Origin of the sequence: Natronolimnohabitans innermongolicus JCM 12255, assembly GCF_000337215.1 — an archaeon.
Classification (GTDB): Archaea; Halobacteriota; Halobacteria; order Halobacteriales; family Natrialbaceae; genus Natronolimnohabitans; species Natronolimnohabitans innermongolicus.
Window position 1 is genome coordinate 1 of the sequence record NZ_AOHZ01000018.1, and the last position, 57671, is coordinate 57671.

The 57671-nt window shown below is 64.3% G+C and carries 49 protein-coding genes, 1 tRNA gene and 1 pseudogene (1 of these 51 running past the window's edge); 40 read left to right on the top strand and 11 right to left on the bottom strand.

All coding sequences use genetic code 11. The features are described 5' to 3' along the window. The 17 genes and pseudogenes from C493_RS03805 to C493_RS03885 all read left to right on the top strand — a co-directional run. A pseudogene (locus C493_RS03805) lies at positions 1 to 396 on the top strand (elongation factor 1-alpha C-terminal domain-related protein); the annotation flags it as partial. Positions 397 to 661: 265 nt separating this feature from the next. Beyond that, on the top strand, positions 662 to 1870 hold the full coding sequence (locus tag C493_RS03810; protein WP_007258085.1) for a 5-(carboxyamino)imidazole ribonucleotide synthase: 1209 nt from the start codon (positions 662 to 664) through the stop codon (positions 1868 to 1870). A gap of 129 nt (positions 1871 to 1999) precedes the next feature. Beyond that, the gene (locus C493_RS03815; RefSeq protein ID WP_007258086.1) at positions 2000 to 2395 is read left to right on the top strand and encodes a hypothetical protein; all 396 of its coding nucleotides are present in this window, start codon (positions 2000 to 2002) and stop codon (positions 2393 to 2395) included. A 116-nt stretch (positions 2396 to 2511) separates the two neighbouring features. Then, positions 2512 to 3147: an AIR carboxylase family protein gene (locus C493_RS03820; protein ID WP_007258087.1), complete on the top strand. Its 636-nt coding sequence runs from the start codon at positions 2512 to 2514 to the stop codon at positions 3145 to 3147. A 310-nt stretch (positions 3148 to 3457) separates the two neighbouring features. Beyond that, a complete protein-coding gene (locus C493_RS03825) occupies positions 3458 to 3868 on the top strand; it encodes an NADH-quinone oxidoreductase subunit A (protein ID WP_007258088.1) in 411 nt (136 codons plus the stop codon). Further along, positions 3868 to 4575, top strand: coding sequence for an NADH-quinone oxidoreductase subunit B (locus C493_RS03830; RefSeq protein ID WP_007258089.1), 708 nt, complete (start codon positions 3868 to 3870; stop codon positions 4573 to 4575). The genes C493_RS03825 and C493_RS03830 overlap by 1 nt, the downstream gene beginning before the upstream one ends. After that, entirely contained in the window at positions 4572 to 6230 is a 1659-nt protein-coding gene (locus C493_RS03835) for an NADH-quinone oxidoreductase subunit D (protein WP_007258090.1), read from the top strand. Before C493_RS03830 ends, C493_RS03835 begins: the two co-directional genes overlap by 4 nt. Positions 6231 to 6232: 2 nt before the next feature. Continuing rightward, a complete protein-coding gene (locus C493_RS03840) occupies positions 6233 to 7336 on the top strand; it encodes a complex I subunit 1/NuoH family protein (RefSeq protein WP_049889112.1) in 1104 nt (367 codons plus the stop codon). Further along, entirely contained in the window at positions 7333 to 7794 is a 462-nt protein-coding gene (locus tag C493_RS03845; protein ID WP_007258092.1) for a NuoI/complex I 23 kDa subunit family protein, read from the top strand. Before C493_RS03840 ends, C493_RS03845 begins: the two co-directional genes overlap by 4 nt. A 2-nt stretch (positions 7795 to 7796) precedes the next feature. Then, positions 7797 to 8066 (top strand): NADH-quinone oxidoreductase subunit J, encoded by a 270-nt coding sequence (locus tag C493_RS03850; RefSeq protein ID WP_007258093.1) that lies wholly within the window; start codon positions 7797 to 7799, stop codon positions 8064 to 8066. After that, positions 8063 to 8581, top strand: a complete 519-nt coding sequence (locus C493_RS03855) for a hypothetical protein (protein WP_007258094.1) — start codon at positions 8063 to 8065, stop codon at positions 8579 to 8581. The genes C493_RS03850 and C493_RS03855 overlap by 4 nt, the downstream gene beginning before the upstream one ends. Then, positions 8578 to 8880: an NADH-quinone oxidoreductase subunit NuoK gene (gene nuoK, locus C493_RS03860; protein WP_007258095.1), complete on the top strand. Its 303-nt coding sequence runs from the start codon at positions 8578 to 8580 to the stop codon at positions 8878 to 8880. The genes C493_RS03855 and nuoK overlap by 4 nt, the downstream gene beginning before the upstream one ends. 1 nt (position 8881) lies before the next feature. Then, complete coding sequence (gene nuoL / locus C493_RS03865) at positions 8882 to 10915, top strand: NADH-quinone oxidoreductase subunit L (protein WP_007258096.1); 2034 nt, start codon at positions 8882 to 8884, stop codon at positions 10913 to 10915. Then, entirely contained in the window at positions 10916 to 12445 is a 1530-nt protein-coding gene (locus tag C493_RS03870; RefSeq protein ID WP_007258097.1) for a complex I subunit 4 family protein, read from the top strand. Continuing rightward, a complete protein-coding gene (locus tag C493_RS03875; protein ID WP_007258098.1) occupies positions 12445 to 13998 on the top strand; it encodes an NADH-quinone oxidoreductase subunit N in 1554 nt (517 codons plus the stop codon). Before C493_RS03870 ends, C493_RS03875 begins: the two co-directional genes overlap by 1 nt. Before the next feature lie 70 nt (positions 13999 to 14068). Further along, entirely contained in the window at positions 14069 to 15628 is a 1560-nt protein-coding gene (locus C493_RS03880; protein ID WP_007258099.1) for a DHH family phosphoesterase, read from the top strand. Between the two features lie 84 nt (positions 15629 to 15712). Next, positions 15713 to 16516, top strand: coding sequence for a CBS domain-containing protein (locus C493_RS03885; protein ID WP_007258100.1), 804 nt, complete (start codon positions 15713 to 15715; stop codon positions 16514 to 16516). 50 nt (positions 16517 to 16566) lie between these two features. Here C493_RS03885 and C493_RS03890 read toward each other — a convergent pair whose 3' ends face one another. Continuing rightward, positions 16567 to 17043: a universal stress protein gene (locus C493_RS03890; protein WP_007258101.1), complete on the bottom strand. Its 477-nt coding sequence runs from the start codon at positions 17041 to 17043 to the stop codon at positions 16567 to 16569. A gap of 178 nt (positions 17044 to 17221) precedes the next feature. Between C493_RS03890 and C493_RS23210 the strand changes: the two genes are divergently transcribed. The 12 genes from C493_RS23210 (at position 17222) to C493_RS03945 (ending at position 31594) form a co-directional block, all read left to right on the top strand. Next, a complete protein-coding gene (locus C493_RS23210) occupies positions 17222 to 17401 on the top strand; it encodes a hypothetical protein (protein ID WP_162471453.1) in 180 nt (59 codons plus the stop codon). Between the two features lie 99 nt (positions 17402 to 17500). After that, positions 17501 to 18136, top strand: a complete 636-nt coding sequence (locus C493_RS03900; protein WP_049889121.1) for a DUF192 domain-containing protein — start codon at positions 17501 to 17503, stop codon at positions 18134 to 18136. A 135-nt stretch (positions 18137 to 18271) separates the two neighbouring features. Further along, entirely contained in the window at positions 18272 to 19012 is a 741-nt protein-coding gene (locus tag C493_RS22060) for an HNH endonuclease (protein WP_007258104.1), read from the top strand. Positions 19013 to 19052: 40 nt separating this feature from the next. Continuing rightward, a tRNA-Gln gene (locus tag C493_RS03905) sits at positions 19053 to 19125 on the top strand. 1016 nt (positions 19126 to 20141) lie between these two features. Continuing rightward, on the top strand, positions 20142 to 21329 hold the full coding sequence (locus C493_RS03910) for a COG1470 family protein (protein ID WP_007258105.1): 1188 nt from the start codon (positions 20142 to 20144) through the stop codon (positions 21327 to 21329). Positions 21330 to 21580: 251 nt separating this feature from the next. Further along, positions 21581 to 24598 carry a molybdopterin-dependent oxidoreductase gene (locus C493_RS03915; RefSeq protein WP_007258106.1) on the top strand — a complete coding sequence of 1006 codons (3018 nt, stop codon included), beginning with the start codon at positions 21581 to 21583 and terminating at the stop codon, positions 24596 to 24598. Between the two features lie 14 nt (positions 24599 to 24612). Further along, complete coding sequence (locus tag C493_RS03920; protein WP_049889113.1) at positions 24613 to 25209, top strand: 4Fe-4S dicluster domain-containing protein; 597 nt, start codon at positions 24613 to 24615, stop codon at positions 25207 to 25209. A gap of 6 nt (positions 25210 to 25215) precedes the next feature. After that, positions 25216 to 26352 (top strand): hypothetical protein, encoded by a 1137-nt coding sequence (locus C493_RS03925; RefSeq protein WP_007258108.1) that lies wholly within the window; start codon positions 25216 to 25218, stop codon positions 26350 to 26352. Between the two features lie 178 nt (positions 26353 to 26530). After that, a complete protein-coding gene (locus C493_RS03930) occupies positions 26531 to 27052 on the top strand; it encodes a hypothetical protein (protein ID WP_152421091.1) in 522 nt (173 codons plus the stop codon). A 126-nt stretch (positions 27053 to 27178) separates the two neighbouring features. Further along, on the top strand, positions 27179 to 27835 hold the full coding sequence (locus tag C493_RS03935; RefSeq protein ID WP_007258110.1) for a helix-turn-helix domain-containing protein: 657 nt from the start codon (positions 27179 to 27181) through the stop codon (positions 27833 to 27835). Between the two features lie 316 nt (positions 27836 to 28151). Continuing rightward, positions 28152 to 29789 (top strand): hypothetical protein, encoded by a 1638-nt coding sequence (locus tag C493_RS03940; RefSeq protein WP_007258111.1) that lies wholly within the window; start codon positions 28152 to 28154, stop codon positions 29787 to 29789. 164 nt (positions 29790 to 29953) lie between these two features. Next, positions 29954 to 31594, top strand: coding sequence for a flippase (locus C493_RS03945; protein ID WP_007258112.1), 1641 nt, complete (start codon positions 29954 to 29956; stop codon positions 31592 to 31594). A 307-nt stretch (positions 31595 to 31901) separates the two neighbouring features. Here the strand turns inward: C493_RS03945 and C493_RS03950 are convergent, their stop codons facing one another. Then, positions 31902 to 32972, bottom strand: coding sequence for a glycosyltransferase family 2 protein (locus C493_RS03950; protein ID WP_007258113.1), 1071 nt, complete (start codon positions 32970 to 32972; stop codon positions 31902 to 31904). Further along, the gene (locus C493_RS03955) at positions 32972 to 34240 is read right to left on the bottom strand and encodes a polysaccharide deacetylase family protein (protein WP_007258114.1); all 1269 of its coding nucleotides are present in this window, start codon (positions 34238 to 34240) and stop codon (positions 32972 to 32974) included. Before C493_RS03955 ends, C493_RS03950 begins: the two co-directional genes overlap by 1 nt. A gap of 130 nt (positions 34241 to 34370) precedes the next feature. Between C493_RS03955 and C493_RS03960 the strand changes: the two genes are divergently transcribed. The 3 genes from C493_RS03960 (at position 34371) to C493_RS03970 (ending at position 38039) form a co-directional block, all read left to right on the top strand. Beyond that, positions 34371 to 35360, top strand: coding sequence for a glycosyltransferase family 2 protein (locus C493_RS03960; protein WP_007258115.1), 990 nt, complete (start codon positions 34371 to 34373; stop codon positions 35358 to 35360). A gap of 123 nt (positions 35361 to 35483) precedes the next feature. Continuing rightward, entirely contained in the window at positions 35484 to 36644 is a 1161-nt protein-coding gene (locus C493_RS03965; RefSeq protein ID WP_007258116.1) for a sugar-transfer associated ATP-grasp domain-containing protein, read from the top strand. Positions 36645 to 36803: 159 nt separating this feature from the next. Beyond that, positions 36804 to 38039, top strand: coding sequence for a PKD domain-containing protein (locus tag C493_RS03970; RefSeq protein ID WP_049889114.1), 1236 nt, complete (start codon positions 36804 to 36806; stop codon positions 38037 to 38039). Between the two features lie 204 nt (positions 38040 to 38243). Here the strand turns inward: C493_RS03970 and C493_RS03975 are convergent, their stop codons facing one another. After that, positions 38244 to 39578, bottom strand: a complete 1335-nt coding sequence (locus C493_RS03975) for a polysaccharide deacetylase family protein (RefSeq protein WP_007258118.1) — start codon at positions 39576 to 39578, stop codon at positions 38244 to 38246. Between the two features lie 229 nt (positions 39579 to 39807). Between C493_RS03975 and C493_RS03980 the strand changes: the two genes are divergently transcribed. Then, positions 39808 to 41508, top strand: coding sequence for an asparagine synthase-related protein (locus C493_RS03980; RefSeq protein ID WP_007258119.1), 1701 nt, complete (start codon positions 39808 to 39810; stop codon positions 41506 to 41508). 144 nt (positions 41509 to 41652) lie between these two features. Then, the gene (locus C493_RS03985) at positions 41653 to 42147 is read left to right on the top strand and encodes a DUF7344 domain-containing protein (RefSeq protein WP_007258120.1); all 495 of its coding nucleotides are present in this window, start codon (positions 41653 to 41655) and stop codon (positions 42145 to 42147) included. 36 nt (positions 42148 to 42183) lie between these two features. On the opposite strand, the gene C493_RS03990 is transcribed toward C493_RS03985, so the two are convergent. Continuing rightward, the gene (locus C493_RS03990; protein WP_007258121.1) at positions 42184 to 42768 is read right to left on the bottom strand and encodes a DUF7344 domain-containing protein; all 585 of its coding nucleotides are present in this window, start codon (positions 42766 to 42768) and stop codon (positions 42184 to 42186) included. A gap of 370 nt (positions 42769 to 43138) precedes the next feature. Here C493_RS03990 and C493_RS03995 point away from each other — a divergent pair, with 370 nt between their 5' ends. Both C493_RS03995 and C493_RS04000 read left to right on the top strand, forming a co-directional pair. Then, positions 43139 to 44137, top strand: a complete 999-nt coding sequence (locus tag C493_RS03995; protein ID WP_007258122.1) for a DUF1616 domain-containing protein — start codon at positions 43139 to 43141, stop codon at positions 44135 to 44137. Beyond that, positions 44137 to 44544: a metal-dependent hydrolase gene (locus C493_RS04000; RefSeq protein ID WP_007258123.1), complete on the top strand. Its 408-nt coding sequence runs from the start codon at positions 44137 to 44139 to the stop codon at positions 44542 to 44544. Before C493_RS03995 ends, C493_RS04000 begins: the two co-directional genes overlap by 1 nt. A gap of 1001 nt (positions 44545 to 45545) precedes the next feature. Here the strand turns inward: C493_RS04000 and C493_RS04005 are convergent. From C493_RS04005 to C493_RS04020, 4 genes are read right to left on the bottom strand one after another with little or no spacing between them, the layout of a single operon-like run. Beyond that, positions 45546 to 47540, bottom strand: coding sequence for a hypothetical protein (locus tag C493_RS04005; protein WP_007258124.1), 1995 nt, complete (start codon positions 47538 to 47540; stop codon positions 45546 to 45548). Then, on the bottom strand, positions 47530 to 48489 hold the full coding sequence (locus C493_RS04010; protein WP_007258125.1) for a glycosyltransferase family 4 protein: 960 nt from the start codon (positions 48487 to 48489) through the stop codon (positions 47530 to 47532). The genes C493_RS04005 and C493_RS04010 overlap by 11 nt, the downstream gene beginning before the upstream one ends. Next, on the bottom strand, positions 48486 to 49601 hold the full coding sequence (locus tag C493_RS04015; protein WP_007258126.1) for a DUF354 domain-containing protein: 1116 nt from the start codon (positions 49599 to 49601) through the stop codon (positions 48486 to 48488). The genes C493_RS04010 and C493_RS04015 overlap by 4 nt, the downstream gene beginning before the upstream one ends. Then, a complete protein-coding gene (locus tag C493_RS04020; protein ID WP_007258127.1) occupies positions 49598 to 50995 on the bottom strand; it encodes a nucleotide sugar dehydrogenase in 1398 nt (465 codons plus the stop codon). The genes C493_RS04015 and C493_RS04020 overlap by 4 nt, the downstream gene beginning before the upstream one ends. A gap of 351 nt (positions 50996 to 51346) precedes the next feature. Between C493_RS04020 and C493_RS24190 the strand changes: the two genes are divergently transcribed. From C493_RS24190 to C493_RS04035, 4 genes are all read left to right on the top strand, one after another. Then, positions 51347 to 52042, top strand: a complete 696-nt coding sequence (locus C493_RS24190; RefSeq protein WP_049889115.1) for a helix-turn-helix transcriptional regulator — start codon at positions 51347 to 51349, stop codon at positions 52040 to 52042. A 557-nt stretch (positions 52043 to 52599) separates the two neighbouring features. After that, positions 52600 to 52737: a hypothetical protein gene (locus C493_RS22975; RefSeq protein WP_161606880.1), complete on the top strand. Its 138-nt coding sequence runs from the start codon at positions 52600 to 52602 to the stop codon at positions 52735 to 52737. Then, complete coding sequence (gene glmS / locus C493_RS04030; RefSeq protein ID WP_007258129.1) at positions 52737 to 54545, top strand: glutamine--fructose-6-phosphate transaminase (isomerizing); 1809 nt, start codon at positions 52737 to 52739, stop codon at positions 54543 to 54545. The genes C493_RS22975 and glmS overlap by 1 nt, the downstream gene beginning before the upstream one ends. A 239-nt stretch (positions 54546 to 54784) precedes the next feature. Continuing rightward, on the top strand, positions 54785 to 55204 hold the full coding sequence (locus tag C493_RS04035; RefSeq protein ID WP_007258130.1) for a hypothetical protein: 420 nt from the start codon (positions 54785 to 54787) through the stop codon (positions 55202 to 55204). A gap of 650 nt (positions 55205 to 55854) precedes the next feature. Here C493_RS04035 and C493_RS04045 read toward each other — a convergent pair. Together C493_RS04045 and C493_RS04050 are read right to left on the bottom strand one after the other, a co-directional pair. Then, positions 55855 to 56811 carry a carboxypeptidase regulatory-like domain-containing protein gene (locus C493_RS04045; protein ID WP_007258132.1) on the bottom strand — a complete coding sequence of 319 codons (957 nt, stop codon included), beginning with the start codon at positions 56809 to 56811 and terminating at the stop codon, positions 55855 to 55857. 365 nt (positions 56812 to 57176) lie between these two features. Continuing rightward, a protein-coding gene (locus tag C493_RS04050) for a glycosyltransferase family 2 protein (RefSeq protein WP_007258133.1) crosses the window boundary here: on the bottom strand, positions 57177 to 57671 show its 3' end. 495 nt of this gene lie beyond the right edge of the window; 495 of the gene's 990 nt are visible here — the last part of the coding sequence; the start codon falls outside the window, past its right edge; the stop codon is at positions 57177 to 57179.

Genomic DNA, 57671 nt, shown 5'->3' on the forward strand with positions numbered 1-57671 from the left:
TTCAACGTCCGCGGCATCGGCAAGGACGACATCCGCCGCGGTGACGTCTGTGGCCCAGCCGACGAGCCGCCAAGCGTCGCCGAGACGTTCCAGGCGCAGGTCGTCGTCATGCAGCACCCCTCGGTCATCACGGCCGGTTACACGCCGGTCTTCCACGCCCACACGGCACAGGTCGCCTGTACCATCGAATCCATCGACAAGAAGATGGACCCCTCGAGCGGCGAGGTCGCCGAGGAGAACCCCGACTTCATCCAGTCGGGCGACGCTGCTGTGGTCACCATCCGACCGCAAAAGCCCCTCAGCATCGAGCCGTCCAGCGAGATCCCCGAGCTCGGGAGCTTCGCCATCCGCGACATGGGTCAGACCATCGCGGCCGGCAAGGTCCTCGAGGTCCACGANCCGTCCAGCGAGATCCCCGAGCTCGGGAGCTTCGCCATCCGCGACATGGGTCAGACCATCGCGGCCGGCAAGGTCCTCGAGGTCCACGAACGGGAGTAACGCTCACGAGGGCGGGTAGCCGGGCTCCGTCCTCACACCGGCCGTGACGCCGCCGATCGAGGCGCGCGCGGCGTCGGGTGGAGACCGTGCTCGAGGAGGTGTCGATCGTCGGACAGCCACGGATTACCAATTCTTAAGCGCAATCGCTGTCAACGGGCGCGCAATGACAACGCTACGGACGCCGGGTCCGACGCTCGGGGTCGTCGGCGGGGGACAGCTCGGACGGATGCTCGCGGAGGCCGCGTCGCCGCTCGGCGTCGAGGTCGTCGTCCTCGATCCGACGCCGGACTGCCCGGCCGCGCCGGTCGCCCGCGACCAGATCGTCGCCGACTTCGACGACGAGGCGGGGATCCGCGAACTCGCCTCGCGCGCGGACGTTCTTACGTTCGAGATCGAACTCGCCGACCAGGACGTTCTGGAACGCGTCAGCGAGGACTCCGGAACGCCCGTCCACCCGAAGCCGAAGACCTTGCGGACGATCCACGACAAACTCGTCCAGAAGCGCGAACTCGAGGCTGCTGGGATTCCGGTGCCGCCGTTTCGCGAAGTCGAGGATGTCGACGACGTCCGTGAAGCCATCGACGACTACGGCGCGCCCGTCATGCTGAAGGCCAGAACGGGCGGCTACGACGGACGCGGAAACGTCCCCGTCGAGTCCAAGGACGAGGCCGCAGACGCCCTCGAGTCGGTCGCCGGCCCCGCGATGGTCGAGGCGTTCGTCGACTTCGAACGCGAGGTGTCCGTGATGGCCGTCAAGGGCGAAGACGAGGTTGCGACCTTCCCCGTAAGCGAGAACATCCACGTCGACGAGATCCTGCGGGAAACGATCGTTCCCGCGCGCGCGACCGACGCGGCCGCCGAGCGCGCCTCCGACGTGGCCCGGGACGTCCTCGAAGTGATGGAGGGTCGCGGTGTGTACGGTATCGAACTGTTCGAAATGAGCGAGGCGCCACGCGCCTCGGAACACTCGAGCGGACAAAGCCCGCGAGCGGGCGACGGGGAGATACTGCTCAACGAGATCGCGCCGCGTCCCCACAACTCGGGACACTGGACGATCGAAGGGGCGCAGTCCTCGCAGTTCGAACAGCACGTACGGGCGGTGCTCGGCTGGCCGCTCGGCTCGACCGACCTCCGCTCGCCGACGGCGCTTGTGAACCTGCTCGCCGACGTCGAGGAGAACCAGGACGCGAAACTGAGTGACGTCGACCGCGTGCTCGAGACGCCCGGCGCCCACCTCCACTGGTACGGGAAACGCCAGTCGCGCCCGGGTCGAAAGATGGGACACGTGACGGTGAGCGGCGACGCGGACGCCGACGTCGAGGAACTGCTCGAGACCGGCCGGGAACTCGAGGATGTGCTGACGTTCCGCTGACGTCTCGCTGTTGGTCAGAGACGGGTGGCGAGGATCCCACGCTGTCGTTCGAACGATCACCGGCGGCGACCGGTATTCTCAGCATACACTTCGGAAACTATATGACAACTATGGGGCAGAAACTGTTGCATGAGCGGTCGAACCGACGCCGGCGATGAGACGGAGCGAACTCAGGGCCGGTTTCATCCCGAGAACATGGGCCATGTCTTCGGGAAACTGCTCGCGATCTCCATGGCTGTGTTCTGGCTCTCGCTCGTCTCGCTGGTCGTGGTGCTGGTCGCGAGCTCCGAAGAGAACCCGACGCTGACGACGACGAACTTTCCGGTTTACCTGGCCATCGGATCGTGGGTCGGCATCTGGGCGTCGATACTCGGCTACAGCGGGTGGTCGTTCTGGCTCCTTCGGCACATGGAGAAGGCCGACGACCCGGCGGCCTACGAGAGGCGGTTGAAACGCGCGCTCAAATCGCTCGGGATGGGGCTGTTCGTGCTCGTCGGGATCCCGATCGGGATCCTGTTCGGCTGAGTGGCGGCCGGTGCCGCGGACGTTCTCTCGACACAGACCGGCGACCCTCCCGGATCCAGTTCGGCAGTGCCGGCGAACCATACCGTTTCTTTGCGACCGGGGCGCAACGTCCGGCCATGACCGCGAACTCGGTTTCGGAACTGATCGATCGCTTGCGGGCGGAAGCCGAGCAAGACCGTCCGACCGAACAGACCCCCGACGTGGGAATCGTCATGGGCAGCGACTCCGACCTCGAGGTCATGATGACCGGCGGGAAACGCCGCGGCGCCTACGACGCCTTCGTCGACGAACTCGATTTCGCCGAGCAGACCGACTACGAGTCCCCGCCTGCGGAGCGATTTACCTTCGAGACGTACGTCACGTCGGCCCACCGGACGCCCGACTTAATGACCGCTTACGCCGAGACGGCCGAAGCCCGCGGTCTCGAGGTTATCATCGCGGGCGCGGGCGGGAAGTCGGCGGATCTGCCGAACATGACGGCCTCGATCGCGTATCCGCTGCCGGTGATCGGCGTGCCGGTCCAGGAGAAGTCCGTCGACAGCGTCATCGGCATGCCGACCGGCGCGCCGCTCGTGGCGGTCGACGCGGGCAAGTCGTTCAACGCGGCGCTTTCGGCGGCCCAGATCCTCGCGCGCCAACACGACGACGTTCGCGAGCGCCTCGTCGAGTACCACGAGGGGCTTCGAGAAGGCGTCGGCGACGTCTCCCGTCGACTACACGATTCGGGAACGGTCGCGTTCGGCGACGAGTAGGCACCGACGGCGATGGGGTGGGTGGCCCACAGTCCGCTCCGTGGCCGTGACGCAAAATTTACCATTCGTCAAATTACGAACGTACGAGAAGCGAGTAGATACTTTCTCGCCCCGATGCCGTCTGCCGATTTCCACTGTCGAGTAACCTGACGATACCGATTTGTACGCTTATAAAATGAACATATATAGTATAAGGTGATTATTCAGGCGATTTTGGACGTCGGAAGTCGGCGCTGTAGCCCGTCTGCGGCCGGAAAACGAACAATCAACCCTTATATGCGTGCGGTCTGAACTTCCGAACGTTACGGAGATGAACGATTGGATCGCTATCGGGGCGTTGGCGCTCGTGGGGTTGTTGATACCGCTGGGCATGATGCTGGTATCGTACCTCCTGCGGCCGACCGTTCCCGAAACGAGTAAACGTGCCACCTACGAGAGTGGCGAGATCCCGACCGGCGGGACGCGCGTTCGGTTCAACATCCAGTACTATATGGTCGCGCTTCTGTTCCTCGTTTTCGATATCGAGACCGCCTTCCTGTTCCCCTGGGCGGTCGCGTACCTGGATGCGGTCGAATCGGACGCTATCTCGCTGCTCGAGGTCCTCGGACCGATGTTGCTGTTCGTCGCCATCCTGCTAATCGGACTCGCGTGGGCGTGGCGCAACGGCGCAGTACAGTGGGCACAGACACCGCGTCAGGTAGAGGCCGACTCTGATCGATAATGAGTAGCAACAATCCACAGCAGTCAATTCACGACAGCACCGCACCGTCGACGGATACCCGCGACTCGCGGATCGGCGAGGGGCCGGACGATCGGTTCAACTCGAAACTCCGGGAGGCGTTCGGCTCGACGCCGTTCATCCTCACGAAGTTCGACAAGTTCATGAACTGGGTGCGGGGGAACTCGATGTTCATGCTGCAGTTCGGGATCGCCTGCTGTAGCATCGAGATGATGCACACGTACGCGATCAAACACGACCTCGACCGCTTCGGCGCCGGCGTTCCCCGCGCCTCGCCGCGGCAAGCCGACGTGATGATCGTCCCCGGAACGATCGTCTCGAAGTTCGGGCCGCGCATGAAGCGCGTCTACGACCAGATGCCCGAGCCGAAGTTCGTCGTCGGCATGGGCTCGTGTACGATCTCCGGCGGCCCGTTCCAGGAAGGGTACAACGTCGTCAAAGGAGCCGAGGAGATCATCCCCATCGACATTCACGTTCCGGGTTGCCCTCCTCGTCCCGAAGCGCTGGTCTACGGCGTCGCCAAACTGCAAGAGCGCATCCGAAACGGCGAGTCCTCGGCCGTCGTCGTCAAACCCTACGAACTCGAGCAGTTCGGCGATCTCGAGCGGGACGAACTCGTCCAGAAACTCGCCGACGACATCGACGAAGAGGACCTCGTCATGCGCTACAACTGGGCTGATTCGCCATGAGCACGGGACTCGAGCGAGAACGGCCGCCGGTCGAGGTGACCGAGGCGGACCTCGAAGCGGTCATCGGGGATCGTGCGCTTTCGCGAGACGATCACCTGAACGCGCCGGGGTTCGTTATCCGGCCCGACGACGTCCAGGACGTCCTCTCGGATCTGAAAGAGCGGGCGGGCTTCGATCACCTCTCCTGTCTCACGGCCCAGCAGTACGAGGACCGCTACGAGTCGATCTATCACATGAAAAAGTACGCCGATCCCACACAGGAAGTGTCGATCGTCGTGCCGACGCCGACCGACGAGCCGGTCAGCGAGTCCGCGGAACCGGTGTTCCGGACCGCCGACTGGCACGAGCGGGAGGCGTTCGACCTCGTCGGCATCGACTACGAGGGCCATCCTGATCCGCGCCGAATCCTGCTCCCGGAAACCTGGCAGGGACACCCGCTCTCGCACGATTACGATCAGGAGAAGCCACAGCTCGTCACGCTGACCGAACACGCTAATCCAGTACAGCCCGACCACCACGAGGCCGAGTCGGACACGATGTTCCTGAACGTCGGCCCGCACCACCCGGCGACCCACGGCGTGCTCCACATCAAGGCGGTCCTCGACGGGGAGTCGGTCGTCGACGTCGACCCCGACATCGGCTACCTCCACCGCTGCGAGGAGCAGATGTGCCAGCAGGGGACCTACCGTCACCAGATCATGCCCTACCCCGACCGCTGGGACTACGTCTCGGCGGGACTGTTAAACGAGTGGGCCTACGCGCGGGCCGCGGAGGACCTTGCGGATATCGAGGTGCCCGAGTACGCCCAGATCATCCGGACGATGGGCGCCGAGTTCTGCCGGATCGCCTCGCACATGCTCGCGCTGGCGACGTTCGCACTGGACGTCTACGGCGACTTCACCGCCATCTTCCAGTACGGTATGCGCGACCGCGAGGTCGTACAGGACATCTTAGAGGATCTGACGGGCCAGCGACTGATGTTCAACTACTTCCGACTGGGCGGCGTCGCCTGGGATCTGCCCGAACCCCGCGAAGAGTTCTTCGCGAAGTGTCGGAACTTCCTCGACGAACTGCCCGCGAAGGTCGACGAGTACCACGACCTGCTCACCGGCAACGAGATCTTCCAGGTCCGAACGATCGATACGGGCATCCTGGAACCCGACGTCGCCAAGGACTACGGCTGTACGGGTCCCGTCGCCCGCGGATCGGGCATCGACTACGACCTTCGCCGAGACGACCCCTACGGCTACTACCCCGAACTCGACTGGAACGTCGTCACGATGGACGGCTGTGACAACTACGCGCGAGTCCTCACCCGGATGCAGGAGGTCGAGGAGTCCGCGAAGATCATCGAACAGTGTCTCGACCTCCTCGAGGACTGGCCGGAAGACGAACGCGACATTCAGTCCAACGTCCCTCGGACGCTCAAACCGGACGCCGACTCGGAGATCTACCGCGCCGTCGAGGGCGCGAAGGGCGAACTCGGGATCTACATCCGCTCGGACGGGACGGACAAGCCCGCCCGGTTCAAGATCCGCAGTCCGTGTTTCCACAACCTCTCGGCGCTCGGTGAGATGGTCGAAGACGAGTACATCCCCGACCTGATCGCCTCGCTGGGTAGCCTCGACATCGTTCTCGGGGAGGTGGATCGGTAAGTATGGACGGGAGGATCGACGCAGTGGCGCCGGCGCCGCTGCAAAACGACGAGACCGTCTTGCTCCCCGAGCGAATCGGCGAGCTAACCGGGCTCGACGGGTTCGGCGTCGGCGGCGAACTGCTCGCGGCCTTCCTCGCGGCCTTCCTCGTCGGCAACCTGATGCTGGCGATGACCGGCGTCGCCGGCCCGTGGGCGAAACGAAAGATCACCGCCGCGTTCACCGACCGTATCGCGGTCAATCGCCTCGGCCCGGCCGGCCTGTTCATCATCGTCGCCGACGCCGTGCGACTGCTCTCGAAGGAACTGGTCATCCCCGAGAACGCCGACCGACCGGCATACGATCTCGCGCCGATCGTCGTCGCTTCCTCGGCGCTGCTCGGCTTCGCCGTGATTCCGATGGGCAGCGGCATCCACCTGGCGGATCCCGAAGTCGGACTCGCGTTCGTCTTCGCGGTCGCCGGAATCGCCAGCATCGGACTGGTGATGGCCGGCTACGCGTCGTCGAACAAGTACTCGCTGCTCGGCGGTCTGCGGGCGGTCGCACAGAACGTCGCCTACGAGATTCCGCTCGTGATAACGGGGCTGTCGGTCGTCATCTTCGCCGGCTCGCTCCAGATGAGTACGATCGTCGAGGCGCAGGCGGAGACGCTGGTCGACCTCGGCGTCGTCACCATTCCGGCGTGGTACGCGCTGGTCAATCCGTTCGCGTTCGTCCTCTTCCTGCTGGCGAACTTCGCCGAAGTCGGCCGAAACCCGTTCGACACGCCCGAAGCACCGACCGAGATCGTCGCCGGCTACCAGACCGAGTACTCCTCGGTGTACTTCGTGTTGATCTACCTCGGGGAGTTCCTCCACATCTTCCTCGGCGGCGCGATCATCGCGACGATCTTCCTCGGCGGCCCGGCCGGACCCGGACCCGCCGAACTCGGCATCGTCTGGTTCCTCATCAAGATCTGGGCGGTGTTCCTTCTGACCCAGTGGCTCCGCTCTGCGGTGCCACGCGTCAGAATCGACCAGCTGATCGAGATCGGCTGGAAGGGACTGCTCGTCCTCTCCTTTGCTAATCTCATCCTGACCGCAGTGATTGTGGGGCTGATAGCATGATTGGAATACTGAAATCCATGGCCACGACGATGAAACACGCACTGGATGGCTCGACGTTCACCGTCGAGTATCCCGAAACTGCACCCGACGTCTCCCCGCGGTTCAGGGGCGTCCACAAGTTCAGCCAGGAGCGGTGTATCTGGTGTCGCCAGTGCGAGAACGTCTGTCCGAACGATACGATCCAGATCGTGATGGACGACAAGCGAAACGGCGAACAGTACAACCTCCACATCGGACAGTGTATCTACTGTCGACTCTGCGAGGAGGTCTGTCCCGTCGACGCCATCCTGTTGACCCAGAACTTCGAGTTCACGGCGGACACGAAACACGATTTCGTCTACAACAAAGAACAGCTGAAAGCCGTCCCGTGGTACAAGGATATCGACCCGCTCGAGTCGCGCGAACCCGACCGCGGCGCGTGGATCGGCGAAGGTGACGGGGAGGTCGATTACCAGTAACCATGCTGTTCGAAATCGCGTTCGCGCTGTTTGCGTTCGTGACCATCGCCAGCTCGCTGGGCGTGGTCCTCTTGCGGGACCCCTGGCACGCGGCGCTGATGCTCGGCGTCGCGCTGATGAGCATCGCGGTGCACTTCGTGATGCTCGCCGCCGAGTTCATCGCCGTGATGCAGGTCCTCGTCTACGTCGGCGGGGTCCTCATCCTCATCACGTTCGCCGTGATGCTCACCCAGCGTGAAGAGGACGCCTCCGAGGAGGTGGTCCAGTCGTGACGAACGGACCGAAGCTCCGGACCGGGAAAACGCTCGTTCCCGGACTGCTCGCGGTCGCGCTGTTCGGGTTGATGGCGCTGATCGTCCTCAACACCACGTTCCAACCGCTTTCCGACGGCGGCTTCGAGGCCGACTCGATCACCGCCGCGATCGGCTACGCGATGTTTAACCTCGAGCCGCTCCAGGAGGAAGCGGGCGTGACCGGCACCGAGCCGTTCCTCGCGGCCGTGTTGTTGATCGCCGTCGCACTCGACGCGGCGCTCGACGCCTCGCTCGTGCTCGCAAAGCGCGAAGAACAGGGCGAGCCGGTCGCCGCGCTCTCGAGTACGACCCCCGACCAGACCGGCCCCGGTGCCGGTCCGGCGCCCGACTCGAGCGGCTTCGGGCGCTCGGAGCCGACGGCGACCGACGGCGGCGCGGAGTCGAGTTCGAGTTCGAGTTCGAGTTCGAGTTCGAGTTCGGGTTCGTCCGCGGCCGACGCCGACTCGGAGTCCGCGGGAGGTGAGAGCCGATGATCGGGGTCGAGTACTACGTGTTGCTGTCGATGGCCGTCTTCTGTATCGGCCTCGTCGGCGTGCTGACGCGTCGCAACGCACTGACGTTCCTGATGTCCGTCGAGCTGATGCTGAACGCGGCCAACATCAATCTGATCGCGTTCGCGTTCTACCACGGCAACCTCACGGGGCAGGTGTTCGCCCTGTTTACGATGGCGCTCGCCGCCGCCGAGGTCGCCGTTGGACTCGGGATCATCCTGGTGCTGTATCGAAACTTCCGTGACGTCGACGTCACGGTTCCGACGACGATGAGGTGGTAAGATGGAAGGGGCATTCTCCTACGCGCCGGCGATAGCGGCGTTCCCCCTCGTGGCCTTCGTAGTCGCGCTCGTCTTCGGCAAGTGGATGCCGAAGAAGGGTGCGATCGCTGGCATCGCAGCGACAGGCGCCTCCCTGGTGTTCTCGCTGTGGATGCTCGCGGCGGTCGCGAGCGGCGAAACGTATCACGAGACGCTTTACGAGTGGACGGCCGGCGAGGCCGCAAGCGAGATCGGCGCCGACACGATCGGATTCTCGTTCGGCATCCTGATCGATCCGCTCGCGGCGCTCATGCTGGTCATCGTCTCGCTCGTGGCGTTTCTCGTCCACGTCTTCAGCCTCGGCTACATGAACGCCGAGGGCGAGACCGGCCTCCCGCGGTACTACGCCGGGCTCGGTCTCTTTACGTTCAGCATGCTCTCGTTCGTCTACGCGGACAACCTGCTGATGGCGTTCATGTTCTTCGAACTGGTCGGGCTGTGTTCGTTCCTGCTGATCGGCTTCTGGTTCCGCACCCGATCGGCGCCCTCGGCCGCGAAGAAGGCGTTCCTGGTCACCCGCTTCGGTGACTACTTCTTCCTGCTCGGGGTCGTCGCCATCGCGGCGACGTTCGGAACCCTCCAGTTCGCCGGCGACGAGTCGTTCGTCGCGGCGGCGGAGGCCGCTATCGACGACGGCGGCCAACTGTTCGGCTTCGACGCGGAAACCTGGGTCACGATCACCGGGCTGCTCGTGCTGGGCGGCGTCATCGGGAAGTCCGCCCAGTTCCCGCTGCACACGTGGCTGCCCGACGCGATGGAAGGTCCCACGACGGTTTCGGCGCTGATCCACGCGGCGACGATGGTCGCGGCCGGCGTCTACCTCGTCGCGCGGATGTTCGGTTACTACGCGCTGTCTCCGACGACGCTTGCGATCATCGCCTTTATCGGCGGCTTCACCGCACTGTTCGCCGCGACGATGGGCGTCGTCAAAGACGACGTCAAGCAGGTGCTCGCGTACTCGACGATCAGCCAGTACGGCTACATGATGCTGGGACTCGGCGTCGGCGGCTACGTCGCCGGAGTCTTCCACCTCATGAACCACGCCTTCTTCAAGGCGCTGCTGTTCCTCGGGGCCGGCGCCGTCATCGTCCTCATGCACCACGAACAGAACATGTGGAAGATGGGCGGACTCAAAGACAAGGCGCCCGTCACCTACTACACGTTCCTGGCGGGTGCGCTCGCGCTCGCGGGCATCATTCCGTTCTCGGGCTTCTGGTCGAAAGACGAGATCCTCTACGACGCCCTGATCGTCGGACTCGAGGAGCCGCTGATTATGGCGGCCTACGCGATGGGGCTACTCGCCGTCTTCTTCACCGGCTTCTACACCTTCCGGATGGTCTTCCTGACCTTCCACGGCGAGCCTCGCTCCGAGGCCGCCGAGGACCCGCATCCGGTCGGCTGGTCGATCAAGCTCCCGCTGATCGTCCTGGGGATCCTCGCGGTCGTCGCCGGGATCGCCAACCTCGCGCCCGTGGCCAAGCTCGCGAACGTCGATATCACGTTCCTGGAACACTGGCTCGACGGCGAGTACGGCGGGATCGATGAAGTGACCTACAGCGCCTACAGCGAACTGCTCGCCTACGAAACGGGCGTCATCAGCTCCGAGCAGGTGACCGTCCTGATCGCGGCGGGACTCTCCTTGCTGCTTGCCTTCTCGGGTGCCGGACTGGCCTGGAAGCTCTACAGCGATCCCGAACCGACCGCACACAAGGAGCGACTGGGCTCCGCCGGGACGGTCGTCGAGGACAACTACTACCAGGACGAGTATCAGGTCTGGCTCGCGGAAGGAGTCACGCTCCCGCTCGCGCGGGTCGCCGACCGCTTCGACCAGACCGTCATCGACGGCACCGTCAACGGCGTATCGACCGCCAGCCTGTTCGGCAGCAGCTGGGTGAAACGCATCCAGACCGGCATCGTGACGAACTACGCGGCGCTACTCATCGCCGGGTTCATCGCCTTACTGCTCGGTCTCGGCGTCTACGGAGGGTGGTTCTGAATGATGATCGAAGCGCTCATTGCGGTCGCGCTGATCGGCGCGCTCGTCACGTTCGTCGCGCCGAATCGCGTCGCGGGGAAGCTGGCCTTTGCGATCAGCCTCGTTCCCGCGGCGATCAGCCTCTGGTTGTTCGCGACCTTCGACGGTAGTGGTAACGCCTTACTCGAGGGCACGCTCGCCTTCGAGTCACAGTACGAGTGGATTCAACTCGGCGAGTACTCGATCTCGTGGTTCGTCGGTCTCGACGGTATCAGCCTGCCGCTCGTGGTGCTGACGACCGTCCTCACGTCGCTGGCGATCATGAGCTCGTGGACGCCGATCGACGAGCGCGAGTCCCAGTTCTACGGGCTCGTGCTCTTCATCGAGGCGAACTTGATCGGCGTCTTCGTGGCGCTCGATTTCTTCCTCTGGTTCATCTTCTGGGAGGCCGTCCTCATCCCGATGTACCTGCTGATCGGCGTCTGGGGCGGTCCGCGCCGGAAGTACGCGGCGATCAAGTTCTTCGTCTACACGAACGTCGCCTCCCTGCTGATGTTCGGTGCGTTCATCGCGCTCGTCTTCGGCCTCGGCGACGCCGTCACGAGCTTTGCGCTCCCCGAGGTGGCCGACGCCATGGTCAACGGCGAGGGCATCCAGCAGACGCTATTCGGCCTCGAGCCGACGACGCTCGCGTCGCTCGTCTTCGTCGCGATGTTTATCGGGTTCGCCGTGAAGGTCCCGGTGGTGCCGTTCCACACGTGGCTGCCGGACGCCCACGTCGAGGCGCCGACGCCGGCGTCGGTGCTGCTGGCCGGCGTCCTGCTGAAGATGGGGACCTACGCCCTGCTCCGGTTCAACTTCACGATGTTCCCGGAGCAGGTCGAGACCTACGCGATCCCGATCGCGGCAATCGCCGTCATCAGCGTCATCTACGGCGCGATGCTGGCGCTCGCTCAGACGGACTTGAAGCGAATCGTCGCCTACTCCTCGGTGTCGTCGATGGGCTACGTCATCCTCGGCCTGATCGCCTACACCCAGTTCGGGGTCGGCGGCGCGACGTTCCAGATGGTCTCTCACGGCCTCATCTCGGGGCTGATGTTCATGGCCGTCGGCGTCATCTACAACGCCACTCACACCCGACTCGTCACCGACATGTCGGGGATGGCCGATCGGATGCCCGTCGCGGTGGGCATCCTCATCGCCGGCGCATTCGGCTACATGGGGCTGCCCCTGATGAGCGGATTCGCCGCCGAGTACTTCATCTTCTTCGGCGCGTTCGGCGCCGACTTCGACTACGCCCCGATCTTCACGGGGCTGGCGATGTTCGGCATCGTCCTCGTGGCCGGCTACCTGCTGTTTGCGCTCCAGCGAGCCGTCTTCGGACCGTACAGCCTCGAAACCGACTACGAGGTGAGCCGCGCCCCGCTACACGACCTCGCGCCGATGTTCGTCCTGCTGGGACTGATCATCGCGCTGGGCGTGGCTCCCGACCTGATCTTCGACATGATAACCGACGCAGTCGATCCGATCCTCGAGGGAGGTGATAGCTAATGGCGATCTACGAACTCCCGGAGTGGACGGCCCTCGGGCCGGCGCTGATCCTCGCCGTGACGGCGCTGGCGCTGTTCGCGTTCGACAGCATCTCGCCGCGGTCGACGAACCGGCAGCTACTCGCCGGCACCGCAGTCGCCGGCTCGCTGACCTCCCTCGGCGTCGCCGTCTGGTTCACCGTCGCCGGCGTCGGCACGCCGACGGCCGACGGCGGTAACGGCGTCATCGACCCGACCCACGGCTTCGTCGTCGACCAGCTGGCGCTGTACTTCATGATCATCGTCGCCGTCGTGACGGCGCTGATCGTCGTCGCCAGCTACGACTACCTGGTCGACCACGCCTATCAGGCCGAGTACTACTCACTGGTCATCCTCGCGGCGACCGGCATGTCGCTGATGGCGGCCGCCGACAGCCTCGTGACGATTCTCATCGCGCTCGAGCTGGCGAGCCTGCCGTCCTATGCCCTCGTCGCCATCCTGAAGGACAACCGCGGGAGCGTCGAGGCCGGGCTGAAGTACTTCCTGATCGGCTCGCTCTCGTCGGCGATCTTCATCTACGGGATCTCGCTGGTCTACGGCGCGACGGGTCATCTCGAGCTCGCGGCGATCGCGGAGGTCGTCTCCGGCGAGACCGAAGCGGGATCGGGCCACGACATCACCGAGATGGGCGGCCTGCTCGGGCTCGGCATCCTGATGTTGATCGGCGGCTTCGCGTTCAAGACCGCGAGCGTCCCGTTCCACTTCTGGGCGCCCGAAGCCTACGAGGGCGCGCCCGCACCGATCAGCGCGTTCCTCTCGTCGGCCTCGAAAGCCGCCGGCTTCGTCGTCCTCTTCCGGGTCTTCACGGAGGCGTTCCCGCTCGGTGAGATCGGCGCCGTTATCGGCTTCGACTGGACGGTCGCGTTCATCGTGCTCGCGATCGTCACCATGACACTCGGGAACTTCGCGGCCGCGACCCAGGACAGCGTCAAGCGGATGCTCGCCTACTCGTCGATCGGCCACGCCGGCTACGCCCTGATCGGGCTGGCCGGTCTGACCGCCGACGGCGGTGAACTCGTCATGGGCGCGGCGATGATGCACCTGCTCGTCTACGGCTTCATGAACACCGGCGCATTCCTGTTCGTCGCACTGGCCGAACACTGGGGCGTCGGGCGCACCTTCGAGGACTACAACGGCCTCGCGGCGCAGGCGCCGGTCGCCTGTGCGGCCATGGCCGTCTTCATGTTCAGCCTCGCGGGCATCCCGCCGTTCGGCGGCTTCTTCAGCAAGTACTTCCTGTTCGTCGGCGCCCTCGAGGCCGCGACGGCGAGCACGGCGATGCTCGTCGTCGCCGCCGTGCTGGTCATCAACAGCGCGCTCTCGCTGTACTACTACTCGCGGCTGGTCAAGGCGATCTGGATCGAGGACCCGCCGGCGACGCGGGACCGACTCGCCCAGCCGACCGGGCTCTACGCGGCGATCATCGTCGCCGCCGTGATGACGATCGTCATCCTGCCCGGCTTCGGCCCGGTCGTCGACGCCGCGCTCGACGCGGCCGGTGCAGTCGTCGGCTGATCGCCGACGCCGAGATCGTCGCAACCCGGACCCGGTAGTTTTTCCCCCGCGCGGTTACAACACGCGGTAGATGGTTTTCCGCCTCGTGCTCGGGTGTGGAACGGTCGGCCGCCAGGTGGTCGAACAGCTTCCCGAGCGCGACGGCAGCGACGCCGACCGGCTGCTCGTCATCACCGACGACGAGAGCGTCGTCGAAGCGCTGCGCGACGAGAGCTGTCCCGCCCGCTGTGCCGATCCGACCGACCCGTCGGTCATCGCGAACCTCGAGCCACCGGACGTGGTCTTCGTCGCCAGCGACCGCACCGATGTCAACCGCGGTGCCCTCGAGATCGCCCGCGATCAGTTTCCGAGGGCGTCGATCGCCGCGTACCTCGGCGGAAACGCGATTGCAGCCAACCGCGAGCGGTTCGACGCGCTCGCCGACCACGTCGTCGACGCCCGCGAGGCGATGGTCGGCCACGTCCTCGACGGTGCCGTGAGTCCGTCCGCCGGCGCCGCGATCGGGCTGCGAAGTCAGCTGTCGACGATCGACGGCCGACTGGCGGTCGTCATGCACGACAACCCCGATCCCGACGCGATCGCCAGCGCCGTCGCGCTGGTCGATATCGCCGCAGAGCTCGGACTCGAGGCCGACGCCTGCTACTTCGGCGAGATTTCCCACCAGGAGAACCGGGCGATGGTCAACTTGCTCGACCTCGAGTTGCGAAACCTCTCCCCGGAGGAGCCACTCGAGGAGTATGCCGGCTTCGCGCTGGTCGACCACTCGCGGCCCGGCGTCAACGACCAGTTGCCCGAAGATCTGACGGTCGACGTCGTCATCGACCACCACCCGCCCCGCGGGCCCGTCCCCGGCGAGTTCGTCGACCTCCGCCAGCAAGCTGGCGCGACCAGTACCGTCCTGACGGAGTATCTGGACCGATTCAGCCTCGAGCCCAGACGATCGACGGCGACGGCGCTGCTGTACGGCATCCGAATCGACACGAACGACTTCACGCGAGAGGTCTCGGCGGCCGATTTCAACGCCGCCTCGTTGCTCTGGCCACACGTCGACACGTCGATCTTAGATCAGATCGAGCAGCCGACCGTCGAGGGAGAGACGCTCGATACGATCGCTCGAGCGATCAAGAACCGCATCCAGCGCGACTCGGTCGCCGTCGCGAGCGTCGGGCGGATCACCGACCGCGACGCCCTTCCGCAGGCGGCCGACCAGTTGCTTACGATGGATGGCATCGAGACGTCGCTCGTGTTCGGCTTTCGCGACGAGATGGCCTACCTCTCGGCGCGGTCGCGAGCCGGCGACGTCGACCTCGGCGAAGCGGTTCGGGACGCCTTCGACAGGATCGGGAGCGCCGGCGGCCACACCGACATGGCCGGCGCCCAACTCGAGGTCGGCATCCTCGGGACGACCGACGACGACGACGAGGTCGAGTCGATCGTTAGCGTCGTCGAGGAGGTCATCACGAACCGGTTCTTCGAGGCGGTCGACAGCGGACCGGGCGTCCCCGTCGGCGCCTACAGCCAGACCAGCGAGCGGCTGTTCTCCGTCGGCGACGAGCGCGCGGACGAGCGGACCGCAGGCGACGGCGTCGCCGAAGACGATCGGGCAAGGGGAAGCGGCGAGTCGGCGTAGGCTCGAGAGCGATCCCGTCGGCCGACAGCCCGCCGGTCTCGACGGGAAGACAGTCTTTTGCACGCGGACGCCGTTGTGTCGGCTATGGAGGTCGCGTCGGAGCGAAGCAAACCCCAGGTCAAGGAGTACATGACGCGTGACGTGGCGACGGTCGCGCCCGACGAATCCGTCGGCGACGTCGCCGCGCGAATCGCCGAGAGCGACGAGCACAGCGGATTTCCCGTCTGTGAACGCCGACGCGTCGAGGGGTTCGTCAGCGCGCGCGACCTGTTGCTGGCCGACGACGGCGAGCCGATTTTCAAGGTGATGACGACGGACCTGCTGGTCGCCCATCCGGATATGAAGGTGACCGACGCCGCCCGCGTCATCCTTCGGTCGGGTATCCAGAAACTCCCCGTCGTCGACGACGCCGGAAACCTCGTCGGCATCATCTCTAACGCCGACGTCATCCGCAGCCAGATCGAGCGAGCGACCCCCGAGAAGGTGGGGAAACTCATGCGAACCCTCGAGGAGATTCACGAGATAACGCTCCAGCAAGAGCGGCGAACGATCTCGCTCGAGGAGCTCACGCCGACGCAGGGTCGCGTGTACGCCGACGAACTCGAGGGCCGACGGTACGAACTCGAACACGGGCTGGCCGAACCGCTGGTGGTCATCGACAACGACGGAACGCTGTTGCTGGCCGACGGCCACCACCGCGTACTGGCGGCCGACCGGCTCGGAATCGACGGCATGGACGCCTACGTCATCGTCATCGACCACGAGATCGATCTGGGCATGGCCCGAACCGCGGAGAAGGAAGGACTCGAGCGCATCGGCGACATCGAGGTCGTCGACTACGCGCGCCATCCGCTCGTCCAGACGACGAAGCGTCTGCAGTCCGATTGAGGAGTGAGCATCAGCCGACCCCGTCGGCGGCGACCCGCGCTGTGTCGCCGCTACTGTACGTGTGTCACCGGCACGTCGCTTCGCCGAGCGACCAGTTCAGAGACGTCGCGAAGCCGCGGCCGCGTCGCTGTCTCCTGGTGGTCGGTGACGACGATGCGATCGGCACCGCACTCGACGGCGTAGTCGACGATCTCTTCGACGGCGTCGCCCGATCGAACGGCAGTATCGATCTCTCGTTCGTATTCGCCGGCGAGTTCGACCGCCCGCTCGAAGACGCACTCGGCCCACTCGCGCTGTGCTCGCGTTAACGAGTTCGGGTCCAGGATAGTCTCGTCGGCGACCTCGGTGGCGCCATCGGGAACCATGTAGTCTTCCGGCTCCGGCGTTCCGAAGAGATCGAACGGGTCGCTCGTCCCGGTCACGTGAATCACGGTAATCGCCGCGTCGGAAAACTCCTCGAGGGCGAACTCGAGGGCACGCGCCGAGCGCTCCGCTCGCCCCATCGCGACCAGCACGTGGGTACCCATACGCACTACTCGATCGGCGACGGGAAAACGATACCCCAGGAATATGACCACCGTTCTTTGTCGATTCGACCGCGAGTTCACGAGCGTCGCTCATCAATCGCACTCGCTCGTCTCCCACCGTTCGTACCCACTGTGTTTTGGAGACGGCTTCAACACGATGCGTGGTCACGTATTGAGTATGATGCAACACGCGACTCCCGACGCTCCAGACGCGGGCGGGGAACGAAAGACCGCCGTGCAGTGTGACGCGTGCCAGTCGATTTTCACGGCGGAGATCGACGGCGACGGCGCCGTGTTCCTGATCGGAATGGGTGATCAGTGTAACTGCGGCGGAACGGAGTTCCATCGGTTCGCGTAGTGGCCGGTTCTACCGGCGGCGACGAGACTGAGCTGATCCGTTCGTTCACGACTTCTTTCGTGAATAGCTATGTGTCGCGTCGTGGTCGGTCACCGACGAATGACGTCGCGACGCCAAACGACCGGAGACGTGAACCGACGACCGGTACTCACCGGCGCCCTCGCGAGCGCGAGTGCACTGGCACTCGCGGGCTGTCTCGACGCAACCGACGATAGCAGCGACTCGAGCGCCAACGGTTCGAACGCCGACGCGGACGGAGACGAGACTGAGGCCGAGGCCGACGACGAGGGCACGAACGGGAACTCGAGTAGCGACGACGACGAGACCGCCGACGAACTCCACGCGGAGTACGAAACGACCGACGTTCGCGTGCGGGGGGCGGACGGCGAGGAACTGGGCGAGGTCACCGCCGCGATCGCCGACACGCGGGCCCGACAGCAACTCGGACTGAGCGACACCGAGTCCCTCCCCGCAGATCGCGGGATGCTGTTCGTCTACGAGGACGTCGCCGACCGTCGGTTCGCGATGCCGGAGATGTCGTTCGGGATCGATATCGTCTTCGCCGACGAGGAGGGCGTCATCACGAGCATCGCCAACGCACCCGAACCCGGACCCGACGAAGACGGTTCCGAACAGACCTACGAAGGGCGGGGACAGTACGTCCTCGAGGTCGTCTACGAGTGGACCGACGAGCGCGGCGTCGCGGAGGGCGACGTCCTCGAGTTCGACCTGTAAGGGTGGTAGCTTCCGTAGACAGTCGCCACTCGAGGGCTGTCGTCGGTTCCGGTCGCGTTCATGTTGATCGAGAGAACGGTACAGCCGAATGCGAGGGTACTCGAGTTTATAAGGGATGGCGCGGCGAAGGCGGGCATGGACTGTCCGACCTGTGGACAATCGCTGGCGACGGAACGGGGAATGCGACAGCACCATACGAAGGTTCACGACGAGCCGTTGCCGAATCGGACGTGCAACGGCTGTAATGCGGAGTTTTACGACCCAAAATCGAGGCGCTCGTACTGCGACGATTGCAATCCGAACGCCGGGGAACACAACGGGAACTGGAAAGGAGGGACCGAAACTGCATCCTGTAAACGCTGTGAATCGACATTCGAATACTATCCGTCCGACAAACCGGGAGTCTACTGCTCGGATTGCGTTGTAGGAGCCGACGACTTTCTTGGGACACCTTACTACGAATATCACGATATAGAACGCGTTCAGAAGGTCTGTGAGTGGTGTGGGAAGATTTCGACTGTGCTTAAATCTAGGACGGAACGAGAACCGGTTCGGTTTTGCAGTCAGGTCTGCCTCAGCCGGTGGTTATCCGATCAGTGGGAAGACAGCGAAAACGCGTATAATGGACGATGGCGCGAAGTACGACGACAGGCGTTAGAAAGGGACGACCACTCGTGCCAACATTGTGGTATTACTCGAGAAGAGATTGGACACGAACCAGATGTTCACCATATTAAACCAGTTCGAGAATTTAACGACCAGCAACTCGCCCATACTCTCGATAACGTCATTTGCCTTTGTCGAAGCTGTCATCGATACGCTGAAATCAAATCGATCGACGGACTTTCTCCTTCTAACTCTCGCAGCAAACAATAACTCATAAGCCATTCAGTCGCTAACCCAAAACTGGCGACGTAGTCCCGTGGTGTAGTGGCCAATCATATGGGCCTTTGGAGCCCATGACAGCGGTTCGAATCCGCTCGGGACTACTTCTGCTGCGAACAAATTCGTGAGCAACGGGTATCACCGATGATTCGAATCCATTCGAGACAGGAACTGAGCGGTTACATCCTAATTCCGGGCCGTTGACACCGTCAACGCGGCAGGAACAAACGGTCGTCCCCCACAAATCAGAGACTGTTTGTAGAGCAGATTGAGAAGATAGATGGCCACCGCAGCTCCGATGGGGTACTGTATTCAGTGGGTGTACACCAGGGTCGGTCTGCTCGGGCTAAGATAGGCGTTTATGGTCATATGAATCGTCCATGCGCCGCGAGAATGGCTATCGCACCGTGAGCAATTTGTAAGATGAGAACCAAGGTGATCAGCTGCTGCTCAAATCTACCTGCACGGAATCGCAGTTTCAATTCTCCCTCGTTGGCGGTCACACGTAATCAACTCCGTCAAGCCATAGTATCCCTTCTTGTAGGTTGATCTTTTCTTCAGCTATCGTGCTTGTTGTACTCGAGCTAACCTCCTTCTGATGTGCCTGATCGGTACATCGAAACCACAGCGGTGAATCGTATCGTTCTGTTCCGCAGTAAGATAGCAGAGCGAAACTCTCGAGTTGGCGTTCAACGCGCCTAAGCATGAGCGACACCGGTAGAACGTACAGGATGCGCCATGGACGGCCCGCTGCCGTTTGCATCGTGACCAACGGAGTCGAGTGGAGCGATCGACGATAATCGTTCTCCGTTCGTCGCAATCGTGGAAACGCGCTCTTACAGTCCGACCTCGAGAGGGGGTGTCGTGGTCACTGTGACGCCAGTATCCCCTCGCAGTCCGGCCGTCTTCGTGTTCATAAAATTATTTGTTGGGCTGACAATACGAATGAGCGTTTTACGGGGGAGGAGACTGCCGAGGGTACTAGACCATGTACGGGGAGCAAGTATATCGACGGCGTCTCCTCGCCGGAATCGCCGGAACTGGTGCACTCGGGGTGACGGTGGGAGTCGGGAGCGCACAAGAGGATGGGAGCGCACGTGTTCGACCAAGTGAGGACAGCGTGACAGTTCAACCAGGCACACGCCTGCTGTTCGAAGTAGATCCCGACGGTGCAGGCGGGTCGACGGGACCGGAGTGGTCCGTCGACGACGGATCCTCGGGCCTGTCCGTGGGACCGTGGTATAGCGCCTACCGGGACCACCAGGGCACGGAGTTCTGGCAGTACACGGTCGACGATGACTGTGAGGTCACCGCCACCATCGACCCCACCGGACAACCGACAACCACCACGTGGACGATCGAAGTCGGATCCGACGGCATCGGATCGCCACAGATCCAGGCGGCCCGTCCGTCCCCGGACGAGAGCCGCGAGTTGGAAACGGGAACGACGCTGGATTGTGAACTCGACGTGTCCGACCCGAACGGAGACTTAGACCGCGTGATCTGGTGGGCGCTTGCAGCGGACCGCATTATCGAGGTTTCGGATATTAGCGGAGGCGAGGACACGGCAGGCATCGCGCCCGACGCATCCGAAATCGTTCCCGAAGGAATCACGGCGTGGGTAGTGAACGAACACGGGGCCGTCGTCGAATCCGACCGATGGGAGTTCGACTACCCCGACGACGACGGATCGACGTTCGAGATCTCGAGCGTGCGGACGAATTCGCCGATCGCGGGTGGCGAGACGCTCGAGGTGGAGGCCACGGTCGAGAACACCAGCGATCAGCCGGTCTCGTCGGCGGTCGAGCTCATCGTCGGTCACGATCCCGAAGGCGTCGACTCACGGACCGTGGGCCTTCAACCCGGTGAATCGGCCGACGTCCCCCTGACGTTCGCGGCCGGCCATCCGGCCGGGGATCGGGAGGTCTTCCCCGGCGAAGTCACCACCGAGGACGATAGCGTCGAGTTCACGATCGTCGTCGAGGACGAAGACGAGGAACCGACCCCTGCGACGTTCGACGTGATGGAACTGTCGACGAACTCGCCGGTCGGCGGCGGCGAAACGCTCGAGGTCGACACGCCGATCGAGAACGTCGGAGATGAGACCGGGACGACCGATATCGAGCTAATCGTCGGTCATTCCCCGGAGGTCGAAGACAGCGTGATGCGCACGCTCGGGCCCGGCGAATCCTCGACGTTCACGCTGACGTTTCAGGCGGGTGATCCCGCCGGCGGACGCGAAGAATTTCCCGTTGTCGTCGATACGGGAGCTGACACGGCCACCGAGACCGTCGCAGTTATCGACTGACTGAACCACCCTTGTTTCGGTCGACGCTACGGACGCCCTCGAGCGCGTCAAAACCGACCAGCGACCAGTCGTCGTCTACCAGTACTTCGTGGTCCGCTGTTGTTCTATCGGCGTTTTAGAGCGAACATTGTTAGCTAACCACACGGATCTAGCCCCTAAGATTGTGGATAGCTGGATGCGGAGACGAATGACATTCACCCATAAACATACATACAGTGACACTTATTGTGTAGGCCCGGTATTGATATGTTATGGCACGGCATTCGCTGGACCTCGATCGTCGGGGGTTCCTCAAAGCCGGTGCTGCAGGGGCACTCGCAACGGCGGTCGGTGGACGGACGCTCCTCGAGCGAGGCGACGACGCGTCGCCGCGCGTCGATCCCGGCACGGGTGACGAGCTGGTGAAGACGGTCTGTACGCACTGCTCGGTCGGCTGCGGGCTACAGATCGCCGTCGAGGACGACACGGTCGTCGGCCAGGAGAGCTGGGACGACAATCCGGTCAATCAGGGCGGACTTTGCTCGAAGGGCGCATCGCTTACACAGACGGAGAACTCGGAGCAACGACTGAAAGAACCGCTCAAACTCGAGGACGGGGAGTGGGTTCGGATGGACTGGGACGAGATCCTCGAGGAGATCACGGGTCGGTTAAACGACATCCGCGAGGAGACCGGCCCGCACGGGACGTTCTGGTGTGGTTCGGCCTGTCACAGCAACGAAGCGGCGTACCTGATCCGCAAGCTGGCCGCATTTTACGGGACGAACAACGTCGACCATCAGGCGCGGATCTGTCACTCGACGACGGTCACAGGGATCGCGAACACCTGGGGCGTCGGCGCGATGACGAACAACAATAACGACATGCGGAACGTCGACGTCAACCTCATCATCGGTCACAACCCCCTCGAGAGCCATCCGGTGGCGTGGCAACACTTCCAGGAGGCTCAGCGGCGAGGCGGGACGCACATCGTCGCCGAGCCGCGATACACGAAGACGGCGGCCGCGGCGGACGACTACGTCCACTTCCGGTCGGGCACCGACGTCGCGTTCATCTACGGGCTCATCCACCACATCGTCGAGAACGACCTCCACGACGAGGAGTTCATCGAGAGTCGCGTGATGGTTCCGACGTGGGAAGAGTTCCGCGACGACGTCTTGCCGCAGTACGACGTCGAGACCGTCTCCGACATCTGCGGGACGCCCGAGTCGGACCTGCGCGACCTCGCCGAGACGCTCGCGGACGCCGAAGTCAGCTGCGTCGAGTGGGCGATGGGCGGCACGCAGCACAACAACGGAACGGGCAACACCCGAGCGTACGCGATGTTGAATCTGACGCTCGGACACGCCGCACAGGAGGGCGGCGGGACGCCGATCTACCGCGGCCACGACAACGTTCAGGGGGCGACCGACCTCGGCGTCGACGCCGGAAACACGCCGGGGTACTACGGACTCGACGAGGGCGCCTGGGAACACTGGGCGAACGTCTGGACCGAGTCGCCGTACACCTCCGGGGAGATTTCCTACGACGAACTGGTCGATCGGTTCCACGACACCGAGTTGATGGAGAAAAACGGCTTCACCGTCGCCCGCTGGTTCGAAGGCGTTCTGGACGACCAGTGGGAGATCTATCAACCCGATCCGCTCCGCGCGGCGATCTTCTGGGGCCACGGCCTCGGCTCGCTCAGCGAGTACAAGCGCGTCCGCGAGGGGGTCAACGAACTCGAGTTCATCGTCAACGTCGACATCTTCCCGAATCAGGTCGCCGAACTCGCCGACGCCGACACGGACGTCTACATGCTGCCGGCGGCGACCAACTTGGAGGAAGCCGGCAGCGCGACGAACACCGGCCGGCAACTACAGTGGCGCAACCAGGCGGTTTCGCCGCGACACAACGCCCGGAAGGACTGGGAGCTGCTGTGTCAGTTCGCCGACCACCTCGGGTTCGGCGACCACTTCGACTACGACGAGGTCGAGGACGTCCTTCGGGAGATCAACCTCGGCGTTCGGTCGGTCGGCTACATCGGACAGACTCCCGAGCGGCTAAAGGCACACCAGGAACACGCCGATCGGTTCAGCGTCGAGGACCTTCGGGCCGAACTCGAGGACGACGAAGAGATCGAGGGCGTCCAGGACGGCGACGTTTACGGCCTGCCGTGGCCGTGCTGGCACGACGAACACCCCGGGACGCCGATCCTCTACGACGCGTCGCTTCACCCCGCCGAGGGCGGCATGGACTTCCGCTCCAACTGGTGGGACGGCGCCGTCGACGCGGTCGACGATGGGGACGACCCCGAAGTCGATCCCGAGGATCACCTCCGCGATCCCGTCGATCCCGACTGGTGGGACGGCGACGGCGAACTCGAGGGCGTGCCGCAGTATCCGCTGTTCACGACCGTCTTGCCGGACGATCCGTCCGAACCCGCGTCGCTGACGCTCCCGATCGAAGGCGCACTCGACGAGGACACCTCGGTCGCCGACGTCGCCGAGGCGCTCGACGAGGAGGGATACGACGTCGATCTCGAGCGGTACGAGGACTTCACGAACGCCCAGCCTGACGCCCCGTGGGGCCGCGGTCGAGCCCGGATGAAAGCCTGGAACCTGGAAGACGAGATCCCGGTCCACCGCGAGCCGGCGGTGACGCCGCGGACGGATCTCGTCGAGGAGTTCCCGTGCAACGAGCGCGTCGAAGACCACTGGCGCGTCGAACTGGACAACGAGCGGGTCCAACAGGAGAACATCGACGCGATCGACGACCTCGCCGAGGTCGGCGACGTCGATCCGATGGTTCTCACGTCGGGCCGGCAGGTCGAGCACACCGGCGCCGGCGCGAAGACCCGGAGCACGCTCGGAACCGCCTCGCGGTCGCCGATGATGTACCTCGAGATCAATCCGGACGTCGGCGTCGAACTCGGCGTCGACGACGGCGACTGGATCGTCGTCACGACGCCCCACGCCGAGATGGTCGTCCAGGCGAGCGTCACCGAGCGAGTTCCGCAGGATCACGCGTTCGCGCCGTACCACTGGAGCGGCATCCTCGAGGGCGAAGCGCTGATGGAGAACTACGGCGGCGAGATGGAGGGTCTCGAGCCGCTGGTGATCGGCGAGTCGATCAACGCCGGGACTGCACCCGCCTACGACCGCGAGACGCAGATGCAAGAGACCAAGGTGACGCTCTGTAACGTCCGCGTCGCCGACGACGACGAGGTTCCCGAGCTGTCGGATCGGCAACTGCAGTGGCAGGAACAGCGCATCAACCGACACAAGCGATAGCGAGCGTGATCGAAATGAGCACACAAGACAACGGCACGGCACGAGTCATCCCGAACTGGGAGTCCTGTATCGACTGCGGCGCCTGCGAGGTCGCGTGCCAGCGGACGTGGGACCTCCCGCCCGAGAGCGATCGTATTCAGGTGGTTGCGCTCGAGCACGGCACCGGCGACGAGACGAACAAGCCGATGCAGTGTTACAACTGCACGGACGCCCCCTGTATCGACGTCTGTCCGACCGACGCGTTACACTACAGTCAGAGCGATACCGTCCGCGTAGACGCGGGGATGTGCATCGGCTGTCACTACTGCGGCGTCGGCTGTCCGTTCGGCGCGCCGCAGTACCCCGACGACGAGGTCCCCGAAGCGCAGGAAGAGCACCTGATGGGCGCCAAGAGCAACGGGTTGATGGACAAGTGTACGACCTGTGAGCCCCGCCAGGAAGAGGGGCTCGAGCCGGCCTGCGCTTCGGAGTGTCCGACGGATGCGTTGCTGTTCGGGACGCCCGAGGAGCTTTCGGAGAAACTCGAGGAAGACGGTGTCTCGACGCCGTTTAACGACGAGGCGGCCGAGATCGTCTTCGGAGACGACGCGGATATGATTACCGGAGAGTGACCACCGATGGCAGTCGAAATCGCATACGAACTACCGTACACGCAGTGGAACTGGAGGATCGGCGTCTACATCGCCATGATCGGCATCGCGAGCGGTGCGTACCTGATGGGCTACCTCGCGGACGTCCGCTCCTGGCGACTCGGCGAGCGCGAACACGGACGGATCGCCAAGTACGGCTATCTCGTCGGACTGGCCGGGTTGGCGATCGGTCCGCCCGTTCTCCTCTCGCATCTGGCGACGCCGTTTCGCGCGATGATGATCCCGTTGACGATGACGAACCTGGGCTCGTGGATGGCACTCGGCGCGTACATGCTCATGTTCTTCGGTCTGGGAACGTTCATCATGTTCGTCTGGGTCGCGTTCGGCCGTGAACGACCCCACGGTACGACGACGCCGGACGCCGACGAGGCGGTTGCGGCCGACGGCGGTCGCGACGTCGCCTCGGACGGCGGCTCCGAGAGCGGCCCTGCACAGGCTGCGACCGGCGGCGACACGGCCGGTGGGATCCGGCGTGTCTTCAACCGAATCGGCCTGCTGGGCGCCGTCGACACCGTCGCCGATCGAACTCGGCCGACGGAGACGGTCCGCCTGGGAATCGGCGCGCTCTTCGGGCTCTTCGCCGCGGGCGTGCTGATCTACTCGGCGATGGCCTACGGCTCGGGCCCGACCGAGCGAGTGGCGCTGTGGGATCCGACGTTCCTGGTTCCGGTACAGATCTTCGGGGGCCTCGCCGCCGGACTCACCGTCGCGGTCGGACTGGCGGCACTCGAGCGGGGACGGGCCGGCCGGGCGATCCAGCAGTACGCGCTGGTGGCCGCCGGATTGCTCGCGGCGACGCTCGTCGCCGTACTCGCGACGGTGGTCTTGCTTCCCGAACAGGTCCCGGCCGCGGAGCCCGCGGTCGATACCCTGCTGAGCACGCAGGCGACGCTGTTCGTCGGTGGAGCCGTCGTCGCCGGGCTGGTCGTCCCTATCGTCCTCTTGCTCGGCGGCGTCTTCGGACAGCGTCGGGAGGCGATTTCGCCGACTGGCACCGCGGCGGCGCTCGTCGCTGCCGGCGCCCTGGTGATCGTCGGCAAAGTCGCGCTTGCGCTGGCGTATCTGCTCGCCGCGGAGTTCACGCCGATGCCGCTGCCGATGTAGCTGGACGAGTCTCGACGCGGACTCGAGTTTGAATCCGACCGCCGCCTTTTCGATGGCACGCTCGGCCGTCGCTTGCCACACCGACGCTAAACGGTCATGAACGGTAGTAAATCGGGAACAGACAGTCACAACTACCGAACAGTTATTTGTCGACTCGTCCGGGATGCCAGACTGTACGATGGCAGACACGAACCACACTGCTCCGGCATCGCTCGAGCGAGAGACCGTTCAGTCGATCACCAAACTCGTCCTCGCGGCGCTGTCGTTGCTGTTCGTTCTCTATCTCGTCTCGGTGCTCCCCGGCGTTGGTCGGTTCGTTCCCGGAACGTCCGTGACGTTCGCCGCCGTGATCGGCGCCGTCGTGACGCTCGCGGTCGTCGGCCTCCTGCTGTCGCTGGCGCCCGCGCTCGCCGAACTCGTGCGCTCGGCGTTCGAAGGGCCCGACGACGTCGTCGACGACGTGGCGTCGATCGTCCACCTGTTCGTCGTCCTCGCGGCCGTCCTGGTCGCACACCGCGGACTCGAGCCGGCGTTCGTGGGGCTGCTCGAGGGGGTGACGTGGGTCTACGACGTCGTCTTTCTCGCGCTTGCGCTGCCGCCGCTTGCGATCCTCGCGGCGCGGCTGTACGTCTCGCTCGATCCCATCTCGGAACTGTTGGCCGACCGCGTGACGGGATCGAGCGCCGACGAGCGCGACTAACTGGAACCGGGTTAGAGGCGCGTCGGCGACGGCGAACCGACCAACGTTCCATTCGCTGCAACGGTAAGTTACACGGCCTATAGGTATGCCCGGCGGCGACGGACGAAGCGATACCACGACCAGCGCATGGGATTTATCGCCGAAGTTCACCTCGTCCACGACGAACTCGCGTTAGCGGCGACGATCGAGAACCGTCCCGAGACGACGTTTCGGTACGAGTACGCGACGTCTTCCGACGAGCAGCGCTACCTGTTTTGTTCGGCGTTCAGCGACGATCACGAGGCCATCGAGTCGGCGATGGCGTCCGATCCGACGGTCTCGGCGCCGACGCGCATCGCAGCGTTCGAGAACCGAACGATCTATCGCGTCGTCCTCGAGACCGATCTCGAGGTCGTTCCCGACCGCTGTGGGGAGTGCGGTCTGTTCGTGTTCGCGATCACGAGTGCCGAACGCGGCTGGTCTACGCGCGTGTATCTCCCGGACCGCGACGCGCTGACCGCGTTCCGTGCGTGGTGTCGGGACCGCGGCGTCTCGTTTCGCGTGACCCAGCTCTACGATACGTCGATCTCCGACAGCGGGACGTTTCATCTGACCGAACAGCAACACGAGATCCTGATGATGGCCTACTACGGCGGCTACTTCGATATCCCGCGCGGAATGACACAGGATGACCTCGCCGAGCGACTCGGCATCTCGGACTCGGCGGTCTCCCAGCGGCTCCGGCGTGCCACCGCGGAACTGATCGCGGCGACGGTCGAGAACGATCGGATGCCCAATCAGTGATCGACCGGTGGCCCGATGGAAAGCGACGGGGGATTCGGCGGTAGTCACGGTAGTTGCGCTAGCCGTCGGACAGCTGTGATTCGTCGTTCAGAACGAGTTTTGGTATGTCAGTTGAAATGATTGTAAGACAGCGACAGTTCCGATTGAAGACGCTCGAGAGTTCCTGTATCTGCTATTTATTATCGCCCCAATTGCTTGTGCTCGATGCAACTATTAGGTGAATGAGTGATTACGTTCTCGATTTCGAACTTAAAGACTTGCTATCCGAATCCATAGATACTGAACCCCTTCATCACTCAAAAAGAAGTGACTATCAATGTCGGAACGAAGTGATCTGTGGCGTTCGGATGGTGGGAACTCTGCTCGATCGACCGGACGGGATGCCGGTCGATCGAGCGACGACGACGTGTCGTCCGGACGATCTCGGCGAACGGTACTGCACGGAATCGCGGCTGCGGGTGTCGCTAGCGTCGGTCTGGCGTCCAGCGCTGGCGCCTCGACGAGCGCGTACGAACACTATTACGACGAATACGACCGCGTCGTCGACGTCACCGACGTCGGTGCCGACGCCACCGGTTCGGAATCGATCTCGCCGATTCTCGAGTCCCAGCGAGCGGACGATACGCTGTTTGTCTTTCCCGAAGGGCGGTACTACATGGATTCGCAGTTTCGGTTTACGGGCTTTGACAACGTCGGGTTCGTGGGTGACGGGGCGACGCTCGTCCCGGCGGACTACCACGCGTTCGACGGTCCCCAGTACCGGCTGTTTCGGCTGGGCGTCTCGTACGCCCCGGGTCGACGGCTCCGCTTCGAAGGGTTCGACGTCGATCAGACGGCGCCCGACACCGGGATCAGAGCGATCGAAGCCTACGCGTCCGAGCGCCTCGAGGTGCGCGATATCACGGTCAGGGGCGAACACGACAGCGGAACCTGGGGTCCCGGACTGTTCAGCGTCACCGACCCGAACGGGACGGGAATCGTCGAGCGGTTCCGGGCGCCCGACGGCGGCGAGTGGGTCGAGGAGACGCCGAACGACGGCAACCGCTGGCGGGGTCCGATCGGGATCGAAGCCAACCAGAACGCGGGCACCCTCGAGTTCAGACGCTGCTGGCTCGGCGGCTTCCCCAACAACGGTCTGTACGCGGCGGGTGGCGACGGCAAGATCATCGTCAGCGGTGGCCGCTACCGGAACAGCAACGGGGCGAACGTTCGCGTCGGCGGCGACGACAGCGAAATCCGGTGGCCGACGGTCGAAGTCGACGAGACGCACCCGCGAGACCGCACCCAGCGGGGCATCCGAATCGAGAACGGTTCGGGCATCGAGATACACGGCGCGCTCGTCGATATCTCCTCGCCGAAACCGACGAGTCACGCGATTTCGGTGATGAACTCGTGCGACGACGCCCGGATCGAAAACGTCGAGATCCGACTGCGCGGCGACGACGTCAACCACGGCATCGTCCTCTCGCCCGAGTGTGGCGAGACGGCGATCGTCGACACCGAAATTACGCACGAGACTGCGGGCGGTTACCCGCTGTGGCTCCGAGACAGCGCCAAGGCCGAACCCGTCGTCGTCGAGCATCTCACCGTCTCCGGCGAGGCGGGCGACGAAAGCGGCTTCCGCGACGGAATCCGGTGTGAGCGCGATAACTGCAGATTTAGCCACGTCGACGTTAGTCAGCGCGGTCGCGACGGCACAGACCGGAACGCCATCGTCAACACGGGTTCCAACCTGACCGTCTACCGGAGCGAACTGCGCGCCAGCCAGTACCCCTTCGTCGACCTCGGTTCCGAGTCGCTCGTTCGCGATTCGGACCTCGAGTCGACGGGCGACAACGAGGCCGTCTGCCTCTACGCGTCCGCGGCGAACCCGTCCTTCAAGAAGAACCGGCTGGCCGGCGGCATCCGCGACCTCGGCGCCAGCGGCGTCACGAACTGGCAGAACGTCTACTAGGTCGAGCGCTTCGATATCCCCGATATCCGCCGCTTCGAGCCGTTTAACACCCGTATAATAACCTCTCCACGTAGTCAATCGATAGCCGTGAGTACGTCGAACGGTGGTCAGCCGACGGCGAGCGTCGCCCATCGGCTCGAACGGTCCGGGGTGCGGGTGATATCGTGAACAGGAGTCTCGCGAGCGGCGTCGCATCGGTCGTTAGCGCGAAGGTCGTCGTACTCGTCCTCACGATTCTCACGACCCCGTTGCTCTACCGGTTTCTGGGCGCGTCGGGGTACGGCGACTACGCGTTCTTGATGTCCGTGTTCGCGATCTACATGATCTTCGTCAGTTCCGGCATCACCGACGGCGTCCGGAAGTTTCTCGCCGAGGATCGAAACGCGGCCGACTGGAGCGAGTACGTCGTCGGCTTCTACTTTCGGCTGGCGATCACGCTCGCCGTCCTCGGCGCGGCCGGACTGGTTCTCGCCGCCCAGTTCGGTCTCGTCGGACTCGCGTTCGGCGAGGAGTTCGCGATATACTTCTACGCGCTCGCGCTGCTCGTCGTCACGGCCCAGTTTCGCGACTACGCTCGGAAGACGCTCATGGGATTCGGCCTCGAGCGGTACTCGGAGCCGTTGAAAATCCTCGACAAGGTCGGCTTCGTCGTGGTCGCGATTCCGGCCGTCTACCTCGGTGCGGGGGTACTCGGCGCGCTCGCGGGGCACCTCGTCGCGAGTCTGCTCGTCGCCACCGCCGGGTTGCTTCTCGTCCACCAACGCGTCTCGCTGTCGTCCGTCTTCGATTCGCCTCGCAACGGCGAGCGGTTCCCCCGACGAGAGATGCTCACGTTCAACTCGCTGAGCATCGTCCTCGTGTTCCTCCTGATGTCGCTCTATCACATCGACATCCTGATGCTCCAGCAGTTCAGGGACAGTGCGGACGTGGGTAACTACCGGGCGGCCCTTCAACTCGCCGAATTCCTCTGGTTCGTCCCGCTGGCGCTCCAGACCGTCTTCGTCCACTCGACCTCGGAGCTGTGGTCCCAGGACCGCCGCCGCGAGATTACCGACCTCGCGTCCCGAACGACGCGGTATACGTTCCTACTGACCGCCGTCATGGCCGTGGGGCTCGCGGCGCTTGCAGACGTCGCCGTGCCGCTGTACTTCGGTTCCGAGGCGGTTCCGGCGATCGAGCCCCTGCTGTTGTTGCTCCCGGGGGCGCTCGGGTTCGCGCTCGCCCGGCCGATTCTCGCCGTCTCGCAGGGTGAAGGGACGCTTCGGTACCCGATCGCGGCCACCGGAACCGCGGCAGGGATCAACCTCGTCCTCAACGCGGTGTTGATCCCGAGCTACGGGATGCACGGCGCCGCGGCCGCAACCAGCGTCGGCTACGGGACGATGTTCGTCTTCCATTGCTGGAGCGCTCGCCAGGTCGGCTTCGATCCGCTGGCCGACGCGCGACTCGGTCGGTCGCTGCTGGCGACCGTCCTCGCGGCCGGTCCGATCGTCGCCCTCGCGTCGGCGATTTCGAACCCGTGGCTCGCGCTCGCGGTCGTTCCGCCGTTCGGACTCGTCGTCTTCGTCGGGTTCGCGCTGCTGGTCGGCGCCCTGAACCCGGCCGAACCGTTCGAGGTTCTGTCAGCCTTTCCCGATCCCGTCGGCTCGCACGCGAGCGCGATCCGACGGCGACTCGAGAACGTCGGCATCAGTTCGTCGCGAAGCTGGTTCCAGAACCTGCTGTTCGTCACCGGTCTCTCGCTGCTGGTCTCCGGGCTCGCGCTCGGACTGCTCGAGCCCGGACTCCGGATACTCCTTCCCTGACCCGACTCGCCGCTGTCGGGACGCAGTCGATCCGACTCGAGCGTGTCGCGAGGGCGAGTGGGAGTTGGGGTTCGTTTTTGTCCGTCGGAACCGCAAGGGCGAGTCGACGGCGTCGACGAGTGCAGCGTCTGTCGCCGCTCGATCGGTGCGTCGAGCGCATCGTGTGGCCGAACCGTGCCGTCCTCGAGTTCGAGTGGTGAGAGTAACAGCAAGTCGGTGATCGAAACAGCGGCTCAGTGGGACGGTGACGAGGGACGGAAACGAGACGGCGAAACCAGGAGAACGAGTAGACGAACGCCGCGACCGATCAGTACACCTGCTGCTCCAGGTGTTCGCTCTCGGCCATGTCGAACACCATCGCGAACAGCAAGAACGCGACGCCGGCGAGCACCAACAGCAGACTCGAGGCGCCGCCGACGATAGCGGGGACGAGACTCGAGAACGCCGCGCCGAGCAGCAGCGTCAGGCCGAGCACGCCGACCCCGGCGGCCGCCGCGCCGACGAGGTAAAACAGCGCGAGTGGGTGGAAGTCGAGCACGAGGTACTTCGTCTTGAGGCGCCACAGGAAGTTGCGAAGCAGCATCGTCGACACCTTCGGGACGTACTGCGAGTAGGTGATGCTCGACTCCTCGTCGCCGTAGACGGCCGGCATGGCCACGTCGGCGACGCGCATCCCCTGGACGTTCAGCTTCACGAGCAGGTCGTTACAGTAGCCGTAGTACTCGTAGAGCCCCTCGAGGTCGACGGCCTCGAGCGCGTCGCCCGAGATAGCCGTGTAGCCGTTCTGGGGGTCCATCGTCTTCCAGTAGCCCGAGGCGATCTTCGTCAGGAACGTCAGGATGGCGTTGCCCACGAACCGAAATCGAGGCATCGCCGCGCGGTACTCGCGCGAGAGGAGCCGGTTTCCCTTGGCGTAGTCGGCGTCGCCCTCGGCGATCGGGTCGAGCAACCGCGGCATCTGAGACAGGTCCATCTGCCCGTCGGCGTCGACGGTAACCGTCGCGTCGACGCCGTCTTCGCGCGCGGCGAGGTAGCCGGTTTTGATCGCGCCGCCGGCGCCGAGGTTTTCGTGGTGTTGGATCGGGACGACCCGGCCGATCGGATCGCGGACCGTCGCTCGGGCGGACAGCGCCGACGCGCCGCCGTCGGTCAGCAGCGGCGTTTCGTCGGCCGCGTCGCGGTCCGAATCGACGTCGGCGCCGGCGCCGGCGTCTTCGCGCGCCGCCTCGAGGATCTCCCGCCAGGTTCCGTCGGTCGACCGGTCGTCGATCGCGTAGATCCGGTCGACGTAGTCGGGCATCTCGCGGATCACGTCGCCGACGAACCCCTCCTCGTCGTAGGCCGGCATCACGACGCCGACGGTCTGCCCCCGATACATCAGTCGCGTTCCCCCGTCGACTCCAGCAGATCACTCGGCGTGACGACGTCGACGTCGGCGTCGTCGATGTGTTCGAGGAGGTCCTCGAACGCCCGCTCCGAGAGGCCGTCGCCACCGATCTCCTCGAAGTGCAAGACCGCAAGCTGGCCGTGTTCGGCGGCGTAGTCGACGTACCGCTTCGTCGTCTCGCCGGCCCCACCGGAGAAGAAGCCGACGTTGTGGGGGTCCGTCAGCGGTTTCCCGTTCGGCCCGCCGCCGAAGCGAAACGCCGTGTCGTGGTACTCCCGGACCAGATCGATCGTCTCCGGCCCGAGCACGTTTCGCGGCGTGACGAAGTGGCGCGCGCCGTCTTCGAAACCGCGACTCTCGAGGAACGACTGGGTTCGCCTGATCGCCCCCTCCTGTTCCTCGGGCGAGAGTTCGTGCATGAACTGCGCGCCGGTCCGCGGCCGTGCAGCCATCTCCCAGCCCGCGTTCGAGAGCGCCCCGAGGTCGGCGACCGAGAGCCGTCCGGGGTCGCCGAGCGCCTCGTAGAGCACCGCTTCGACGCCGGGGAAGCCGTACTCTTCGGTGTGCTCGAGGGCCGTCTCGTAGTGGCTCTCGAGGGCGCCGTCGAACAGCAGCATTACGGAGCCATCGTCGGGCTGGTCGATCGCCCGGAGGTCGTCGATTCGGCAGTCGATCTCACCGTCAGAATCGCCGCGACGGCGGGCCGCCAGGCGAATCTCGCGGACGTTCTCGAGATTCGGCTGCCCGTCGACGCCGGTGATGCCGAAGTCGACGCGGACCCAGCGGTCGGTCGGACCGGTGAGCGTCCGCTCCAGTCGGTGGGCGTTCCCCGAACCCGGGGCGAACAACTCGAGCGTGAGGTGTAGCTGCTCGCGGTCGCTGAAGGAGACCGCAAGCGAGAGCGTCTTTTCGGACAGGTCGGTTCCACCGGGGAACGTCCGGTAGATCGCGGCGCGGTCGGTGCCTTCGTCGGCGAACAGCCGCGCCGACTGCGAACCCGCGTAGGGATCGTCGGTGTCGGCCTCGAGACGGCCGGCGTCGATCATCGACGTCCACTCGAGGGTCTCGAAGTCGTCGATCGACTCGCCCGGAAGCGTTGGCCCGTCTGTACCGCCATTGTCGCCGTCGCCGCCCTGGTCCGTCTGGGTCGACGACTCGTCGTCATCGTCCCCGCGGATACTCGAGAGGCAGCCGGCGAGGCCGATCGTTCCGGCGGTGGCAACGGTCGTCACGAACGTTCGTCGGTTCCTGTGCGTCATTGACCGTCCCGATGAGCCGTTTGGTCTTTCTTATAGAGCTCTTAGACGGCGAGTCGGGGCGGTCGAACGTCGCCGGTCGACGGGTTTAGCGACGCGATAATAATGGACCGCGCGACGGGAGTGGGAGGAAATGCCCAGAGTCAGCGTCGTTATTCCGACATACAACAGAGCCGAGACGCTTCCCCGCGCGATCGACAGCGCGCTCGAACAGACGATGGACGACCTCGAGGTGGTCGTCGTCGACGACGGTTCGAGCGACGAGACGCAGTCGGTGCTCGCGGACTACGACGATCCGCGAGTTCGACCGATCGTCCACGCGACGAATCAGGGGGCGAACGTCGCCCGAAACACCGGTATCGAGTACGCCCGCGGCGAGTACATCGCGTTCCTCGACTCCGACGATACGTGGCAGCCGACGAAGCTCGAACGACAACTCGAGGCCCTCGAGGGCCGTTCGGACGACTGGGTCGGCGTCTACTGTGAGACGAGCTACGACCTGTCTGGCACAGACGGGCACGTTCGCGGCGCCGCCGCGTCCGTGCTCGCGCGGGCCGACGAGGAACCGACGATGGAAGGCGGCGACGAGTTAATCGGCGAGATCCTCGCCGACAACGTCCAGCCCGATGCTGGCTCAACGCTGCTCGTCCGCACCGAAGTCGCCCGCGAGGTCGACGGCTTCGACGAAGAACTCGATCGGTTCCAGGATCCCGAGTTCTGCCTCCGGGTACTCGAGGCGGGCAAACTCGCGTACGTCGACGAGTCGCTGGTCGTCCGCGAGGAGACGGGCCAGCCACCGGCGGACGTCATCAAAGCGGCCAGCGACCAGTATCTGGCGTCCTACGCCGACGCAGTCGAGCGGTTCGAAGCGGAGGGGTACGAGATCCGGGCCACGCACCGACTGCTCGTCGCGAAGGCGTATCTCTCCGAGGGACGGCTCCTCCGCGGACTCTGGTACCTGCGCGGCGCCGCGGTGCCGGCGCGGACCGTTCCCGGGCTCGGCTGGGCCGCCGGCACCGGCGTTCGACGACGGCCGCTCCCGATCGTCGGAACGATACTGGTCGCGTTCGTCGTGACGCTTCTGTATCTGGCGACGCCCGTCCGACGCGTGCTGACCGAGTAGCGCGTCGGTGACGGGCGCGTCCGTTCGTTTCGCCGTCTCCGTTTGCAGTCGGGGCGTTCGTGTCGTAACTGCAACTGTCTTGGCGGTTCGATAACTAACAGGCGGGGGTACTGTTCTCGGAGCGTGAACGTCAGATCGATCTACCACACCGCCAAGTCGGTGCGGAACCTCATCGCGGCCGAACGTGAGTCCGACGTCGACCGATCCGTGCGCCGGCGACTCTGGCTCTGGCGGCGCGGCTTCATCAGCCGTTCCGACGCCGTCTACGACCTCGAGGAATCGACCTACCGCGAGTACGTAAGCGACTATCAGCGGTTCGTGGGGACGAAACAGATCAACGGAACGTGGTCGGTCGCGCTGTCGAACAAACTGCTGTTCCATCGGCTCATGCAGCCGTTCGAAGACGAGCGAGCGGGGGTCTACGGCATGGTCCGCGACGGCGGATTCTACCCGATCGATGAGCGACGCGACTACCGCGAGATGACCGACGGCGGCTCGGCGATTTCGGCGGCCGTCGACGACGAGAGCCCGACAGCCGCCGGCGAGAAGCGGCTGGCGTCGACGGGCGCGGCGACGAGAAACGCCGCCCAGCGAGTCGTCGACCGCCTCGAGGAGGACGGACGGCTGGTCCTGAAGTGGGTCCACGGCGGCGGCGGGAACAACGTACTGCTCTGTTCGCGCACCGACGACGGCTACCGGGTCAACGACGACCGCTACACCGAAGCCGAATTCCGCTCGCTGGTTTCGACCCTCGACGAGTACCTCGTCTGCGAGTTCGTCGAACAGGGGTCGTTCTCGGCCGGCCGCTATCCGGCGACGCCGAACACGATCCGAGTGATCACGATGTACGATGCCGAAGCCGGCGAGCCGTTCATCGCGGCGGCGGTCCACCGGATCGGCACGACGAAATCCGCACCGCTTGACAACTTTACGCAAGGCGGGCTCTCGGCGGCGATCGACCTCGAGACGGGCGAACTCGGTCCCGGGGCGCAACCGCTCGACGACGGCGGTGTCGAGTGGTACGCCGTTCATCCGGACATCGAGACGCGGATCGCCGGCGAACGAGTACCCGGCTGGAATCAGATTCGGGCGGGCGTCCTCGAACTGGCGGACGCCTGTTCGTTCCTTCCCTACGTGGGCTGGGACGTGATCGTCACCGACGACGGCGAGTTTACCGTTATCGAGGCGAACAGCTACCCCGGCCTCAAGTCGATTCAGGTCCACGGACCGCTGTTGGCCGACGATCGCGTTCGCCGGTTCTACGCGCGACACGGCGTCCGATGACCGCTCGTCGGCCACGTTGTATTGCGGTCGCTCGTTGCCGTCGGCTGTCAAATTCACTCTCGGCAACCGTTGCACGATCGTTTCGAGGCGCTCAAACGGATACGTTCGTCGATTATTCTCGCGATAGTAAATACGCGGGCAGGTAATGGAAAATGTGGAATGCAGCGGAAATCGCTTTCACGACGATCCGTACTGTCAGTAGCAGGCGGCTTTGCATTGACGAGCGCTGGCATGGTCGCGGTTGGCGGCGCACAGGATGGTAACAACGGGGACGACGGTGGGAATACGCGCGAGTCGTTCACGATCCGGGACGGAACGGCGGAGGAGACGACGGTCCACGTCACTACGGCGGAGGCGGACGGCCCGACGGCCGTCGTCCTCGGTGGGGTCCACGGGAACGAGGTCGCCGGCTACGTGGCGGCCAACGCAATCGTCGACTGGCAAATCGACGCCGGAACGCTCGTCACGATTCCCGAGGCGAGCGCCATCGCGGTCGACCGCGGGACGCGAACGGACGACGACGGAATCGATCTGAACCGACAGTTCCCCGAAGGGGAGACGCCGGAAACCCAGCTCGCACGGGAGATCTGGGCGGTCGTCGCCGACTACGACGCCGACGTCGTGATCGACCTCCACGAGTCGACCGGGCTGTACGCCGGCGACCCCGTCGACGGCGTCGGGCAGGCGATCTTCCGCTCCGACGGGGGCTGGGCCGTCGCCGCGGCGAACGACGCTGCCGAGTACACCACGCGAAACTACGTCGACGACCCCGAACTCGCGTTCCAGACCGGATCGTTCTCCGGACCCGACTCCGATCCGATGGGGCTGCTCGTCCACAAGGCGGCCCGCGATCTGGGTTCCGACGCGTTCCTCGTCGAGACGATCTCGACGGACGTCGACCTCGAGACGCGAGTTCAGTGGCACTCGGCGATCGTCGAGCGGCTGCTGACCAACGAGTTGCTGCTCGATGAACCCGCCAACGGTCACGGACCTGACGAGGACGAGTCCGCCGATGAGGATGACACCGACGATACCGACGACGGCGACGAATCTGACGCAGCGGACGATACCGAGGACGATGCCGACGACGCTGACGACGATGATTCGGCGGCCGCCGACTCGCCGGTCCCAGTCATCGAGACCTGTCCCGAAAACGTCGACGAACTGGCACTCGAGTCCGGGCAGACGGTCGAACTCGACGCGTCGGGATCGCACGCACCGGACAGCGAGATCGTTACCCACGAGTGGGATGTCGGCCAGACAGAACAGTTCGATAAATCCGGCGAGACGCTCGAGGTGACGGTCGGGTCGAACGGCCGCGATACGGTCGTGTTGCGCGTCGTCGACGATGACGGCGCCACCGCGACGGAGTCGATAACCCTGTCGACGAAGTAACACTCGTTCGGTGTCGCGCTCACGCTCACGCTCCCGCTGAACGCGCCGACATCCCCTGTCGCAGTTCAAACCGGTCGTTCAGCAGGCTCTTATGACCGCTTCGAGGAGACGGCGAGAAAACAGGCGTGGTACCACGGTACAGTCGTGTGCGAGTCGATGCGGGGTGTTCTGTGTGTGGACGACAGGTAGCTGACTCCGGTACGCTCAGTAGTGTTGTTCCGTGCGCAGTTCCCAGAGCCGGTCGAACGTGATGACCTCGACGTCGGCATCGTCGATGTGCTCGAGCAGTTCCTCGTAATCGTCCTCGGGCATCGTGTTGTCCTCTTCGAAGGTGTGGAAGTTCAGGATCGTACACTGGTTGTGCTCCGCGGCGAGGTCGACACAGCGCTTCGAGATGTCGAGGTCGTGGCCGATCGTTCGCGGCAGCGCCAGCGGGTCGAAGCCGTAGACGTTCGTCAGGTTGACGTCACCGGCCTGGTTGAAGCCGCCGCAGTAGTGGAAGTCGGTCTTGTGCTCGAGGCTGGTCTTATCGTAGCTGTTGTGCGGGTAGACGATGTAATCCGCGCCCTCGAAGCCGTTGGTGATGAACCACTGTTTGTCGGTCTCGAGGCGCCTCCGGATCTCCTCTTCGTCGTCGTATTCGTGGATCGGATCGTGGGTCCCGTGGACGACGATCTGATCGCCTTCTTCCTGGCGTTCCTGCAGTTCGGAAACCGACATGATGTCGTCGCCGCCGCGCTCGGTCCACTGCGGAACTGGCGCCTGGACCGTCCGGAAGCCGAACTCGTCGTGCAGCGGCGAGGCGGTGTCGTAGTAGTCGCTGAAGCCGTCGTCCCAGACGAGCATAACGTAGCCCTGATCGGGCGTCTCGTGGGTCCGCAGGTCGTCGATCCAGACCTCGGCCTCGTCCATGGTGTGAAGCACCTGAATCTCGATGTAGTCGAGCGCGTCGAGCGTCGGTTCGTACGAACTCTCCTCGTAGACGCCCGGACTCGAGCGGAACCATCCGACGTCGGGTTCGCGGTACCTGATTTCGCGCAGCGAGTACACCTTTGCACTGCCGAACTGGTCAACGAGCCGCAGGTTGATCGTGATGTTCTGGGGCGTCGTCGTCCGGATCGCAAACGAGAAGTCAGTATCCGTGAAGTCCTCGCTGCTGAGCGAGCGGCGCGCGACGATGTTTTCCTCGCCGTCCGACTCCAGGTGGAGGCTCTGGTCGCCGTCGAACACGACGTCGGTGTCGGCTTCGCCGTTACCCTGAATCAGCTCCCAGTCGTCGAGGTCGCTGAAGTCGTCGAACGACTCCCCGGGCTGGCGGTACTGCTCGCGACTATCGTACTCGGTCTCGAGCGAAGGCACGCCGTCCGCGAGTGCGGCAGCCTGGCCCGACGACTCGTCGTCCGTTCCGTTCCCGTTCTCGTCGTCGTCGCTGGAGCCGACGACCGAATCGAGACGGTCAGCACAGCCGGCGAGGCCAGCGAGCGCAGTCGCGCTCGACAGTGCGAGAACTCGGCGTCGGGTTGGTCGCTGTTGTGACATTGGCGGGCCGATGATAGCGACAGTTGGCCCATTATTATAGGTCCAATAGACGGCACTCGGCGGTCGATCGAGCCAGACGATTCTGGCTGCTTCAGACCTTAACAATGCCATAGTAAACGTCGGACGGATTCGAGCAAACAGGACGTACGCGTTCGCGATGGGAGCGGTACCGCAGTCGCGGTCTGTGCGACCACGGCGGCCCATCCGAACGACACTGCGGTGGTCTCCGATGAACAGGGAACTCTTCGGCATATTCGGCGACAGAGCGGCATTCGAACGATTCAGATCGAGCGATGCGTTCGATCGGGTGTTCACCGGCTCGTCCGTGACGGTCGGGCTCAGGGATCCCGATCGTGGAACGCCCGGCTGGACGAGCAGCGACGAACGCGACGGCGGATTCTGCGTCGTCTGGGGCGAGGCCTACACCCCCGACGACGTGGCCGAAACGAACGCCGCTCGCTGGCTGTTCGACCGATACGAAACGGCGGGCCGCGACGCGCTCTCGGCGCTCAACGGCTCGTATCTCGTCGTACTCGAGCCGGCGACAGGCGAGGAAGCGATCGTCGCGACCGATCCCGTTCGGTCCCGCGAGTGTTTTTACACGGATACACCAGGGGACCGCGTCTTCGGAACCGACGCGGCCGCGATCGGTCGGACGGTCTCGGAGCCGACGGTCGATCGAGAGGGCGTCCTGGAGTTTCTCCACCTCGGCGTTGCACTCGGCGAGAAGACCGCACTCGAGGAACTGCAGCGATTACCGATCGACAGCGTTCTCACGCCGTCGTCGGTCGACTCACTCGACCGCTTCGTCTACCGTCCGTCGGAGTTCGACTACGCGGCCGAACTCGCCGATCGACTCGAGCGCGCGTTCCAGCGCCGATCGGTACTGCCCGGTCCAGCGGGCGTTCTCCTCTCGGCCGGCTTCGATTCGCGCATCGTCCTCTCCCGACAGCCCCAGATCGAACACAGCTACACGGTCGGGGCCCCGGAGGCCAGAGAGGTACGGGTTGCACGCCAACTCGCGGAACAGTACGATGCAACACACACGGCGTTTCCGCCGAACGAACGATACCTTCGACCGGACGACGCGAAAGTTCAGTACTCACAGGGGATCAAGGAGTCGCTGCACATTCACCACGCCGGCTACACCGACGAGATCGACGTCGGAACGATGTTCCACGGGCTGCTCTCCGATACGTTCTTTCGCGGCCACTTCACCGCAGAGACGACGCTCGACGTCCTCGACAAGCGGATTCCGACCGGCCGGCTCGATCCGGATCCCGATCCAGTCGCGGAACTGCTCGAGACGTTCGGCTACAGCCCCGACGCCAGCGCCGCACTCGCCGATCGAACGTCGTTCGGCGTCGAGCCGGAGTCCTATCTCCGCGGAGCGATCGCCGACGAAGTCGACGCTTGCGCGCCCCGGGCCGATAGCGTTCAAAATACGTTGACCTGCGTCGGCATCGCGAATCAGCCCTCGGTTCCGTTCCACACGCACCTGGCGGATCAGTTCATCACGTCGTTTCTGGCAACCGACCGCGAACTGATCGACTGGCACCTCCGGACGCCGCCCGAACACCGGACGACCGAAACCTTCCTCGAGGCCTGCGAGCGCCTCGACGACTCGGTACTCCAGCACAGACCGCCGGATCGGCCCCACGAGGGAGCGTTGCTCAACGAAGTCGAGCGGTTCGTCCGCCGAAAGACGCCGTTACTCGAGTCATTCCAACCGCCGTGGCCCGATCGCGAGACGCTGTTCGACCGATACGAGTTCGATCAGCGGTTTCTGGCCGATCTTGAACACGTTCACGACCTCCCTGTGAGACACAAACTGCGACTCGTCGACCTCCGTTCGTGGCTCGAGTTCTGCGACGAGGCGCCGAATCGATCGCTGCCGTGGCTCGCACAACCCGCGTTTACGGCCGACTAATCGGTCGATTGCGCGAGTCGAATGGTTTCGCGCCTGATTCGAGTGACCGAAACGGTCGTTGGCACGTCGCTAAGTCCGCATCGCCGACGTGCCCACCGATAAACCGTAACAATCCTTATATACCACGCAGTTTTACCGCGGAATATGCGTCTGACGCCGTTTTGGTTGTACGCGACGTCGGCAGGCTCCGCCGGCGATAGCTCCAGTGACGTCGGTTCAGGTGTCACGATCTATCGCTCACCATCAACACAGTTCTCGAACGATAGTTCTGCCGAGGACCACCTCCCGGACACCGACGAGGAACTGCTCGCCGTACTCGACGAGATGGAGACGCCCGTAACTGTCGACAAGATCGTCGATCGGTTGACTTACCCTGAGCAGCCGCCCGTAGAGACGTGGGCGACGGTTCACGAACGCCTCTATCAGACTCGACTGCCGTCGCTCGAAGCGGCGGGTCACATCGAGTTCGATCAGGAACAGGGGCTCGTCGAACGTTCGACGGTACAGGCGGACGCTGCCAGCCGTCGCTCGTCGAGTGGAGTCGGTATCGTCTCATTGGGTCTCAAACTCGCGGTCGTCGTGTGTTTTCTCGTGGCTGCGGCGACCACTGCAGCTGTCGCGGGTTTGATTCCCGTCTAAATCACCTCGAACGGCGTCGTAGCGGGTGGCAAATCGTCAGTTGAACACGCGACCGAGCGTCGCGACGGTAAAGAGGAGCAAGATCAGCGCGCTCAGTGCGACCCCAGAGAGCAGCGACATGACTGGGAGCTCGAGCACCGTGCCAAGCAGCAGTGCGAATCCGAGGACCGTCGAGCCGATGTGATAATCGGTCCAGGCGGCGTCGGGTTGTCGACCGTCGGCTGTATCGTCCGCCGGAACCTGGAGGTACCGGTCGGCCACGTCGGCAGCAGGTTTCCGCTCGACGATCCCGCGACTCTTCTGATAGTCGATGAGCCCTGCCTCATCGAGTTTCGTCAGGTGCGATTGGTACAGCGGGATGTAGACGCGCTGGCGCTGCTTCGAGGTGAGTTCCTCGACGGTCGTATCGTGTTCCCACGCCGCCACCTGCTCGGCGACGTCGCGCATACGAACCGGCTCTTCAGTGCCACGGAGGAATCTGAGCACCAGCCGTCGTCGCTCGTTTTGCAGGAGGTGAAAGAGTTCGTCTTTCGAGAGTGACGCGGCCACATCTGGACTCTCATCCGCGTCGTCCATCTCCTGTTCACTCACTTCTTCGGAGCTGATATGTTTCGCTTTCATCGCGCCAGTAACCTCCTAATCAGAAGGGGGTAATAAAGATTTCTCGTTTGGTTGATTTTCACTCGCTATGAAGACTTTTCACGTCATTTCATAACAGCAGATATACGGCGTCTGAAGGCCTGTATGTTCGATTGTACGATTCCAAATCGGCCGTATTTAGCTAAGACGATAGACATTTATTCGGCCAGGTAAATATTGAATTTGTAACTGTTTATGGATCTAGAACGGTTCAGAACCGGCGGAACCTACTTAAGCAGATTCTGTATCGAGAATGTGATATATGGGCGTCTGACGGCCGTCCGACGACCCCCAATTCACGGGGCTTATCGTGCCGATAATAAACCCCCTGACGGTCGTCTTTCCGACCACGATGAGCGACAACCAGTGGTGGTTTCTGGATCTGGCGGCAGTAATCGCGTTCACCGGAGCCCTCACGCTCGGGATTCTTTCCGGACTTGAGGGAGCGATCAGAATCGCACTTGGGATTCCGCTCGTCTGCTTCCTTCCGGGATATGCGCTTGTTTCCGTGCTGTTTCCATCGGAGCCGACTGACGAATACCAGTCGTTCGACCGAGAGAAAACCGGACTCAAGACACCGCGACTCGTCGCCGGCGGACTCGAACCGATCGAACGGGTCGGCCTGTCAGTTGCATTTAGTATTGCACTCGTTCCGGCGATTACCCTTTTCACCTCCGTGACCCCTAGGGGTATTGCCCTCGAAACGGTGCTCCCCGGGATTGCGTTACTCACCGTCGGTCTTTGCCTCCTCGCGATCATCGCTCGATACCGTTGTCCGGCAGAGAGACGGTTTCTGCCGGGCGTTTCGCTCGGGTCCCTGTTCTTCAGCCGTCGCGGGCCGCGAGTGTACGACCGAGTCAATCCGCGACCGTACAACGTCGCCATCGCGATTGGATTGCTCCTCCTCGTCGCGACGGCCGGGTTCGCCCTTGCCAATCCATCGCAGGGAGACGGATTCACCGAGTTCGCGGTCGAAACCGAAAACGTAACTGGAGATACAGAAACGATGTACGAGTCGACGTACTCCGCAGGTGAGACCGCTGAGCTCGGAGCGACGATCACCAACAACGAACACGAAGAACGCGACTACGAGACCGTCGTGATACTCGAGCGGATCGGCGACGGCGATGGCGACGACGAGAACGCGAACGTCACCGAGCGAGAGGAACTCGACCGAGCGTCGACGACCGTCGCCGACGGCGAGACCGACGAACAATCGTTCGAGATCGAACCGACGATGACGGGAAGCGATCTTCGGCTGACGCTGTTGCTCTTCGAAGACGACGCGCCGTCCGAACCGACCACTGATGACGCGTACCAGACGATCCATCTCCCGGTTGACGTCGAGTAATGTGGCCGTGGGAGCACCTGGCCGTCGCCTACGTACTGTACTCGCTGCTGGCAAACGGCGTCCGTCGCCGGTCGCCGTCGACCGGCGAGACGACCGCCGTCGTCGGGGGCTCGCAGCTCCCGGATCTCATCGACAAACCGCTCGCCTGGACGCTCGGAGTCACGGAGACCGGCTACGCGATCGGTCACTCGATTTTCGTCGCGCCGCTCGTCTGTCTGGCCGTCTACGCCGCGGCGGTCCGCCGCGGAATCGAGAATCGCCTCGTTCCGGGTGCGTTCGCGCTCGCGTACGCCTCACACCTCGTGACCGACGTCTACGACCCTCCCCGGCCGGATCGCGGCGTCGTACTGGAGGTCGTCCTCTGGCCGTTCGCGTCGCCACCGGCGGCCGACACGGTGGGTTTCTGATCACTTCGTCGTGTACTTCTTCCGCTACGTGAACGAACTCGCCGCCGGCGGGCTGACGCCGCGGGTCGCCGCGTGACTGGCCGCGCTGGCGCGAGCTGAGACGGTCGTTCCGCCGTTCCGACCCGTTTCCGGTCGGCCGGTACGCGGTCTACGAGACGGTCCGAACGCGCGCCGAATCGGCCGCCCGTATCGACGTCCCGCTCGAGGATCGAGCCGTCGTTCGCTCCTTCTCGACGATCGTTTCTCGCCTGGAATACGCACCCGTTCGAAGACGGATCCGACGCCCTCGAGTTAGTTCACGCGACACGACGGTCTCCGTCCGTCGGGCAGCGATATCAGGCGAGACGTTCCGGCGCGCTGGACAGCGGCGAGTGCCACAGCGGCTTCGAAGTCAGCGTTGGAACCAGTCGCTGCCGGAGAGGCAGAAGGCGACAACACCGTCGTGACTACCGATGAGGCGCGGGATAGCGAGTCGCCGATTCGAGACGCTGTGTCGGCTGTGACGACCGTTCCTGGCGAGGGATGGTTGTGTGACCCTCGAGTCGACGGTCACTCGATGGCCACTGAACGCCACTGCACGCCCGATCGTACGACGGACGGAAGGTGGGAACGAGCGCGGTTCTCGTTCACGTCGTTCGCTCCGAACCGTGATGCAAACGAAGCGGAACGGCCCGTGAGCCCGACGTGAGCAAGCTGTGCGACCGGTGTGTATCGGCCTGCTCCGATAGCGCCGTCCTGGCCACAAGAGCACTCGGGGGAGGAAAAAATCAGTACCGACGGTCGAGTCGAGACTCGAGGATTGAGGATCGAACCTCGAATTCGGAACCGAGAGAGCCTATAGTAGCCACTGAAACGAGTTACACACTGCTCGCGACGCCGTACTGCGAGCAGGTGTGCACTGACGGTCAGTGGCTACTATAGTGGCTTCCCAAGCCTGAACTGATGGGGCGAATCATGCGGTATGGTCCGATTCGCCCCATCAGTCGACGCTTGGGAGGGTACTAGCCTGGGCCGGGCGTACACATCGTCACGTCACCGTTCGTGTAGACCGTGGCCTGATCCGGCCCGCAGAGTCGATCCTGCGAGACCTGCTCGATCCGCCCCTCGCCGTCGGCGTCCTGGAAGTAGACGGCCTCGCTCGAGGCGGCCGAGCGATAGACCGTGTACTCGTGATCTGCACTCTCCCCGTCGGGAACCGTCGCGGTGAACGTCGCCGAATAGGCCCCGGATCTGGTTATCAGCGTCTGATAGGGGTGGTCGGTGTAGAGGCGCTGATCCGGACGGATTTCGCTCCCGTCCGGCGATCCGGTCATCGCGCCGATCGATTCCGCCGCGGCGAGTTCCGACTCGTCGTACGCGAGTCGTTCGTGCTGATTGTCGAAGACCGGGTTGTCGATGTTACTTTCGGCGGCCATCACCATCGCGCCCGGATAGATGAGCACGAACAGCAACAACACGGTGAAGAGGAGTCGCGGCGAGAGGTTGCGATGGAGGGTTTGCAGCCCGATCGCGGCGAGGATCGCCATCGGCCCGTAGAGGAACGCGAACCAGCGCGTCGGGATGAACGTGTGGATCCCGAACATCGGGAAGCCGAGGACGAACACGAGCATGAACGCCGACGCGAGCAACAGCGTAAACACCGATTGCTCGGCCCGGCGACGGTGGACGATGTACAGACAGCCGACGAACGTCGCACCGAGGAGCAGGAGGAAGCCGAGGGTGTCGATGTACGGAACGGCCTGATCGAGAAGCGTCGTCGCGGCCTCGGCGGCCCCCTCCTCGGCCTCCTCGTCGGCCGTCGTTCCGCTCGCGATATTCAGGAAGCCGGCGCTCTCCTCGACGGTCTGGGAGAAGAAGCTGAGGACGGTCGCGAGGAACGACTGCTCGCGGTAGGGCGTCAGCGACCAGACGAAGATCGTCAGCCCGAAGTTGAAGACGACGAGGCCGATGAGGTTGACCGGTTTCTTCGTCCGGAACACGCTCGTATCGAGTCGCGTGAGTCCGAGCGGCCCGATCTCGAACACCAGCTGAGCGACGAACGCCGCGAGCAACAACACGAGCATGATGAACGTCGAGACCTGGTGGGTGAGGATGACGGCGACGCTCATCAACAGGAGCAACGAGAAGTCGCGGACCGCATACTCGATGCGCATCACGCGGAGCAGGGCGTACAACAACCCGAGGAAGAACACGAGTCCCATACTCGTCGGGATGAGGTGCAGACCCCACATCGAGACGTGACTGGCGATCGCAAACAGCGCCGTCGCGAGCGTCGCCCACCGCTGTGGGACCAGCAGGTTCGTCGAGGCGTACACCAACAGGACCGAGAGCGGCATCGCAACTCCCAGCGAGAGATACAGCGCGGTCCGCAGCGAAACGTCGAACACGAGCGACGACGCGACTACTAGCAGGTGGTAAAACGGCGACGCGTAGTGTTTGTCGTGGGAGATCCCACTAACCGCGCCTTCGGAGGCGATCTGTTCGGTCAGCGCCATGTGCGTCCAGACGTCGATCCCGACGTATCCCGGCGTCGCGTACAGCGCGGTAAACCGGAAGACGAACGCGAACGCGATGATCTGGAGCAACAGGAGGCGGACGTTCAAATCGTCGTCGGTCGCGAAGACGATCTGGCCGATCAGGAGCGTCCCGACGACGCTCGCCAGTCCGAAAAAGCGAACCGTTCGTGACCCCTCGAGAACGGTCAGCGCGACCAGCCCCGAGAGACCGACGAGAACGACCGCTGGAAGCGCCATCGTGATCCGCGACGGGAGCGCCAACTGCTCGTGACCGCTCGAGCGCTGTTGCTGGTAGAGACAGACGAGATAGAGCGCACACGCGGTACCGAGGACTATCGGGACGGTGTTCAGGTAGATCTGCGACGCCAGCAACCGCAGCGGGAGCAACGCAAGCGCGAGCAACAGCCCAACGATCGCGGCGACCGTGTCGAGTCGGAACGGGCGGTGCTCGGAAATCGTGCGAACTGGATTACGTACCATGGCTCCCCCCCGCCGGTCGGCTCGCCGAGTCCGGTCGGTCGAGGAGTCCGCGATACAGTTCGAGCAGTCGGTCGCCTAACGCCTCGAGGCTCAGGTCGTCGATCGCCTCGCGACCGTTCGTCCGACGGCGAGCCGTAGCCGCCCGCTCGAGGCCGGCGACCAGGTCGCGGTCGTCGTCGCTGACCACGCAGTCTGTGACGTCCTCGAGCGTCTCGCGGACGAAGCCGACGTCGGTCGAAACGACCGGACGGTTACAGGCGGCGGCCTCCTTGACGACCATCGGTCCGCTCTCGCGGTTCGACGTCACCAGAAGAACGTCGCTCGCGTTCATGTAGTATGGAATCTCCTCGTGGTCGACGCCGGAGACCGACCGCAACTCGAGGTCGACGTCGGCCCGTTCGACGAGCCGTCGCGCCCGCGGGAAGTCCTTCACGGCGCGGTCGGTATCGTACGGAAACAGTGCGACCGGTCGATCAGTCTGCCAGCCGATACGTTCGCGGGCACGGTCGCGGTCGATCGGCCGGAACAGGTCGGTATCGACGCCGAACGGAATCAGGTGGTGATCCGTCTCGAGCGCCGCCGACATCGGCTGGCTCGGAACGATCGTCGCGTCGGCGAGACGGGCGGCGGTTCGGCTACACGTCCGGAGCCACGACCGATCGCTCATCAGGTCGGTTCCCCACAGAGTCACCGCCACCGGGCGCGTCGGCTGGGCGAGTGCGACCGGCGCCGTCAGCCCGTAGTTCGCGTGGACCAGGTCGTAGTCGTCCGAGCGGATCTCGGAGAGGACGGACGGATAGAACCGGGCGTAGTCGGCGGGCGATCGCCCGCCGTCGCGGTCGGCGCCGGGAACGGGACGAACCGTACAGTCGACGCCGCGCGCTTCCAGGACCGATACCTGGTGATCGAAAAACGGACGCGGCGAGGTGACCAGCTGGAGGACCTTCATACTTGGCTTGGATCAGTCGTTGGTGTCGAGTTCGAGCGGTTCGACGCGGACGTCCGCGCGAGCGTTTCGATCTTCTCGACGACGAATTCCGAGACGTCGATTCGGTCTGCGAGCAGTTTCTGGCGCCGGCGCGGCCACGTTTCCGGGGGCTCTTCGAGTATCGACACGGCGCGCTCGAGGCCGCGGACGTGGCGCATCTCGCCGGTGTACTCGAAACAGAGCCCGTACGTCTCCTCGAGTTCGGACGTGTATCCCAGCGAGAGCGGGTTGACGTAGACCGCCGGCGTACCGAGGACGGCGGCTTCCGCCGCGGTCGTCGCGCCCTCGCTCAACACGACGTCCGCGTAGGCGAGCAGGTCGTGCAAGTGCTCCGGGGCCGTCTCGAACTGGTAGTCCTCGAGGTCGGCCGGCGGCTCGCCCTCCGCCGAGAGTAGGACCTCCACGCCGGCGTCTTCGAACCGATCGGCGATCTCGCGGGGATCGTCGAATCCGGCGTGGCCGACGTCGTGAGAGGCTTCCCAGCTACCGAGGCGGACGACGGCGAACCGGTCGTCGGGCGCCAGATCGAGCGGCTCGAGGACCGCTGGATCGGGAGTGAACCGGTCGGGATGGAGGTAGGCGAGTTCGTGGTAGCCCGGATACGTCTCCTGTTTCGAGCCGATCTCGCCCCGATAGCACGACGGCGTGCAGATGACGTCCGCGAACGGATAGGCCAGCTTCGTCACCAGCGTCGCGTGCTCGGTATCGTAGAAGACGAGACTCGTCGTGCGAAGCATCGACGCGACGTGGGCGGCGGCGACGCCGCCGATGGCCGTGATCACGTCCGGGTCGATCCGCCGTGCCCGACGCAGTAGCTTCGCCTCGTAGGTGGCCTGGACGGCCGCAAGCGACAGCAGCGAGTCCGACGCACCGGCCAGCACCTCGTGTTCGATGTCGTACGCCTCGAGGAGGTCGATCGCCACGTCGTTTTCCCGGGCGAAGACGAACACCTCGTGGCCGCGGGTCCGGAGCGTCTCGATCGGCTCGCGAAAGAAGTGGACGTGACCGGGATGCTGGATGGTCACGATAACCCGCGCGGGTTCCTCCGCGAGCGGCTGGCTGTGTGCCGTCATATCCGTCGATAGACGAAGCCCGCGTCCTGTGCTACCGTTTCGTCGAACGTCCCCGTCGTGTCGACAAGCGCCGGATCGGATTCGAGCGCCGACGCCACGTTCTCGAGGTCGAGGCGTTCGAACTCGTCGTGACCGGTCGTCACAACCACGGCGTCGAACCCGTCGAACGACACCGCTTCCTGGACGTCGATCCCGAACGCGTCGCGGACGGCCTCGGGGTCGGCGAACGGATCGAAGCCGGTAACGTCGATATCGTACTCCTCGAGGCGCTCGACGACGTTGGCGACTTTCGAACTCCGGATGTCGCCGACGCCCGGCTTGTAGGAGAGCCCAAGCACGAGGACGCGACTCTCACAGAGCGTCTTGTGACACTGGTTCAAGGCCTTGATCGTCAACTCGGCGACGTGGTCGGGCATCGACTCGTTGACCTTCCGGCTCGTCCGAACGAGTTCGGGCTCGAATCCCTCGCGGGCCGATCGGTGCGCGAGGAAGTAGGGATCGACGGGGATGCAGTGGCCGCCGACCAGCCCCGGTCGGTAATCGTGGAAGTTCCACTTCGTGCCCGCGGCCTCGAGGACGGCATCAGCGTCGACGTCCATCCGCTCTAAGGCCATCGAGAGTTCGTTGACGAACGCGATGTTGAGGTCGCGCTGGGTGTTCTCGACGACCTTGCAGGCCTCGGCGACCTCGATCGACGGCGCGCGGTGGACGCCGGCGTCGACGACCGATTCGTAGAGAGCCGCCACGTCGTCGAGCACCTTCTCGTTCTGTGCACCGACGACTTTGACGACGTCCGCGAGCCCGTGGGCCTCGTCGCCGGGCGTCGCCCGCTCCGGCGAGTAGCCGACGAAAAAGCCCTCGCCGGCGGTCAGATCGGAGGCTTCTTCGAGCGCCGGCGCGAGTACTTCGCGGGTCGTTCCCGGGTAAACCGTCGACTCGAGAACCACCGTCGTCCCGGGTTTCATCTTCGAGCCGACAGTCGTTGCAGCGCTCTCGACGTAGCGCAGATCCGGCTGATCGTCGTCGTCGATCGGCGTCGGCACGGCGATGATGACGTAGTCCGCGTCGCCGATCTGTGCCGCGTCGGTCGTGTAGGAGATGTCTCCGTCCTGGATCGCGTCGTCGGAGAGGTCGCCGGTCGTATCGACGCCCGCTTGCAGTTGCTCGACGGTCGTCTCGTCGACGTCGTAGCCGACGACGCGGTAGTTCGACTGCGCGAAACCGACCGCGAGCGGGAGCCCGACGTAGCCGAGACCGACGACGCAGATCGTCGCCTCTCGGGCAGCGCTCTCGTCGATCTGCTCGTCCGACGCACCTTCTTCGGTCGCGTCGAACGTGTATTCGCTTCCTCGCCGGTCCGCTCGGTTCTCCGTGCCGCTGAGTGTCGTAGTCATACGTGAGATGAGTTCGCTGAGCCGACACACGACCGCGTGTGACGGTGGTTTCCTACTGTTCGTGGTCGTGAATCCTCGAGTCGAGAGAGACAGGCCGGGCGGTTTACTATAGCCGGAATAAACGGTTTCACCGAGCACATCGGACGGAAACCGCGCCCGCTGTGGCCGCTGTGGGCCGCGCATCTCGATTTCCTCGACGGCTCCTGCAGGCGGCTTAGAAGGGTGTTAAACGCCACTATACAGATCTATAATGAAGGGGGATGGCCGACGAGATATCCTCGCGGTCGGCGCGGCTCCCGTTCCGAATCGTCCGACGCGGTTGCCGTCGACCGCCACTGAATCGCAACACCCATGGTGCCACCTCAGATCGGAAGCTACGTCCCGTTCGCGGCGATTTACAGCAGCGCGCCTATCGATGCGATCCCGGCGTCGGCTCACCGGCTCGCCACACACACGTTCGTTTCGGCCCCACCCGTTCCAACGTCCGCAACGAACACTGGTGGGCCCGCGGTGGGATCCTCGCTGCTCCGGCTTACGTCGCCCGCCGAGGTGGTCCTAATTGCGGTTCTGTTCTTGCTGGTATGCGGTCTCGTCGCCCTTCGAGTTGCAGACGCACTGTCGGAACGAGACGTCGAGTTGTCCCGCACACTTCGATCGGCGACGAACGCGAAACCGAGCGCATCGGCGGCTGCAACCACCGAGTCGTCGACGGCGTCGACGGAGCGAGAGCCAACTAGCTCACCCACCGACGATCACCAGTCGTTCGAACATTACATCGCTCCCGAAACGCCGTCCGAACTCTTAAGCGACGAAGGGGAGGTCGTCCGACTCCTCGTCGCCAACCACGGTCGACTCCGGCAACACCGAATCGCCGACGAGACCGGATGGTCGAAGTCGAAGGTCAGTCGCATCTGTTCGCGGATGGACGCCGACGACACGATCGAGAAGTCGTCGGTCGGCCGCGAGAACGTTATCACACTGTCCGACCGGTCGGCCGACGACGCGACGCAGTCGGACGACGTCGAGAACCCGGACCCGGTTCCGTAACCGTTCGACGAAGAGACATCATCCAGGAATCGGGACGAATCCATCGCGCCAGACGGATTCTCCCCGACGTCGGTTCGGTTTCGCCACGTTTCGCTTTCTCGCTGCGTCCAGTTCGACACTGCCGTGTCGCCGCAGTCGGTTTCCGTACCCCGTCTCCGTCCAGACACGTCTCACCGTCAGACGGCGGCGCGGCCTCGCGTTTCGGTTGCAGTTTCCCGTTGTGGGATCGTCTGCGGCACGGCGCTCGCTTCGCGTCGAGGGCCTGAGCGCACACGCCGGAGGCAGCAGTCGGTTCGCCAGCCCCGTGACGGCGCCACGACACCGTCGTCTCGAACGGCCCGATCCTGGCCGGGTGCGGCCGCATCGATCGGTCGGCGTTCGGCGGAGAACTGGACGGAAGTAAGCCGTTCAGCGGGATCGTTGCAGTAGCTGCAATAGATTTCCGACTTATTCACCCGATAGCCGATGTTTTATTCGTGGTATAGTAATGGGCCGATCCGCCATTGACTCCGGTAACGACCCGCTCCGCCGTCGGCGGACGCGGGTGACTGAGAACTATGACACGAACTATGATGCTCCCGATCGCTGGCTCGAACCGCGCGCCGACCCTCGAGGCGACGGCCCAGTACAGCGCCTCTCACTCATCTGCGACCGACTCGCGGGCGGCGGCCGCTCGAGTGGAGGTGAGCGGCTGATGTGCGGAATTATCGCCCGGATCGGCCACGGCGATGCGACCGAGACGCTGCTGTCCGGACTCGAGAACCTCGAATACCGCGGCTACGACTCCGCGGGGATCGCCGTTCAGAACGGCGACGGCGTCAAGGTCCGGAAGTGTTCGGGCGAGGTCGACCAGCTCAAGACGTCGGTCGAGCCTCGGCTTCACGGCAACATGGGGATCGGCCACACGCGCTGGAGTACCCACGGCCCGCCGACCGACGCGAACGCCCACCCGCACACGGACACGGTCGGCGACGTCGCCGTCGTCCACAACGGCGTCATCGACAACTACGACGAACTCCGCGCGGAGCTGCAGGCGGCGGGTCACGAGTTCGAGAGCGACACCGACTCCGAGGTTATCCCCCACCTCATCGACGAGTACCGCGACCGCCACGGCGACACCGAACGCGCCGTCCGCGAGACCGTCGAAACGCTCGAGGGCAGCTACGCGATCGCCGCGATCGTCGACGGCGAGGAGCGCGTCTACGCCGCGCGAAAGGGCTCGCCGCTCGTCCTCGGCCTGGACGACGAGGAGTGGTTCCTCGCCAGCGACGTCCCGGCGTTTCTCGATCACACCGACGAGGTCATCTACCTCGAGGACGGCGACCTCGTCGTTCTCGAGCCCGACTCATACCAGATCACCGACCTCGCCGGGTCGCCCGTCGAGCGGCCGGTCGACACCGTCGACTGGGACCCCGAGGACGCGGGGAAAGGCGAGTACGACCACTACATGCTAAAGGAGATCCACACGCAGCCGACGGCGCTCTCGAACACCATCGAGGGCCGCGTCGAAGACGGCGACGTCGCGTTCGAGGATCTCCCTGCGGGGACGTTCAGCGACGTCGATACCGTCCAGTTCGTCGCCTGCGGAACCTCCTACCACGCGGCGATGTACGGCGCCCAGCTCCTCCGATCGGCCGGCGTCCGAACGGACGTCGTCCGCGCGAGCGAGTACGCGTCGAAAACCGGCCCCGTCGACGACGCGACGCTCGTCGTCGCGGTCACGCAGAGCGGCGAGACTGCCGACACGCTCGACGCGGTTCGCAAGGCGACCGACCGCGGCGCTCGATCGCTGGCCGTCACCAACGTCGTCGGATCGACGGCCGCCCGCGAGGCCGACGACGCGGTTTACATCCGCGCCGGTCCCGAGGTCGGCGTCGCCGCGACGAAGACGTTCTCCTCGCAGGCGGTCACGCTCGCGTTGCTCTCCCAGCGCATCGCCGCGGACGTTCCGGAGGCGGCCGCCGCCGCGGATCGCGAGACGATGCTCGAGGACCTGACCGACCTTCCCGAACACGTCGAGACCGTCCTCGAGACGACCGACGCCGAGGGAATCGCCCGCGAGTTCCACGACAGCGACTCGTACTTCTTCATCGGCAACGGTCTGGGCCACCCGGTGGCGCTCGAGGGCGCCCTGAAGTTCAAGGAGATCACCTACGAGCACGCGGAAGGGTTCGCCGCGGGCGAACTCAAACACGGTCCGCTGGCGCTCGTGACCGACGAGACGCCCGTGTTCGCGGTCGCCACCAGCGGCGACGACGAGAAGACGAAGACGAACGCGATCGAAGCCCAGACCCGCGGCGCGCCGATCGTCGCGGTCTGTCCGGACGACCACCCGCTCGTCGACGTCGCCGAGGTCCACCTCTCGATCCCCGACACCCATCCCGTCTGGGCCGGCCTGCTCGCGAACGTCCAGTTGCAGCTGGTCTCCTACCACGCGGCGGACCTCCTCGAGCGTCCGATCGACAAGCCGCGAAACCTCGCGAAGAGCGTCACGGTCGAGTAAGGGTCTAATCGACACTCGAGACGGAACGCCGTCTCGACGCTCCGGCGGACCCGCGACCGACCGCGGGCGCCGGCGGGGGCGGCGGTCCGTCCAGGCGCGTTCGGAGCATCTCACTCGGTTCTGTCGTCTCTCGGTTCGGTTTCTGTTCTCGCGTCGGTCTCGAGCGGTCGCTGGTGCTCACCGAGGGGACTACTGTATCGCGCGGGTGGGATTTTGTCACTGGCTGGCCTACGAACAGTATGACGATAGTGAACTGGCTGTTTGCAGCACTGCTGGTACTCCAGGCCCACTTTGCGGCTTCGTATCTCGTCCCACTGGACGGCGACGCCCAGCGAGAGTTCGGCGGTCTCTTGCGGTGGGTCTGGCCCTGGAGCGATGGCGACAGCGGGCTATTGGGCCAGGTTTCGATGTCGGCCGACTTGCCGCTTACTGGGTTGTTTCTCGCGCTGATCGCGGCAACGCTCTTTTTCTGTGCTGCCCTCGCAGTGGTAGAGATCCGGGTCCCGTTCGGCTGGTGGCGGATCCTGGCTGGGGGCGGGGCCATCCTGTCGCTTGCGCTCATGGCGGGGTTCTTCGGCGCCACGAAGGTGATGCCGATGGCCCTCGATGTCGTCGTGTTGTGGGCTATCGCAACTGATTTGCTCCATCCTCCCGGCTGATGTCGATAGCACTCCCCCCGATTCCCGGCTGCTGCCGATGGCACTCCATCCGACTCGAGGTCGCGGGATGGCAGGTGGTCGATTTACTGAACGCTCCAACTCGGACCTTCTCACCGGCCGAACAACCGGTTCGCTATTGCGAGTCCGGAACGTCTCTTCTCCACCGTTGTGACGACCCAACCGTCTCACACTGGATTTTCCCTTCCACCGAGCGACCGTAAGCGGGCCGCGTGATCGAGTACGCCGTGGCCGACCGGTGGCGACATTTCGAGTCGATCGTCCTCGAGGCGGCGCCGCTCGAGGCGCTCAGCGCACTGAACGCCCGCAGCGTCTTTCGAGGGGGACCGCGGGCACCAGAGAACGCTGGATTGGGGAGTCTGCCCTATATGACCGCGTCGACGGTCGTTCAGTGGCCGTCCTCACAGTCTCGAACTCGACGGCGAGACGGATCGCCCCACCGGTTTCTGCGACTCGAGCGGCGCGAGACCGATAGAATGGAACTGTCAGGAAATCGAGAGCCGCGCTGATCGTCGAGTGACCGCGTGAGAAGAACAGGAAACAGCGCCGAGCGCGGTCGAGTCGCGACCGCGAACGGGGTACTCGAGCCGGAGCCGTCGGCAGTACGAAACGGGAAGGGGCGCTACGAAGCGCTACTCTTCCTCGAGGACGAGCGTGACCGATTCGTCGTCGCCGTCGATTTCGACGTCGGTCTCGTCGCTCTCGTAGTCGTCGGCCTCCGCGGAGACCGCGTACTCGCCGTCCTCGAGTTCGAACTCGACCTCGCCGTCGTCGTCGGTGTCTCGCTCTTCGCTCGAGCCGAAGAGAACGGCGTCGTCCTCGACGGTGACGGTGGCGTCCTCGATCGCGTCGCCGTCGTCGTCCTCGACGGTCACGTCCAGGTCGTGGGTTTCGTCGTCGCTGTCGTCGCTGTCGTCGTCATCATCGTCATCGTCGTCCGCTTCGAGGACGAGCGTGACCGTTTCGTCGTCGCCGTCGATTTCGACGTCGGTCTCGTCGCTCTCGTAGTCGTCGGCCTCGGCGGAGACCTCGTACTCGCCGTCCTCGAGGTCGAACTCGACCTCGCCGTCGTCGGCGTCACGGTCGTCTTCGGATCCGCTTTCGGGGTCGACGAAGACGGTGGCGTCGTCGACCGAATCGCCGTCGTCGTCCTCGACGAAGACCGTCAGGGTGTGGGTTTCGTCCTCGTCGTCTTCGTCGTCCGCGTCGTCGGAGTCGTCGCTGTCGTCGTCACCGTTTTCGTCGCTGTCACCGTCGTCGGCATCCGAATCGTCCCCGTCATCGTCAGTTTCGTCGCTATCGCCGTCATCGGTGTCATCGCCGCTGTCATCACCGCCGTCGTCGGCGTCGTCGTCCGCATCGGCGTCGTCTCCGTCGCCCTCGTCATCGTCGGCATCGTCGCTCGCGGGGTCTTCCTCGTCGTCCGTGTCGTCCGTGACGGAGCCGACCATCCCGGTGATGGAGGCGCCGCTGGCCGCGAATACCAGCCCGATTACCAGGAAGACGACCCCGCTGACGGTAAGCAGGATCTGTACGTGTTTCTGAAGCGCTCGCGTCTCCGTACTCGGCTCTCGGACGTTTCGGCTCATTGTATTCTCCTCTTGCATCTGCGTTACGTCGGCGTACCTGCACTCTGTCGGGCCGATGCCGATCGAACGACGATCGATCGGCTATCGACCCCGTTCGCCGTCGAGGCGCTGTCTGCAGTCCGACTCGTCGAATGCCGTCTCAGCTCGCGTCTCGGTTCCCGGTCGGCGTTCGGGAACGCGCAAGCAGGACAAACGTGGTTCATTACCTGTCCGTTTCAGCTATCGACGGTTCACTATACCCTCGATAAGGAGCGCGCTATCGCATCGATAAGACCGTTGCAGTTCGTGAAACAGTGTCCGACGACCGCTTGCTCGAGCCTCGAAGATCCGTTCGACCGCCGAACGCGGACGGCGGCCGACGTCCGCTACTCGACTGTCTGTAGTTCGCCCGCGTCCGCGACTCGTGAACGGGAGTCGACGACGGTATCGCGAACGGTGCGAATGTGATCGACGACTGACGGTCCGACCACGGCGAAACAACAGAGCGCGAGACTCGCGACCGACGGGTCGTGGCGCGTGGCTTGTAGCCCGTATCGAAGTGCGCGGCGCCTGTTGTTCTGGTCGAGTTCCGTCCAGGCGGAGTTGATCTGCCGACCGTGCCGGAATCGGCGTTCGATCCCGGGATTGCTGGTAATATCGTCGCGATACTTCGACCAGATGCGACCGCAGACGTCGGTGGCCTCATCGAGGTCGCGGTGCAGTTGTTCGCGCTGTTCGACCGCGGCCAGTTCGGAGACGTTCCTGTCGTGGTACTGGCGAACCACCAGCGGCTCGTCGACGTACTCGTACTCGTACTCCCGGGCGACTCGGATCGTCAAATCCCAGTCTTCGCCGCAGTCGAACTCGGTGTCGTAGCCGCC

Bases quoted from the DNA above. Each gene is read 5' to 3' on its own strand.
- C493_RS03875 (WP_007258098.1), top strand. From the start codon at position 12,445: ATGGCGATCTACGAACTCCCGGAGTGGACGGCCCTCGGGCCGGCGCTG.
- C493_RS03935 (WP_007258110.1), top strand. From the start codon at position 27,179: ATGGGATTTATCGCCGAAGTTCACCTCGTCCACGACGAACTCGCGTTA.
- nuoK (WP_007258095.1), top strand. From the start codon at position 8,578: ATGATCGGGGTCGAGTACTACGTGTTGCTGTCGATGGCCGTCTTCTGT.
- C493_RS03810 (WP_007258085.1), top strand. From the start codon at position 662: ATGACAACGCTACGGACGCCGGGTCCGACGCTCGGGGTCGTCGGCGGG.
- C493_RS03815 (WP_007258086.1), top strand. From the start codon at position 2,000: ATGAGCGGTCGAACCGACGCCGGCGATGAGACGGAGCGAACTCAGGGC.
- C493_RS03940 (WP_007258111.1), top strand. From the start codon at position 28,152: ATGTCGGAACGAAGTGATCTGTGGCGTTCGGATGGTGGGAACTCTGCT.
- C493_RS04035 (WP_007258130.1), top strand. From the start codon at position 54,785: ATGACGATAGTGAACTGGCTGTTTGCAGCACTGCTGGTACTCCAGGCC.
- C493_RS03880 (WP_007258099.1), top strand. From the start codon at position 14,069: ATGGTTTTCCGCCTCGTGCTCGGGTGTGGAACGGTCGGCCGCCAGGTG.
- C493_RS04010 (WP_007258125.1), bottom strand. From the start codon at position 48,489: ATGAAGGTCCTCCAGCTGGTCACCTCGCCGCGTCCGTTTTTCGATCAC.
- C493_RS03890 (WP_007258101.1), bottom strand. From the start codon at position 17,043: ATGGGTACCCACGTGCTGGTCGCGATGGGGCGAGCGGAGCGCTCGGCG.
- C493_RS03825 (WP_007258088.1), top strand. From the start codon at position 3,458: ATGAACGATTGGATCGCTATCGGGGCGTTGGCGCTCGTGGGGTTGTTG.
- C493_RS03840 (WP_049889112.1), top strand. From the start codon at position 6,233: ATGGACGGGAGGATCGACGCAGTGGCGCCGGCGCCGCTGCAAAACGAC.
- C493_RS03900 (WP_049889121.1), top strand. From the start codon at position 17,501: ATGACGTCGCGACGCCAAACGACCGGAGACGTGAACCGACGACCGGTA.
- C493_RS03915 (WP_007258106.1), top strand. From the start codon at position 21,581: ATGGCACGGCATTCGCTGGACCTCGATCGTCGGGGGTTCCTCAAAGCC.
- C493_RS04045 (WP_007258132.1), bottom strand. From the start codon at position 56,811: ATGAGCCGAAACGTCCGAGAGCCGAGTACGGAGACGCGAGCGCTTCAG.
- C493_RS03870 (WP_007258097.1), top strand. From the start codon at position 10,916: ATGATGATCGAAGCGCTCATTGCGGTCGCGCTGATCGGCGCGCTCGTC.
- C493_RS04000 (WP_007258123.1), top strand. From the start codon at position 44,137: ATGTGGCCGTGGGAGCACCTGGCCGTCGCCTACGTACTGTACTCGCTG.
- C493_RS03885 (WP_007258100.1), top strand. From the start codon at position 15,713: ATGGAGGTCGCGTCGGAGCGAAGCAAACCCCAGGTCAAGGAGTACATG.
- C493_RS03845 (WP_007258092.1), top strand. From the start codon at position 7,333: ATGATTGGAATACTGAAATCCATGGCCACGACGATGAAACACGCACTG.
- C493_RS24190 (WP_049889115.1), top strand. From the start codon at position 51,347: ATGGTGCCACCTCAGATCGGAAGCTACGTCCCGTTCGCGGCGATTTAC.
- C493_RS03995 (WP_007258122.1), top strand. From the start codon at position 43,139: ATGAGCGACAACCAGTGGTGGTTTCTGGATCTGGCGGCAGTAATCGCG.
- C493_RS04015 (WP_007258126.1), bottom strand. From the start codon at position 49,601: ATGACGGCACACAGCCAGCCGCTCGCGGAGGAACCCGCGCGGGTTATC.
- C493_RS03925 (WP_007258108.1), top strand. From the start codon at position 25,216: ATGGCAGTCGAAATCGCATACGAACTACCGTACACGCAGTGGAACTGG.
- nuoL (WP_007258096.1), top strand. From the start codon at position 8,882: ATGGAAGGGGCATTCTCCTACGCGCCGGCGATAGCGGCGTTCCCCCTC.
- C493_RS22975 (WP_161606880.1), top strand. From the start codon at position 52,600: ATGACACGAACTATGATGCTCCCGATCGCTGGCTCGAACCGCGCGCCG.
- C493_RS03955 (WP_007258114.1), bottom strand. From the start codon at position 34,240: ATGACGCACAGGAACCGACGAACGTTCGTGACGACCGTTGCCACCGCC.
- C493_RS23210 (WP_162471453.1), top strand. From the start codon at position 17,222: ATGATGCAACACGCGACTCCCGACGCTCCAGACGCGGGCGGGGAACGA.
- C493_RS03830 (WP_007258089.1), top strand. From the start codon at position 3,868: ATGAGTAGCAACAATCCACAGCAGTCAATTCACGACAGCACCGCACCG.
- C493_RS04005 (WP_007258124.1), bottom strand. From the start codon at position 47,540: ATGGTACGTAATCCAGTTCGCACGATTTCCGAGCACCGCCCGTTCCGA.
- C493_RS22060 (WP_007258104.1), top strand. From the start codon at position 18,272: ATGGACTGTCCGACCTGTGGACAATCGCTGGCGACGGAACGGGGAATG.
- C493_RS03920 (WP_049889113.1), top strand. From the start codon at position 24,613: ATGAGCACACAAGACAACGGCACGGCACGAGTCATCCCGAACTGGGAG.
- C493_RS03960 (WP_007258115.1), top strand. From the start codon at position 34,371: ATGCCCAGAGTCAGCGTCGTTATTCCGACATACAACAGAGCCGAGACG.
- C493_RS03980 (WP_007258119.1), top strand. From the start codon at position 39,808: ATGAACAGGGAACTCTTCGGCATATTCGGCGACAGAGCGGCATTCGAA.
- C493_RS03975 (WP_007258118.1), bottom strand. From the start codon at position 39,578: ATGTCACAACAGCGACCAACCCGACGCCGAGTTCTCGCACTGTCGAGC.
- C493_RS03950 (WP_007258113.1), bottom strand. From the start codon at position 32,972: ATGTATCGGGGGCAGACCGTCGGCGTCGTGATGCCGGCCTACGACGAG.
- glmS (WP_007258129.1), top strand. From the start codon at position 52,737: ATGTGCGGAATTATCGCCCGGATCGGCCACGGCGATGCGACCGAGACG.
- C493_RS03835 (WP_007258090.1), top strand. From the start codon at position 4,572: ATGAGCACGGGACTCGAGCGAGAACGGCCGCCGGTCGAGGTGACCGAG.
- C493_RS03970 (WP_049889114.1), top strand. From the start codon at position 36,804: ATGCAGCGGAAATCGCTTTCACGACGATCCGTACTGTCAGTAGCAGGC.
- C493_RS03850 (WP_007258093.1), top strand. From the start codon at position 7,797: ATGCTGTTCGAAATCGCGTTCGCGCTGTTTGCGTTCGTGACCATCGCC.
- C493_RS03930 (WP_152421091.1), top strand. From the start codon at position 26,531: ATGGCAGACACGAACCACACTGCTCCGGCATCGCTCGAGCGAGAGACC.
- C493_RS03985 (WP_007258120.1), top strand. From the start codon at position 41,653: ATGCGTCTGACGCCGTTTTGGTTGTACGCGACGTCGGCAGGCTCCGCC.
- C493_RS04020 (WP_007258127.1), bottom strand. From the start codon at position 50,995: ATGACTACGACACTCAGCGGCACGGAGAACCGAGCGGACCGGCGAGGA.
- C493_RS03990 (WP_007258121.1), bottom strand. From the start codon at position 42,768: ATGAAAGCGAAACATATCAGCTCCGAAGAAGTGAGTGAACAGGAGATG.
- C493_RS03820 (WP_007258087.1), top strand. From the start codon at position 2,512: ATGACCGCGAACTCGGTTTCGGAACTGATCGATCGCTTGCGGGCGGAA.